This window comes from Paenibacillus wynnii (genome assembly GCF_030812855.1).
Classification (GTDB): Bacteria; Bacillota; Bacilli; order Paenibacillales; family Paenibacillaceae; genus Paenibacillus_AQ; species Paenibacillus_AQ wynnii_A.
The window spans coordinates 1-57,671 of the sequence record NZ_JAUSTK010000014.1 but is presented as its reverse complement, the minus strand read 5'-3'; the positions used below and the strand labels follow the sequence as shown (position 1 = coordinate 57,671).

Annotated in this window: 47 protein-coding genes and 1 pseudogene (1 of these 48 running past the window's edge); 32 read left to right on the top strand and 16 right to left on the bottom strand. The window is 45.8% G+C overall.

Going from position 1 to position 57,671, the window contains the following annotated elements; translation table 11 throughout:
- From J2T20_RS14850 to J2T20_RS14800, 11 genes are all read left to right on the top strand, one after another.
- Positions 1-384: the 3' portion of a GntR family transcriptional regulator gene (locus J2T20_RS14850; RefSeq protein WP_307589590.1), read on the top strand. The gene continues 297 nt to the left of window position 1, outside the view; the window shows 384 of its 681 coding nt (coding positions 298-681); its start codon lies off the left edge, out of view; its stop codon occupies positions 382-384.
- A 7-nt stretch (positions 385-391) separates the two neighbouring features.
- Positions 392-1,606, top strand: a complete 1,215-nt coding sequence (locus J2T20_RS14845) for a trans-sulfuration enzyme family protein (protein ID WP_307589589.1) — start codon at positions 392-394, stop codon at positions 1,604-1,606.
- A gap of 48 nt (positions 1,607-1,654) precedes the next feature.
- Positions 1,655-2,842, top strand: a complete 1,188-nt coding sequence (locus J2T20_RS14840) for an amidohydrolase (RefSeq protein ID WP_307589587.1) — start codon at positions 1,655-1,657, stop codon at positions 2,840-2,842.
- Between the two features lie 10 nt (positions 2,843-2,852).
- Positions 2,853-3,896: a methionine ABC transporter ATP-binding protein gene (locus J2T20_RS14835; protein WP_307589585.1), complete on the top strand. Its 1,044-nt coding sequence runs from the start codon at positions 2,853-2,855 to the stop codon at positions 3,894-3,896.
- Positions 3,871-4,530, top strand: a complete 660-nt coding sequence (locus J2T20_RS14830) for a methionine ABC transporter permease (RefSeq protein ID WP_307589583.1) — start codon at positions 3,871-3,873, stop codon at positions 4,528-4,530. The genes J2T20_RS14835 and J2T20_RS14830 overlap by 26 nt, the downstream gene beginning before the upstream one ends.
- 29 nt (positions 4,531-4,559) lie before the next feature.
- The gene (locus tag J2T20_RS14825; RefSeq protein ID WP_307589582.1) at positions 4,560-5,594 is read left to right on the top strand and encodes a uroporphyrinogen decarboxylase family protein; all 1,035 of its coding nucleotides are present in this window, start codon (positions 4,560-4,562) and stop codon (positions 5,592-5,594) included.
- The gene (locus J2T20_RS14820; RefSeq protein ID WP_307589581.1) at positions 5,591-6,439 is read left to right on the top strand and encodes a MetQ/NlpA family ABC transporter substrate-binding protein; all 849 of its coding nucleotides are present in this window, start codon (positions 5,591-5,593) and stop codon (positions 6,437-6,439) included. The genes J2T20_RS14825 and J2T20_RS14820 overlap by 4 nt, the downstream gene beginning before the upstream one ends.
- 14 nt (positions 6,440-6,453) lie before the next feature.
- Entirely contained in the window at positions 6,454-7,263 is an 810-nt protein-coding gene (gene proC / locus J2T20_RS14815) for a pyrroline-5-carboxylate reductase (protein WP_307589579.1), read from the top strand.
- Between the two features lie 3 nt (positions 7,264-7,266).
- A complete protein-coding gene (locus J2T20_RS14810) occupies positions 7,267-8,031 on the top strand; it encodes a VOC family protein (RefSeq protein WP_307589577.1) in 765 nt (254 codons plus the stop codon).
- A gap of 220 nt (positions 8,032-8,251) precedes the next feature.
- Positions 8,252-8,440, top strand: coding sequence for a hypothetical protein (locus J2T20_RS14805; protein WP_307589575.1), 189 nt, complete (start codon positions 8,252-8,254; stop codon positions 8,438-8,440).
- A gap of 182 nt (positions 8,441-8,622) precedes the next feature.
- Positions 8,623-11,409 carry a glycoside hydrolase family 3 C-terminal domain-containing protein gene (locus tag J2T20_RS14800; protein WP_307589573.1) on the top strand — a complete coding sequence of 929 codons (2,787 nt, stop codon included), beginning with the start codon at positions 8,623-8,625 and terminating at the stop codon, positions 11,407-11,409.
- A 109-nt stretch (positions 11,410-11,518) separates the two neighbouring features.
- Here the strand turns inward: J2T20_RS14800 and J2T20_RS14795 are convergent, their stop codons facing one another.
- Complete coding sequence (locus J2T20_RS14795) at positions 11,519-12,346, bottom strand: MBL fold metallo-hydrolase (protein WP_307589571.1); 828 nt, start codon at positions 12,344-12,346, stop codon at positions 11,519-11,521.
- Between the two features lie 203 nt (positions 12,347-12,549).
- Between J2T20_RS14795 and J2T20_RS14790 the strand changes: the two genes are divergently transcribed.
- On the top strand, positions 12,550-13,470 hold the full coding sequence (locus J2T20_RS14790; protein WP_307589569.1) for a helix-turn-helix domain-containing protein: 921 nt from the start codon (positions 12,550-12,552) through the stop codon (positions 13,468-13,470).
- A 372-nt stretch (positions 13,471-13,842) separates the two neighbouring features.
- On the top strand, positions 13,843-18,114 hold the full coding sequence (locus tag J2T20_RS14785) for a bifunctional 2',3'-cyclic-nucleotide 2'-phosphodiesterase/3'-nucleotidase (protein WP_307589567.1): 4,272 nt from the start codon (positions 13,843-13,845) through the stop codon (positions 18,112-18,114).
- A gap of 310 nt (positions 18,115-18,424) precedes the next feature.
- Here J2T20_RS14785 and tnpB (J2T20_RS14780) read toward each other — a convergent pair whose 3' ends face one another.
- Positions 18,425-19,555, bottom strand: coding sequence for an IS200/IS605 family element RNA-guided endonuclease TnpB (gene tnpB, locus J2T20_RS14780; RefSeq protein WP_307589565.1), 1,131 nt, complete (start codon positions 19,553-19,555; stop codon positions 18,425-18,427).
- Between the two features lie 734 nt (positions 19,556-20,289).
- On the opposite strand from tnpB (J2T20_RS14780), the gene J2T20_RS14775 reads away from it, so the two are divergent.
- From J2T20_RS14775 to J2T20_RS14745, 7 genes are all read left to right on the top strand, one after another.
- Positions 20,290-21,681, top strand: coding sequence for an MATE family efflux transporter (locus tag J2T20_RS14775; RefSeq protein ID WP_307589563.1), 1,392 nt, complete (start codon positions 20,290-20,292; stop codon positions 21,679-21,681).
- Positions 21,682-21,858: 177 nt separating this feature from the next.
- On the top strand, positions 21,859-23,475 hold the full coding sequence (gene nikA, locus J2T20_RS14770; protein ID WP_307589561.1) for a nickel ABC transporter substrate-binding protein: 1,617 nt from the start codon (positions 21,859-21,861) through the stop codon (positions 23,473-23,475).
- 17 nt (positions 23,476-23,492) lie between these two features.
- Entirely contained in the window at positions 23,493-24,437 is a 945-nt protein-coding gene (gene nikB / locus J2T20_RS14765) for a nickel ABC transporter permease subunit NikB (RefSeq protein ID WP_307589559.1), read from the top strand.
- Positions 24,434-25,276: a nickel ABC transporter permease subunit NikC gene (gene nikC, locus J2T20_RS14760; RefSeq protein ID WP_307589557.1), complete on the top strand. Its 843-nt coding sequence runs from the start codon at positions 24,434-24,436 to the stop codon at positions 25,274-25,276. The genes nikB and nikC overlap by 4 nt, the downstream gene beginning before the upstream one ends.
- On the top strand, positions 25,273-26,118 hold the full coding sequence (gene nikD / locus J2T20_RS14755) for a nickel import ATP-binding protein NikD (protein ID WP_373457806.1): 846 nt from the start codon (positions 25,273-25,275) through the stop codon (positions 26,116-26,118). The genes nikC and nikD overlap by 4 nt, the downstream gene beginning before the upstream one ends.
- A gap of 15 nt (positions 26,119-26,133) precedes the next feature.
- On the top strand, positions 26,134-26,940 hold the full coding sequence (gene nikE / locus J2T20_RS14750; protein WP_307589555.1) for a nickel import ATP-binding protein NikE: 807 nt from the start codon (positions 26,134-26,136) through the stop codon (positions 26,938-26,940).
- 91 nt (positions 26,941-27,031) lie between these two features.
- Entirely contained in the window at positions 27,032-28,318 is a 1,287-nt protein-coding gene (locus tag J2T20_RS14745) for a glycoside hydrolase family 18 protein (protein ID WP_307589553.1), read from the top strand.
- Between the two features lie 165 nt (positions 28,319-28,483).
- Here J2T20_RS14745 and putP read toward each other — a convergent pair whose 3' ends face one another.
- The 11 genes from putP to udk form a co-directional block, all read right to left on the bottom strand.
- A complete protein-coding gene (putP, locus tag J2T20_RS14740) occupies positions 28,484-29,935 on the bottom strand; it encodes a sodium/proline symporter PutP (protein ID WP_307589552.1) in 1,452 nt (483 codons plus the stop codon).
- Between the two features lie 533 nt (positions 29,936-30,468).
- A complete protein-coding gene (locus J2T20_RS14735; RefSeq protein ID WP_307589550.1) occupies positions 30,469-32,328 on the bottom strand; it encodes an ABC transporter ATP-binding protein in 1,860 nt (619 codons plus the stop codon).
- Between the two features lie 21 nt (positions 32,329-32,349).
- Positions 32,350-32,826 (bottom strand): signal peptidase I, encoded by a 477-nt coding sequence (locus J2T20_RS14730; RefSeq protein WP_307589548.1) that lies wholly within the window; start codon positions 32,824-32,826, stop codon positions 32,350-32,352.
- Complete coding sequence (locus tag J2T20_RS14725; protein ID WP_307589547.1) at positions 32,816-33,097, bottom strand: PqqD family protein; 282 nt, start codon at positions 33,095-33,097, stop codon at positions 32,816-32,818. The genes J2T20_RS14730 and J2T20_RS14725 overlap by 11 nt, the downstream gene beginning before the upstream one ends.
- Entirely contained in the window at positions 33,094-33,900 is an 807-nt protein-coding gene (locus J2T20_RS14720) for a hypothetical protein (RefSeq protein WP_307589545.1), read from the bottom strand. The genes J2T20_RS14725 and J2T20_RS14720 overlap by 4 nt, the downstream gene beginning before the upstream one ends.
- On the bottom strand, positions 33,887-35,026 hold the full coding sequence (locus tag J2T20_RS14715; protein WP_307589544.1) for a nucleotidyltransferase domain-containing protein: 1,140 nt from the start codon (positions 35,024-35,026) through the stop codon (positions 33,887-33,889). Before J2T20_RS14715 ends, J2T20_RS14720 begins: the two co-directional genes overlap by 14 nt.
- A gap of 50 nt (positions 35,027-35,076) precedes the next feature.
- Positions 35,077-35,244 carry a hypothetical protein gene (locus tag J2T20_RS14710; RefSeq protein ID WP_307589542.1) on the bottom strand — a complete coding sequence of 56 codons (168 nt, stop codon included), beginning with the start codon at positions 35,242-35,244 and terminating at the stop codon, positions 35,077-35,079.
- 223 nt (positions 35,245-35,467) lie between these two features.
- A complete protein-coding gene (locus J2T20_RS14705) occupies positions 35,468-35,824 on the bottom strand; it encodes a spore coat protein (RefSeq protein ID WP_307589541.1) in 357 nt (118 codons plus the stop codon).
- Positions 35,825-35,843: 19 nt separating this feature from the next.
- Complete coding sequence (locus J2T20_RS14700) at positions 35,844-36,128, bottom strand: hypothetical protein (protein WP_307589539.1); 285 nt, start codon at positions 36,126-36,128, stop codon at positions 35,844-35,846.
- A gap of 168 nt (positions 36,129-36,296) precedes the next feature.
- A complete protein-coding gene (gene tlp / locus J2T20_RS14695; RefSeq protein WP_307589537.1) occupies positions 36,297-36,527 on the bottom strand; it encodes a small acid-soluble spore protein Tlp in 231 nt (76 codons plus the stop codon).
- Between the two features lie 164 nt (positions 36,528-36,691).
- Positions 36,692-37,327, bottom strand: a complete 636-nt coding sequence (udk, locus tag J2T20_RS14690; RefSeq protein WP_036651124.1) for a uridine kinase — start codon at positions 37,325-37,327, stop codon at positions 36,692-36,694.
- A gap of 225 nt (positions 37,328-37,552) precedes the next feature.
- Between udk and J2T20_RS14685 the strand changes: the two genes are divergently transcribed.
- Positions 37,553-38,650, top strand: coding sequence for a threonine aldolase family protein (locus J2T20_RS14685; RefSeq protein ID WP_307589535.1), 1,098 nt, complete (start codon positions 37,553-37,555; stop codon positions 38,648-38,650).
- 162 nt (positions 38,651-38,812) lie between these two features.
- Here the strand turns inward: J2T20_RS14685 and tnpB (J2T20_RS14680) are convergent.
- A pseudogene (gene tnpB / locus J2T20_RS14680) lies at positions 38,813-39,894 on the bottom strand (IS200/IS605 family element RNA-guided endonuclease TnpB).
- Between the two features lie 346 nt (positions 39,895-40,240).
- Between tnpB (J2T20_RS14680) and J2T20_RS14675 the strand changes: the two are divergent.
- The 8 genes from J2T20_RS14675 (at position 40,241) to J2T20_RS14640 (ending at position 51,577) form a co-directional block, all read left to right on the top strand.
- Complete coding sequence (locus tag J2T20_RS14675; protein ID WP_307589533.1) at positions 40,241-41,566, top strand: sugar ABC transporter substrate-binding protein; 1,326 nt, start codon at positions 40,241-40,243, stop codon at positions 41,564-41,566.
- Positions 41,567-41,744: 178 nt separating this feature from the next.
- Positions 41,745-43,532 (top strand): cache domain-containing sensor histidine kinase, encoded by a 1,788-nt coding sequence (locus J2T20_RS14670; RefSeq protein ID WP_307589531.1) that lies wholly within the window; start codon positions 41,745-41,747, stop codon positions 43,530-43,532.
- A 4-nt stretch (positions 43,533-43,536) separates the two neighbouring features.
- A complete protein-coding gene (locus J2T20_RS14665; RefSeq protein ID WP_307589529.1) occupies positions 43,537-45,156 on the top strand; it encodes a response regulator transcription factor in 1,620 nt (539 codons plus the stop codon).
- A gap of 213 nt (positions 45,157-45,369) precedes the next feature.
- The gene (locus J2T20_RS14660; RefSeq protein ID WP_307589527.1) at positions 45,370-46,851 is read left to right on the top strand and encodes a glycoside hydrolase family 32 protein; all 1,482 of its coding nucleotides are present in this window, start codon (positions 45,370-45,372) and stop codon (positions 46,849-46,851) included.
- 9 nt (positions 46,852-46,860) lie between these two features.
- Entirely contained in the window at positions 46,861-48,687 is a 1,827-nt protein-coding gene (locus tag J2T20_RS14655) for a GH32 C-terminal domain-containing protein (RefSeq protein WP_307589525.1), read from the top strand.
- Positions 48,688-48,780: 93 nt separating this feature from the next.
- A complete protein-coding gene (locus J2T20_RS14650) occupies positions 48,781-49,713 on the top strand; it encodes a carbohydrate ABC transporter permease (protein ID WP_307589523.1) in 933 nt (310 codons plus the stop codon).
- Positions 49,714-49,724: 11 nt separating this feature from the next.
- Positions 49,725-50,564 carry a carbohydrate ABC transporter permease gene (locus J2T20_RS14645; RefSeq protein WP_307589521.1) on the top strand — a complete coding sequence of 280 codons (840 nt, stop codon included), beginning with the start codon at positions 49,725-49,727 and terminating at the stop codon, positions 50,562-50,564.
- Positions 50,565-50,617: 53 nt separating this feature from the next.
- Positions 50,618-51,577 carry a carbohydrate kinase family protein gene (locus J2T20_RS14640; protein ID WP_307589520.1) on the top strand — a complete coding sequence of 320 codons (960 nt, stop codon included), beginning with the start codon at positions 50,618-50,620 and terminating at the stop codon, positions 51,575-51,577.
- Between the two features lie 78 nt (positions 51,578-51,655).
- On the opposite strand, the gene J2T20_RS14635 is transcribed toward J2T20_RS14640, so the two are convergent.
- Both J2T20_RS14635 and J2T20_RS14630 read right to left on the bottom strand, forming a co-directional pair.
- Complete coding sequence (locus tag J2T20_RS14635) at positions 51,656-52,492, bottom strand: aldose 1-epimerase family protein (protein WP_307589684.1); 837 nt, start codon at positions 52,490-52,492, stop codon at positions 51,656-51,658.
- 104 nt (positions 52,493-52,596) lie between these two features.
- Entirely contained in the window at positions 52,597-53,622 is a 1,026-nt protein-coding gene (locus tag J2T20_RS14630) for an ABC transporter substrate-binding protein (protein ID WP_373457805.1), read from the bottom strand.
- A 207-nt stretch (positions 53,623-53,829) separates the two neighbouring features.
- Between J2T20_RS14630 and J2T20_RS14625 the strand changes: the two genes are divergently transcribed.
- From J2T20_RS14625 to J2T20_RS14615, 3 genes are read left to right on the top strand one after another with little or no spacing between them, the layout of a single operon-like run.
- A complete protein-coding gene (locus J2T20_RS14625) occupies positions 53,830-54,810 on the top strand; it encodes a FecCD family ABC transporter permease (RefSeq protein ID WP_307589518.1) in 981 nt (326 codons plus the stop codon).
- A complete protein-coding gene (locus tag J2T20_RS14620) occupies positions 54,810-55,856 on the top strand; it encodes a FecCD family ABC transporter permease (RefSeq protein WP_307589516.1) in 1,047 nt (348 codons plus the stop codon). The genes J2T20_RS14625 and J2T20_RS14620 overlap by 1 nt, the downstream gene beginning before the upstream one ends.
- Positions 55,857-55,873: 17 nt before the next feature.
- Positions 55,874-56,707: an ABC transporter ATP-binding protein gene (locus tag J2T20_RS14615; protein ID WP_307589514.1), complete on the top strand. Its 834-nt coding sequence runs from the start codon at positions 55,874-55,876 to the stop codon at positions 56,705-56,707.
- The last annotated feature ends 964 nt before the right edge of the window (positions 56,708-57,671 follow it).

Sequence of the window (57,671 nt, the reverse complement as noted above, 5' to 3'; positions counted from 1 at the left end):
GCTGCTATAAATGCCACTGATAAAGATATTCACAACTTAACAAAAATGATAGAAAAAATGAAACAATCCTTTCAGCTGGGCGATAATCAGGACTTTGTTTCGTATGGCTTTGAATTTCATGATTATTTATCTGAAATGAGTGAACTGAAAACATTTGTGAGTATCTTGAATCACTTAAGGGATCATTCGCTTCGATATTGCCGATTTGTTTCCATGCATGGGGATTGGAACACACAGGCAGATGAAGAGCATAACCTCATTTTACAAATGATAGTCGACAGAAATGGGGACGGTGCGGAAAAAGCGATGCAAGATCATATCTTAAGCAGTCTATCTTCTGCATTGGAGAGATTAAAAGGAATTCAAGTGAACGGGGAGGATTGAGTTTTATATGAAAACAAAATGGAGTATGGATACGATGATTATTCATGAAAACCAGTTTCCTGACCCTCAAACAGGTGCCATCTCACAAAGTATCGTACCTGCAGTTGCCTATGCCTTCCCTGATGCAGAAACAGCAGCAGCAGTTGTGTGTGGTGAGGCAGAGGGTGTCTATTACGGAAGATATGGAAATCCTACTTCCCGAACATTGGAAAAAAAGATCGCTGCTTTAGAAGGTGGAGAAGATGCTTTAGGAGTTTCTAGTGGAATGGCTGCAATCTCTATTGCGTTGCTCGGCTTCTTGAAGCAAGGGGACCATGTCGTTGTGACAAAGGATGTTTATGGAGGTACCTATAACTTTCTGACATCCTTGGCACCTCGATTTGGTATACAGTTCGATTTCGTAGATTGCACGGATATACATTCAATGCTTAAGGCTATTAAACCAAATACAAAAGCTGTCTATATTGAAACCCCTTCTAATCCCAAATTAACAATCCTTGATATTAAAAAAATTACAGAAGCCTGCAAATCCTATCAGCTGCCCGTTATTGTCGATAACACATTTATGAGCCCTTGTTTACAGAAGCCTTTGGAGCTTGGAGCCGATGTTGTGGTCCATAGTGCAACAAAATATATTAATGGTCATGGAGATGTATTGGCTGGTTTTATAGTAGGAAAAAAAGAGACTATCCAGTTTATGAGAAAAAAACTGATGGGAGATTTGGGCCAACATTTAAATGCTTGGGACTCCTTCTTAATATTAAGAGGAATGAAAACAATGGCCTTGCGTGTAGAAAGACATTGCAGCAACGCCCAGAAAATTGCTGAATATCTCGAATCGCATCCCTCTATCGATAAAGTGTTTTATCCGGGATTAGAATCTCATCCTCAACATAAGCTGGCCAAAGAGCAAATGAAGGGGATGGGGGGTATTGTTTCTTTCGAAGTTAAGGGAGGCCTAGTTGAGGGGAAAAAATTAATAAACTCACTTCAATTAGCTATGATTTCATTCAGTTTAGGAGATCCGGAAACCTTAGTGCAGCATCCTGCATCGATGACACATGCTTCTATCCCAAAGGAAGAGAGAATTAAGTTCGGGATTACGGATGGATTAATTCGCATTTCGGTCGGGTTAGAGGATGCGGATGATATTATCGGCGATTTTGATCATGCTTTATCCGGTCTATTTGCCAGCTCTGAAATGAAAATAATAACGAAATAAACATTACATTACATTCATTTCATTCACAAAACTTTTAGGAGGAAGTACATGTCTACTAAACAGCCGGATGAGAATGAACAAGCATTACGTCGTCAATTAATTGACGTTCGAAGAAACCTTCATCGAGAGCCTGAATTATCTTACGAAGAGTTTAAGACAACAGAGAAACTGCGGAAATGGCTAACAGATGCCAATATTCAACTATTGGACCTCCCTTTGAAGACGGGACTTATCGCAGAAATTGGACGTAAGGAAGGCCCGATCGTAGCCATACGCTGTGACATCGATGCTCTCCCGATTGAAGAACAGACCGGATTGCCTTTTGCGTCAGAGATATCAGGAAAAATGCATGCATGCGGTCATGATTTTCACACGGCTACCATTTTAGGTGCTGCGTACTTGCTAAAAGCTCGTGAAGAAGAGCTGCAAGGGAGGGTTAGAGTATTGTTTCAGCCTGCTGAAGAAACCGGACACGGGGCTGAAAGCGTCATAGCATCGGGAGGTCTTGATGAGGTGGCTGCTATATTTGGTCTTCATAACTCACCAGACTTACCTGTAGGAACGTTTGGAACGAGGACCGGAGCTTTAACCGCAGGGGTTGACCGTTTTGAGATTACAGTAAAAGGGGTTGGAGCTCATGCGGCATACCCGGAAAACGGTGTTGATGCTATTGTAACAGCGGCTCAAATCATTACATCGCTTCAAACGATAGTAAGCCGCCAGAGCGGCGCAAGGGAACCGGTTGTGCTAAGTGTAACCAGGATAAATGGGGGATTCACTTGGAATGTACTGCCGGAGATTGTTGAATTAGAAGGCACAGTTCGAACCTATAATGAAGAGCTACGCCGTATGATTCCAGACCAAATGACTCGTATCATAGAGGGAATCGCAGCAGCAGCCGGGGCTGAAGCTAGGTTGCATTGGTTTCCAGGTCCGCCGGCCACTATAAATGATGGGTACTGGGCTGATTTCACAAAAGAGATTGCCAATCAGGTAGGTTACGAGGTGTTTGATATTGCACCGCAAATGGGAGGTGAAGATTTCTCACTGTATTTACAGAATATACCCGGTGCTTTTGTGAATATCGGAGCAGGTCCCGCTTATGCACTGCATCATCCCCGTTTCGATGTAGATGAGGCTGCAATATTACCAGCCGCCAAATATTTTGCTTTACTGGCTGATCAAGCACTGGTGCGACTGAAGGGGAAGTGTGGCCCCAAATCCGAAACGAAATGAGAGGATGAATATGATTGAATTAAAGGATGTTTATAAAACGTACACTCGAAAAGGCATCTCCAATGAGGCTTTGAAGGGGATCCAATTAAAGGTCGAAAAAGGCGATATATTTGGGGTTATCGGTTATAGCGGTGCCGGAAAGAGTACATTGATTCGTTTAGTTAATTATTTGGAAAGACCTACAAAAGGGCAGGTTTTTGTCGAGGGTCATGATTTAGGAGCATACAGTGTGAAAGAGCTTCGCGCCGCCAAAAAAAATATCGGAATGATCTTTCAGCATTTCAACCTGTTGGAATCGAAAAAAGTATTTGATAATGTGGCGATCCCCCTAGTTTTGCTGAAAAAGAATAAAAACGAAATTCGTGAGCGTGTTCTGGAACTGCTTAAGTTTGTTGGACTGGGGGATAAAGCGGGCAGCTATCCGAGTGAATTGTCAGGCGGACAGAAACAGCGCGTCGGGATCGCAAGAGCACTTGCCTCGAACCCCTCCATTCTCCTGTGTGATGAAGCGACATCAGCGTTAGACCCACAGACGACCCGATCTATTTTACAGTTATTAAAACAAATCAATGCAGAATACAACATTACGGTTATGATCATCACCCATGAGATGTCTGTCATTCAGGAGATTTGCAACAAGGTGGCAGTGATGGAAGAGGGACGTATTATCGAGCAAGGAAGTGTTCTAGAGGTATTCGGACATCCGAAGCATCCGACCACGCAAAACTTTGTAAAAACCGTTATTCAAAATAGCATTACTAACAGCGTGTTAAAATCCTTAAAAACTGAACCTGGAAGTCAGCTTTATAAGCTTGAATTAGTAGGGCAATGCGCTTCTGAGCCTATAATCTATCAAATGATTCGTTCATATGATGTGAAGGTCAATATTTTATTTGCAAATATGACTGAAATTCAAGAAACGACATTAGGAAAAATGATTATTCAGTTAAATGGAGAGGCAACTGAGGTTAACAATGCTCTGTCTTTCTTAAAAAATAACGGAGTCGGTGTTGAGGGGGTGGAAAAGCATGTTTTCAACTACAGTTACAGCTGACCAATTTATGCAGGCGATCACTGATACCCTTTATATGGTAGGGATGTCCTTGTTTGTGGGAGCCTTAATTGGGATACCGTTTGGGATATTACTAGTGGTCACCCGTCCAGGCGGTGTTTTGGAAAGTAAATGGCTGTATTCCATTTTGAACCCCGTTATCAACATTATCCGCTCCTTGCCATTTATTATATTACTCGTCGCCATTGTTCCGTTTACCCGATTGATTGTTCATACTTCGATTGGGACAAGCGCAGCGATCGTGCCGCTTATTATCTATATCGCACCTTATATCGGACGCTTGGTAGAGAACTCCTTGCTTGAAGTAAATCCGGGAATTCTTGAAGCGGCAGAGGCGATGGGGGCTACGCCGTTTCAAGTCATTTGGTACTTTTTATTACCGGAGGCTATCGGATCGTTAATCCTATCCTTAACGACTGCGACCATTGGGTTAATTGGTGCAACGGCGATGGCTGGAACGGTTGGCGGTGGTGGAGTCGGAGACTTGGCTATTGTATATGGACACCAACGATTTGATACGGTTGTAGTTGTTGCTACTGTGATTATCTTGGTTATTTTCGTACAAGGTATTCAGTCATTAGGAAACACTTTAGCGAGAAAGATTCGCCGCTATTAGTAATTTACGAAATGGGAGGAGAACGCCAAATGAGTGAATGGACCCAAAAGGATCGATTTAACGCTATATTATCCGGTGAACAGGCGGATCGTCCGATTGTCAGCGGCTGGCGTCATTTCATCGACAAAGAACAAAATGCGAAGGATTTGGCAGAAACGACGATCAAGTTTACAAAAAAGTATGATTGGGATTGGGTCAAAATTAATCCTAGAGCAACCTATTTAGCTGAAGCTTGGGGAAATGTATATGACTTTCGGGACTATCAAACCGTTTTTCCTAGGCAGCAAACGACCGTTATTCCAACCGCCGCTAATCTTTGGGATCTTGAAGTGAAAAAAGCTGTATTTTCAGCTCCTCTATTAGAGCAATTAGAAAGTGTGAGGAAAATTCGTCAAGGGCTGCCGGATACACCTTTGATCCAAACGGTCTTTTCACCTTTAACGGTATTGCTGTTTATTGTAGGCCGATCTGCATATGTAACCAACACTGTATTTGGTATTGAGAATCCAGTCACATTGGAATCTTTGTTCAAAGAGCATAGAGCAGCAGCGCATCACGCGTTACATGTCATTTCATTAACCTTAGCCGATTATGTACAGGAGCTTAAGCAGGCGGGGTCAAATGGTCTATTCTATGCTGTGACAGGTACAGCCCACCCAGGCTTGTTTAATGAAGCGATGTTTAATGAATTTTCCAGACCCTATGATTCTATTGTATTGGAGGCTGCGAGCTATGGAAAGAATGTCCTTCATACTTGCGGGGCACATGCCCAGCCTGAGAGATTTAACGACTACCCTATAGACGGGATTAGCTGGGATACAAAGGCTGATGGGAATCCGGGACTGGATGCGGCTGTGAAAGCAACAAAGGTAGGCGGTGTGGATCATGGCTTATTTGCTGTAAATGACATTTCACAAATTCAAACGCAAGCCAAGGAAGCTCTAAACTTAATGAAAGATCAACCTTTTATTCTTTCTCCAAACTGTGCAATTCCGCTTACAGTAACCGATGAGGCTCTGAGACAACTACAAAAATCTGTTTTTGAAAAGGAGACAAAGGTATGAAAAAGTTATTGCTTGTTATTTTAATGGGATGCGTAGTGTTGTTGACGGCTTGTGGTAAGGATGAAGCGCAGGGCTCCGATACAGGTGCAATACTGGAGGAGAAGAAAGAGCTTGTCGTTGGTTTTGGTGTTGGGACGTATGAAGAGCAATTCCGCCAATCCATTCTGCCGATTCTAGAGAAGCAAGGCTACACCGTTGATATTAAAACCTTCTCTCAAAACATGCAGGTAAACCCGGCCATGAAGGAAGGCTCCATTGACGCAAGTATATTCCAAAGTACAGCGTATATGGAGGCGATTAATAAAGAAATCAATGCGGATATGATTAGAATTGCTTATGTGCCAGGTGCACCACAAGGTCTTTACTCCATAAACCACACCACACTCGATGACGTAAAAGATGGTACAACCGTTGCAGTCCCGAGTGATCCAGTTAACCAGGAGCGTGCTCTTCGTATTCTAGAAGAACTGGGATGGATAAAGATTAAAGAAGGGGCGGGTGTGGCTGACTTTAACATCAACAGCATGGAGCCTGACAAGTACAATATTGATATTAAAATTCTGGACCCTGCACAAATTCTAGTATCTCTGCAGGATGTTGATTATGGAGTTGTAAACGGAAATTATATAGCGAATTCCGGCGACAAGAAGATTACAGATGCATTGAAAATAGAAAATACGCCAATGGAGCACAGAATCATTGTATCGACAAACAAGGTTGATGAAAACACACAGTGGGCCAAAGACTTGAAAGCTGCCTATGAGTCAGTAGAATTTGAAGAGTATATCACTGGGCTTGAGAAATATGATGGTTTCATTCTGCCGGAAGCTTGGAATAACAATTAAGTAAGGAAGTGGACATGTTGACCAATAAGCAGATTCACTTTATAGGTGGCGGACAAATGGCTGAGGCTATCATACGTGCTTGTATATCCAATCAAACTGTACGTGCAGATCAGATCAGTGTGACGGATATCAATGAGGCGCGCCTTCATTTTTTGAATAAGACTTACGGTGTGAACACGGATAGCTCTCAAGAGAATTGTCTCGCTGCAGCAGATATGATTGTGGTTGCAGTTCGACCACAGGACAATTTGACTGCACTGGGACAAGCTGTACATCAATTCGCTGCACCAACTGCCGCAATCGTTTCGATTGTGGCGGGTATTACGACCCAGAAGCTGGCCGGCTATTTTGGAGCGGAACGTCCTATTATTCGAGTCATTCCCAATACGTTAACCGATACGGGTTACGGTTATAGCGGGGTTGCCTTAAATGCCTACGCAACCCAAGATCAAGTAGATCATTTCTTACTCGGCTTTGGAAAAGTACAATATTTGGACGAGGCATTCATTGATATTTTCACTGGCTATGGTGTGGCTGGTCCGAATTATATTTATTATTTCATTGAATCTCTTGCGGATGCCGGAGTACTTGCCGGATTGCCTCGGGAACTAGCGTGGAAGGTTGCGCTAGAGAATATCACTGGAGCTGTCGTCATGCTGGAGCAGACGGGTTTACATCCAAGACAACTGCTAGATATTAATAACTCGCCTGGCGGTGTAGGTATTCATGGACTATACGAACTGAATAGCAGTGATTTCGCGGCTGGTCTGCAAAGAAGTGTCATTGCAGCCGTTAAGCGAACAACTGAGCTAGGAGTGAGGTAGACAATGGCAATGAAAAATTGGGATCATCTGGTTCATTATGTCAATGAATTGGACAAACCGGTTGAGATCTTTAGAAAAAACGGGTTAGTTGCCTTCAGGGGAGGTTCACATAAGGAATGGGGAACCTTTAATACATTAAGTTATTTTGGGTTAACCTATATCGAGTTTCTAGGCATTGAGAATCTAGAATTAGCGAAGGCAACGGAACATAACCGTGTGGTAAAGGATGCGGTTGACGCATTACCGGAGCATGAAGTTTTGAGTAGAGTGGTTATCCGAACGGATGATATTGAAGAAATGGCTGCTTCTTTAGAAGCGGCAGGCTTAACATTGTCGCCTATTATGAATGGTAAACGTCTGGATAACAAGGGTAGATTAATAGAGTGGCGAATGATGACCATTGATGGTGATTTTCAAGGATTAGTCTATCCGTTTATTATTCAATGGAAAGGGACTGATGCGGAAAGATTGGAAGGGTTAACGACATCCGGCATCATTCAGCCTCATCCTGCTGGTAATGCTGAGATCATAAGAGCGGTATTCCGTGTCTCAGATCCAGCAGCAACAGCTGAGCATTGGGCAGATATATTCCAATTGTCTGCCGCAGAGTCGAAAGTGCCAACCGTCTCCCTTAAGATTGGTGATAAGTTTTTTGATTTCGTAAAAGGGGACGAAAACCAATTCAAACAGGTGATTGTTGAAACGGATTCTATAAAGCTAAAAGGGAAAACGATCCGGGTTGGTGCAGGAGAATATATTTTCACTTAATGCGATGTCCTCATGGGCTGATCCTATATAGTAACGGAGACCCGGTATGATTACCGGGCTTTTTTTCGTGGAAATTGCATCAAACATACAATAATAGAATCGGAAGATCGAATGTGTAGCGTTCGTGTCATTACGGGTGAAATGTTCATTACATAGTACCTTGGTGGCCTTGATGATATAATGGACACTAGATGAAAAATGGAGTCTGGAGTGTGGCAGGATGAGAGGATACAATGTTTGGCGTCCATTGATGCTGATTTTGGTTGCGTTTCTTACTAACAGTTTGGTTACCAACGTTTGCAGCCTCCTAGGGATGGCGCCTGAAACAGCAAGTAATATGGGTATACTCGCAATGGTAATTGTCGCCTTGGTGATGTATACAAGAATGACGAAGCGCCGCCGCAAATAAATTAACGCCATTATCTTTGGATAGGGGCACTAAAGACACTTCAACCGGTGTCTTTTTTCGTATTGTAAAGATACAAGAGTGGTATATTTTGCTTTTCTAAGAGCAGTGCTTGTATATTAATAGTATCGCTTTGATACTTCAGAGAAGATTCTTATAGGACATGACAATCGGGGGGAAACAAATTGAGCACACAGAATGTGGGAGTTCCATTAGAAGGTTTTGCTGAATTTAGTCGAACGGTAGCTGCAGAAGGCGCGGTGCTGTTAAAGAATGAAGGACAGGTGCTTCCGCTGGGAAACGGTGAAAGCGTATCAATTTTTGGTAGAACCCAGGTGAATTATTATCGCAGCGGTACAGGTTCGGGCGGGAGCGTCCATGTTTCTTATACGACCAACCTATTGGACGGCCTTCGCAGTAAAAAGAACCTTACCGTCAACGAAGAACTGGCGGCTGTCTATGAAAAGTGGATCGAGCAAAATCCATTTGATAATGGTGGCGGCGGCTGGGCCGCAGAGCCGTGGCACCAGAAGGAAATGCCTATAACCGATGAGCTGGTGTCGGAGGCAAGAAGCAAATCGAACAAGGCGATCATTGTGATCGGACGTACGGCGGGAGAAGATCAGGATAATGCGGACGCGCCGGGAAGCTACCAATTAACAGCAGAAGAAAAAGGGATGCTGAAGCAGGTAACGGCCCATTTTGAACAAACCATCGTTGTGCTAAATGTATCGAATATTATTGATATGAGCTGGATGAACGATGAAAGTTATGTGCACCCGATTCCTTGTGCCATTTATTCTTGGCAGGGTGGAATGGAAGGGGGCAATGCGATTGCCGACGTGCTGGCCGGAGAGGTTACACCGAGTGGCAAATTAACGGATACGATCGCTTATTCTATCGAGGATTATCCTTCTACACGCAATTACGGCAATGAATTTAAAAACGTTTATCAGGAAGATATCTATGTGGGATATCGTTATTTTGAGACGTTTTGCCCGGATAAGGTTCAGTATGAATTTGGTTATGGTCAATCCTATACCTCCTTTACCATCGAGCCTGAGGAAGCCAAGCTGACCACCGAAAAAGGAGAACAATACGTTGAAATTGACGTAACCGTAACCAATACGGGAACCACTTTTGCGGGAAAAGAGGTCGTGCAGGTCTATTACGAAGCGCCTCAAGGAAAGTTGGGACAGCCGGCTAAAGCACTGGCAGCATTCGGAAAGACAAAAGTCCTTCAACCGGGTGAATCCCAGTGTCTTACCGTGAGTTTCTCTGTTCTTTCTATGGCCTCTTACGATGACTCCGGTGTGACAGGGTATACATCTGCATATGTGCTAGAAGCCGGGATGTATCGCTTTTATGTGGGATCCAGTATCAAAAGTCTGGTGGAAATAGGTACTGAAGGACAAAACGGTTACAACGTGGAAACTCTCCTGGTTGTGGAGCAGCTGCAAGAGGCGATGGCGCCGACCGAAAGCTATACAAGAATGAAACCAGGCGTTCGAAAGGAAGACGGTTCGTATGAACTTATCTCTGTTGAGGCACCGAAGCGAAAGATTTCTTTAGCGGATCGGATCGAGAAGAGTCTTCCTGAAACGTTGGAGCAAACCGGCAATCAAGGATATAAATTAAGAGATGTATATGAACAGAAAGTCAGCATGGAGGCCTTTATCGCCCAGCTCAGTGATCAGGATCTGGCTACGATTGTCAGAGGAGAAGGCATGAGCAGTCCGCTCGTGACTCCGGGTACGGCATCGGCTTTCGGAGGCGTAAGTGATCAGTTGTTCAATTACGGAATCCCTGTTGCTTGTACGTCAGACGGACCGTCCGGTATTCGGATGGATAGCGGGCAGAAAGCGACTCAGGTTGCCATCGGAACCCTGCTTGCTGCAACGTGGAATGCGGAACTGGTCGAAGAATTGTATGTCATGGAAGGCCAGGAATTATTAAGAAACAACATAGACGCCTTACTTGGACCCGGCTTGAATATCCGTCGCAGTCCGCTCAATGGACGCAACTTTGAGTACTTTTCAGAAGATCCGCTGATTTCCGGGGTATTTGCAGCAGCATGCACTCGGGGAATTATGAAAGGCGGCTCCAATGCCACACTGAAGCATTTCGCCTGTAACAACCAGGAGAAGTATCGCAGTAAGGTGGATGCGGTCGTCTCCGAACGTGCCCTTCGGGAGATTTATCTGAAAGGTTTTGAGATTGCGGTGAAGCAGGGCGGTGCGAATTCGATAATGACCTCCTATAACCCCGTTAATGGACATTGGGCGGCTTCCAATTATGACTTGAATACCACGATTCTTCGCGGGGAGTGGGGCTTTAAAGGCATTGTGATGACGGATTGGTGGGCTGTTATGAATGATGTTGCCCATGGAGGTCCCGCGGATCGAAAATATACGAACTGGATGGTTCGCGCCCAAAATGATCTTTATATGGTGGTTAGTAACTATGGGGCGGAAATCAATGCTTATGAAGACAATACCTTGGAGTCCTTGGAAAATGGCTCCTTAACCCGAGGAGAACTTCAGCGCTCCGCTATGAATATTTGTGAATTCATTATGCATGCACCGGTATTCTCCAGAAAGCAGGAGATTGTGGAGACGGTCGAAACGTTTAAAGCGAACCCATCTCTTCCGGTGGAGCAAGCACAAGCACTCTCCCAAAATGCACAGGTAAAACCTTCCGTAACCGGTTCGACCTTTATGAATGTGGATCAGGCCGGACAATACCGGGTCATTGTCAACATCATGTCTCCAGAACCTGAGCTGGCTCAAAGCGCTTGTAATGTGACACTGAATGATCAATTGATGACGACCATTCAAACGAATGGAACCGAAGGCAAATGGATCCGACAGAAGCTTGTGAAAATCGAACTGGAAGCAGGCCTGTATGAATTGAAACTGGATTTCATCAAACCAGGCTTGCAGATCGACTGGATTGAATTTAAACAAGTGTAAGGCACTCTTCTCAGGTTAGACTCCATATAAAGTGCAAAAAAGACACGCCTTGATGGGTGTCTCTTTTGTTTACATCCTAATTAGTCTGCTTCTTTCTCTTTCACATCAATTAATTAGCATTCATTTGGGACAGCTCAACAAACTCTTTCTTCATGTCCTTCGTCACAACCAGTTCATCTAACTTGACTGTTTCAACACCTTGCGGCACTTCTTTTAGAATCTGATCCATTGTCGGCTCTCCATACCATATCGCTTCTGGATTGTTACTGAAATGTTGTGGAATGATGACCTTTACATCCATATTGTATAACGACTGAAATATAGCGGAGTTTTTCAATGTTTCCGGGCCGTATTCTCCCGCATATGTCAGTACGACGTCCGCACCTTTCACGGCTTCCAACGCCTCTGGTGATTCTATCTTATCTGTCTCTCCCATGTGTACGATTTTCAAATCACCGAAACGAAATACGAATACTTCATTGTCTCCTAAATTTGATACATGCTTGGATGAGAACCCGGTTACTTCTACACCGCCGACTTTAATGGGCTCTGTCATCAACTTGGAAACAAGCCTTTTGGGATCGCCTTTAAGCTGCTTCAAATCCGGAACATGATCATCATGATAATGGGAGATTGTGTAGGCGTCCACTTCCATATCAGGAGCTGGACCAAAGAATGATTTATATTTCGCGGGGTAGGGATCGGTCAAGACTGTTGTTCCATCAGGAAATGTCAAATAGAAGCATGAATTACCCACGTATTTAATAGTCAAGGGACCATCCTGGATCGGTTCAGAAGACGCTACATTTGCGATGGCTGCTTCCGCGTTAGTCTTACCACTTTCGGTATCATTTTTAGAACACGCCCCCAATAAAGCACAACACATAATAATCAAAAGTAATACAACCACTCTTTTACTTCTTACTTCAAATTTCATAGTATGACTCCCCTCAAACGATTTATGATATAGGGGCATCATACCTGATCAGGTTTGCAGCGAGAATGGTGTATCTGCAATAGTTGTTTGCTTTTAAACAAGTTCACTTTGGACTCGAATTCCTGCAGGTCTATCACACAAACCAAAAATGTTATAAAATGGATTTGAAAAATATTTCACAATGGCCAACCGAGGTGAACGCTTTGGAGTTTGTAACAATCGGTAGAGAAGTGCATTCTGGATATTCACTTCCTCTATATTTCACGGAACATGAATCTTGTATAGAAGATACTCGGGGCTACGGCAGATGGAGCCTTGTACTGATTGAGAAGGGATCGGGTATCATATCATGCGGAAACTTGCAAATGCCCTTTACTTCGCCTGTGATCCTGTGTGTCCATGAAAATGAATATGCGGAGCTGAATGTTTCCTCGGATATATCCGTGAAATCAGTTTATTTTGATCCAATAGTTGTGAATAGCAAATTCAATTTTGAGAATGTCCACCATCCGCATGCTGATTTCTCCGTCACGGAAGAGCAGGACCTTTACCTACTGCGGCCATTCCTTAAGAGGAATCTCGAATTCCCCCACATATTCACAATAGATACTGCAAATGCACAACATATCACTAAGCTCTTGCGGCAAATGAACGAGACGCTTGTGGCCCAAAGTGACATTAATTGGCCCTGTCGGTCCCGATCGCTGTTACTGGAAGTGCTGATTCTCCTCTCAAAGCTGATTGATCAAGAGGGAACTCTAGCAGCAGAAGAGGATACTGGTATATGTGATATGGTAAACAATGTTTTGATTTATTTACATACGAACTATCCGAACAAAATAACCCTGAACGAATTAAGTCGAATGTTTCATATTAACCGCACTACCTTGAACCATCAGTTCTCCCAGCGCACAAACTTGTCTGTCATTGATTATCTGATCAAGTACCGCGTGCAAATAGCCGCCACTTTACTGAGAGATACCTTGCTTCCGATCTCGGAGATCATGGAGAGGGCTGGCTTTCACAATACCACTCATTTTTGGAGAATATTTAAAAAGCATACTGCACTCTCCCCCTCCAGCTATCGCAAACAAAATTGCTGGATGTATGCTTCAGGTGAATAGTTGACTAATTTTTTAAATAAGTGAATCGTTAATCGTTTGTAATAAAAAAAGCAGTCATCCCCCATGTGTTTTTTACTGGAGGAGGGCTGCTTTTTTGTGTAGCGGATAAACTCCCTACCATTTCAGTGTTTCAGGTTCAGATAAATGGAGTGATTAAATATGGGATCTATCTTTAATGGAGAACTTAACATGCAGTTAACATATTCTAATATATTCATAAATATATTAACTAAACATCAAATAAAATGATTATTTATGTAAAGTTACCTTACATAAATATGTTTTATTTTAACAAAATTATTGATATTCTACCATTTGTGTATGATATGATATCACGGAACTAACAAAATGATAGGGAGGAATAATCACTTTATGGGATGGAAATCACGATGGAATAAGCCTTTTGCTTCCTTGTTGACAACGGCTGTACTATCTGTACAGGTCTTGGGCGGAACTTTCTTGGGCACTATAGGGGTTGCTGAAAAAGCGGCTGCCGCTGCTGCGTCAACTATTGATCTAAGGCTTATGAGTACAACGGATGTACACACCAATGTCACCGGCTGGGATTATTTCAAAAATGCGGCCTCGGCAACTGTCGGTCTCGATCGGACAGCAACGTTGGTTAAGCAAGCCAGAACAGAACAAGTAAATAACCTCCTCCTAGACAATGGGGATTTAATTCAGGGAACTCCGCTGGGAACTTACATGGCGAAGAAATCAGGACTGCTAGATTCTCCAACCATGATTCACCCGATGATGGCCGCTATGAACGCCATGGATTATGATGCAGCGATATTTGGTAATCATGAGTTTAACTATGGCCTGGAATTTTTGGATCGAACAATTAAAGGCAGTGGACAGTCAAATACCGGAGCAAATTTTGAGTATTTGAACGCCAATATCTATAAAACCGATGGAGTCACAAACTATTTCAAACCCTACACTATTATTGATAAGACGGTAAAGGATAGCAATGGTGTGGATCAAACGATTAAAGTCGGTCTACTCGGTCTTGTCACTCCACAAATTATGGAGTGGGATAAGGTTAACCTGGAAGGTAAGGTAATAACTAAGGATATTGCTGAGACGGCGGCGAAGTTCGTGCCAGAGATGCGAGATGCTGGAGCGCAAGTCATTATTGCTATGGCACACACCGGGTTTGATGCAGGTGCTGTTCAAGGGGATGGCTCCGAGAATGATATCAATGCGCTGAGCAAGGTGCCGGGCATTGATGCAATCACGTTCTCGCACACGCATAAGGTATTTCCTACTGGCGACAACACCAAATTGGACGTCTCATTCAAAGATCCTGCAACGGGATTACCCTACAACAACAGCAGTGTATCTGTTGTGGATAATGTGTATGGGCACATTAACGGTACCCCAGCTGTTCAAGCCGGATATGGGGGCGGCAACCTGGGTCTGATCGACATTAAGATTGTTCAGGATGGCAGCGGATGGAAGGTTGATAAGGAAAATACCAAGGCTTCAACCCGATCCATTTCTGGTGTTACGGGAGATTCAGGCGTGTTTGCTGCGGTTGAAACTGCACATAATGCCACCATCGCCTACACCGGGCAGAAGTTGGGCGTGACAACGGCTCCGATGAACAGCTATTTTGCAATGGTTCAGGATGACCCAACGGTCCAGATCGTAACGCAAGCACAGAAATGGTATGCAGAGAAGTATATCAACACCAATCTTCCAGAGTACAAGGATCTCCCGATTCTAAGTGTGGGTGCACCTTTTAAAGCGGGACGCAACGGTCCTACTGAGTATACAAACATTGCCGCGGGTGACCTAACAATCCGAAGTGCAAGCGACCTGTATCTGTATGACAATACGCTGAAAGCGATCAAGGTTAAAGGTTCTACCGTAAAAGAATGGCTCGAAATGAGTGCGGGTGCATTCAACAAGATTGATCCAGCTCTTACAACACCGCAATCATTGCTTGATCCTTCTTTTGCCGTATATAACTTTGATGTGATTGACGGTATTAAGTATAAATTTGATGTGACGAAAGAGGCGAAATACGACTCGAAAGGAGTCATTAAGAACCCGGCCTCGAGCCGTGTGACGAATATAACCTATAATAATAAACCGCTCGATCTAAATATGGATTTCATCGTAGTTACGAATAACTACCGCGCGAGCGGCGGCGGTAACTTCCCCGGTGTCAAAGATTCACAAATGATCATTGATTCTCAGGAAGAGAACCGGCAGGTACTGATGGATTATATTTCCGAAGTAGGAACAATTAGTCCTACGGCGGATAATAACTGGTCGCTCTTGTCTATTAATAAGGACGTAAATACCACCTTCATCTCGGCACCGGAGGCAGAGGGTGTACTTCCAAACAATATGACTTATACCAATGAGAAGGACATTAAAGGCTTCGGCATCTTCAAAGTGAATATTCCCGTTGAAGTTCACCTAATTGGTATCAACGATTTCCATGGCCAGCTCGATACGGTATCTACCGTTAGTAATAAGCCAGTCGGAACAGCGGCTATTTTGGCAACCTATTTGAAACAATCTCGGGCCATCTATGAAAATTCATTGCTCTTCCATAACGGTGACTCTGTTGGTGCATCTGCTCCGGTATCCTCGCTGGAACGGGATGAGCCAACATTGAAATGGATGAATATGATGGGCTTCGATGTGGGCTCCTTGGGTAACCATGAGTTTGACCAAGGGGTTGCGGCCCTGATGTCTCAGATAAATGGTGGAGTAGACCCCAAAGATCCGAAAGTAACCCATGAGGGCGTGAATTTCCCATACATCAATGCCAATGCTGTTAACAGCACCACTGGAAAACCGATTATCGACCCTTACGTAATCAAGGAAGTGGGCGGCGTGAAAATCGGATTTATCGGTCTGGTCACCAAGTCTACTCCGAGTAAGGTATCTCCTTCAGGTACAGCAGGCGTGAAGTTCCTGACACCTCAGGAAGAAGTTACTGCCGTTGAAGCTTATGCCAAGGAACTTCAGGATATGGGAGTTCAAACCATTATCGTTCTTGCGCATGATCCCGCTTCAACCAAGAGCGGTGTGACCACTGGAGAAGCTGCGGATCTGGCAAATGCACTTCCAGCGAATTCTCCGGTTGATGTGATCGTTGCGGGTGACAATCACGCACTGGCTAATGGAGTAGTAAATGGCAAGCTTATTGTTCAAGCGTACTCCTATGGAACGGCGTTTGAGGACATTAAGCTTCTCATTGACCCTAAGACTGGTGATGTGTTGAGCAAATCTGCTGTTGTTACCTCTACATTCCATGAAGGGGTAACGCCTGACGCAGATACGGTTGCTCTAGTTAACGGTTACTTAGCTCTTCATCCGGAGTTGACCAAACCCGTTGGGACAACGGACGGAAAGATTACACGAACAGATGCTTACACGAAGGAATCTTCACTTGGTAATCTAATCGCCGATGCGATGCGCAGCTCCGACTTTGGCGATGGTAAAGGTCCTGCGGATTTTGCCTTCATGAATCCGGGCGGAATTCGTGCCGATCTTCCTAGCGGAAATGTGACCTTTGGTGATCTGGCTAAAATTCAGCCGTTCGGTAACACCTTAGTGAAGCTGACGCTGACTGGCGCACAGATCAAAACCCTGCTCCAACAGCAATGGTTCGTAAAACCTGATGGAACATACGATATCAAAACGCTGCAAATATCAGGCTTGAAGTATACGGCGAATATGGATGCTCCGGTAGCTACCCGTATTTCAAGTTTAACGCTTGCGAATGGAACGCCAATTAACCCGACCCAAAATTATACGGCTGTTGTCAATAACTTCATGGCTGCCGGCGGAGATAACTACACCGTACTGACACAAGCCGGTACTTCTGTACCTGGACCGACAGATCTAGACGTTTTCTACGATTATATCGTGAAGATGTTTAAGGGTGGAGTAATTAACGCGCGCATTGAGGGCCGGATTACTAACAATCTAACTACACCGGCAGAAACGCCACCGCCTTATAATCCGGGACCTGTTGCCCCAACTCCTACACCAAGTCCAACCGCAACGCCTTCGGCAACACCGGCACCAAGCGCTACGCCGGCTCCGACTGCTGCACCGGTAGTGGAATTCAAGGATCTAGGTAAGGTGGTATGGGCTCAGTCAGCCATTGAGGCCCTGGCAGCCCAAGGTATTCTCAAAGGTGTGGGAGGAGACAATTTCGCACCGACCCAAAATGTATCACGTGCCGAATTTGTAACTATACTGGTTCGCGCGTTGAATTTGACGGGTAACGGTACACCTGTTACGTTCGGTGATGTCAAGTCGAGTGTCTGGTACACGGACGCTATCACCATCGCTGTGAATACAGGTCTCGTCAAGGGTTCTGGCAACGGCAAGTTTGAACCGAACCGCGAGATCACCCGTGAAGAAATGGCGATTATGGTCGCAAATGCCCTGAAAGCAAAGGGTCTGCTGCAGACGATCGACAACAACACGGCACTGCAGCAGTTTGCCGATAAGGGTGAAATCGCCTCCTACGCACAGGACTCTGTAGCCCAATTGACCAACTTGGGAATTATTAACGGAATTGATGCAGATCAATTCGGGCCGAAGGGTATTACTAATCGTGCGCAAGCTGCGGTTATAATCTTCCGTATGTTGGGTATCGCATCCTAAACGTTAAGGCAGCTTAAACCTACCACAACACAAACATAAAAAAGTGTTCCGTTTGTCATCTTCGGATGCGGCGGCGCACTTTTTTTGTTGATGGAACTCAAGTGTTTCTTTTGGTTTATCCTTAGGTGCATAATTACACGCTTATAGAATTGGATGTCGTAATCTTATTTGAACACTCCCGCCACCTGTAGAGGTGGAGGATTCTTGGGTAGTTGCTTCCAATGAAGCAGAGTTGTTATAATTTAATTTCCCAAAATGGAAAATCGAATCCCAAGCGACCCCTGTGGTTCCCACAGTTGAATGTATCCTGCTATATAGCCATTTGTTTGATGTTGTGTGCAGCATTCTCATCCCGATCATGAAGTGCATCACAACATGGACAGGTCCACTGCCGCACCGAAAGGTTTTTCACTTCTTGGTTGATGAAGCCGCACACATGGCACGTTTGGCTGGTGGGGGCGAAGGTGTCAGCCATCTTAACCGTCCGTCCGTACCCACTCGCCTTGTATGTAATTTGGCGTTCGAACTCGCCCCAAGACGCATCGGCAATCGATTTCGCCAGCTTATGATTTTTGAGCATATTCGCTACATGAAGATTTTCAATGCTGATCGTTTGGTTTTCACGGATCAGCCTGGTGGTGAGTTGGTGCAAAAAATCATGGCGACCGTTCGCAATCTTCTCGTGGATTTGGGCAACCTTCTGCTGGGCTTTAAACCAATTGGAGCCGCCTTTCGTGCGACGAGCCATGCGGCGTTGCCAGAAGGCTAACTTCTTCTCGTAGTGGCGAAACCACTTTGGATTGGCCTCACGTAATCCATCGGAGTAGACCGCAAACTCCTTGAGTCCAAGGTCTATGCCAATCGCCTTGTTGTTTTGCGGCAGGGGATGTATGTCAACTTCACAGACAATGGATGCAAAATACTTACCAGCCGCATTTCGTCGTACGGTGGCAGAAAGGATACGTCCCTCTAAGGCTCTGGAGTTGGCAAACCGAACCCAACCGAGCTTCGGGAGCTTAAGTTTGTTTTCTTTCATTGCAATGTTGCCGTTGGTCTGTTTGGTGGTATAGCTTTGCACGGGATGCTTACGGCTTTTAAACCGTGGAGCCTGATTCTGTTTTTTAAAGAACCGATCCAAGCTATCTGCCACGTGTCGAACGGCGGATTGCAAGGCGATACTATCCACCGTTTTGAGCCAATCAAACTGCCCTTTGAGAGTAGGAAGTTGTGTGGCACAGGTGTTGTAGGATAAGCCCTTTCCTGTTGTCGCATAGGTATTGTTCCATAGTCCCAAAAAATGATTGAACACAAAACGGCAACAGCCAAACATCTGATGGATGAGTTGCTGTTGTTCCTTTGTCGGATAGATTCGGTACTTATAGGCTTTATGGACACGTTTTTTTGTGTACCAAAATCTGGATCCGATGCCAGCATGCCACACACCTCCTTTCAAAAGGGTTATATGGATATATTAGCACATATGTTCGGTTTCTTAAACCGCCGATTCATCCCCAACCTATAGAGGTAGGGGTGTTCTTGGCTTTTATTGATAAAAACCTCGCAGGATATAACAATTTGGCAAATAACGAGCAGCAGGGTGACTTCCCATCGGCTCAAATCCAAACTAGATAATCCTAAGTTCAACTTATCTACGTGACAACTATTATACGGTCCTATCCAGTATTGTTCTTTCAACAGCAACGTGATATATTTTATTTTATCATCTGCATTATTTGGGGCTAATTCCCAGTGAGGGATAGGCTCTCGATCATAGTCATTTGTAGCGTGTAAACAGGAGCTGGAGGCCATATGCGGACAACAGAGCCCTTATTAACAAGCAAATGGGTTTTTAGGAACGCATGCGGACAGAGGATGCACTAATTGGTGGATACGGCGACTTATTAACCCTATTTCTACGCAATAGCAGCATCTCAGTCCGCATACAATGAGATCGGGGCTATTTCCGCAGTATAACGTCTACTGTGTCCGCATAAACTACCCGTTCGAGTTCGATCGAATGACGACAATAAGTTATAAGCAATAAGATATAAGCAATAAGATATAAGCAATAAGATATAAGCAATAATTTCTGTAGCTCTTCAGCCTGAAGAGCCTTTTTTCTTTTTCATACCCATATTACAAGGTGTCCAAATCTAATGTAAAAGAAGTGATAGAATGATGGAACCCGCCGTACGTGTGAAGCGGAACAGCCGTTTTCTGGATAAATATTTTTCTGGCGAATCTATGGATTACCGGGAGATTATCGCGTTGTTTATCCCCATTTTGGTCGATCAGGCATTTATCGTGGGGCTGAATCTCGTAAATACGGCAATGATTAGCTCTTCAGGAGTGGCGGCGATCAGTGCGGTGAACATGATTGATTCCCTTAATATTTTTTTGATCAGTATATTTGTGGCTGTTGCAACCGGAGGAACGGTCGTTGTCGCTCAGTATAAAGGCAGCGGGAACCAACTTATGGTTTCCAGTGCAACTGCCGGGGCGGTGTCCTCCGTCTCATTGATAGCCCTGGCTATCGGCTCATTAGGTATTTTATTTCATAATCCGCTATTGAATCTGTTGTTCGGAGCGGCTTCGCCGGAGGTCATGGACAATGCCCGGACGTATTTGATCGGGAGCTGTGTATCCTACTTGGGGATTGCCGTGGTACAGGCGGTATGCGGCGCCCTGCGCGGGATTGGAAGAACAAGAGCATCGCTTATGCTTTCATTGATTATGAATCTGGCTTATGTCATTCTGAATGTCGTATTTATTAATTTGCTGAACATGGGTGTTCTAGGCATGACCATTTCGATTAATGCGGCCCGGTATATTGGTGCGCTCTGCGCTCTGTTTTATCTATTCCGAATGGACAGCAGTCTGCATATCCGCCTTCGCGACTTATTGATTGTTAAAGTTTCTATGCTCAAAAAAATAATGTTTATTGGCGTACCGTTTGCGGCAGAGCAGGTTTTCTTCAACGGCGGCAAAATTCTGACCCAAATTTTTATCGTCGGTCTTGGTACATATGCGATAGCCGCCAATGCGATAGCTTCAACTTATGCCGGATTAATGCAGGTTCCTGCGGGTGCCCTTTCGCTTACACTCATTACGGTCGTAGGCCAATGTATGGGGCGCCGGAATGTTGCAGATGCCCGGAAATTCGTAAAATCATTTGTGTGGTTGACCTCACTTTCGTTCGTGTTGATGGCACTGCTGATCATGCCACTGTTCCATCCGATTCTCTCGTTGTTCCATCCGCCTAAGGAGATTGTTGGGGAAATTTTCACTATAGTACTTATTAACGCGATTGCTCAAATCCCGTTATGGGCCATCAGCTTCATCATGCCTTCCGGACTTAGAGCGGCCGGGGATTCCAAATATACTTCGATGGTCTCCATGCTGTCGATGTGGCTGTTCCGCGTAGTGCTCGGGTACATTCTGGGGATTGTTCTTCATATGGGGCTCCTTGGATTCTGGTTGGCAATGAACTGTGAATGGGGCATCCGGGGATTGATTTTCCTACGGCGATTCCTTGGGGAGAAGTGGTATCAGCATCGGCTGATTTAAAGAGGTAATGCAGCTAATTGCTAAATCTATTTATAACAGCTTAACCACAACTGGTTAGGCTGTTTTTTCTATCCGATGTGCCTTGGCGGTGATTGACAGAAAAAAATGTATCGTATATTATATCAATTGATAGTGAGAATCATTATCAACAATAGAGACGTGAAGGGGAATATACTAATGTTTGTATCAAGAGGTAAAACGCTAGTCATTTTTCTACTTGTCCTATCAACTGCTCTTATGGGTTGCAGCGCACAAAATAATGCGCAGAAGTCGGGTGCCGAATCCGCAGAGAAGGAAAAAACGATTACGGTCTCATGGCCAAGAGATGTGGGCCCTATGAATCCGCATGTTTACAATCCTTCGCAATTGATTGCCCAATCTATGGTGTATGAGCCTTTGGTTAGCTATAAAGAGGGAGGTAAACTCGTTCCTCATCTGGCTGAATCATGGACTATTTCACAGGATGGGAAAGAGTATACTTTCAAGCTTCGCCAGGATGTTAAATTTTCTGATGGAACGGCGTTTAACGCTGCTGTCGTCAAAAAGAATTTTGATGCGATCTTGAAGAATCGTAAAAATCATAGCTGGCTTGGATTTATAAACTTTGTTGATAAAACTGAAGAAGTGGACGAATATACATTTAAAATGACGCTTACGCAGGTCTATTATCCAACCTTACAGGAATTGTCGGTCGTACGTCCGGTTCGTTTTCTCGGCGAGGCTGGTTTCCCGGATGATGGTGATACGTCAAAGGGTGTAAAGGTATCCGTTGGCACCGGGCCCTGGATGTTATCTGATTACAAGAAAGACGAGTCTGCGGAATTTACCCGTAATCCAAATTATTGGGGGGACAAACCGAAGGTTAATAAAATCATCATTAAAATTATTCCGGACGGAGAAACACGCGTTCTCGCGTTTGAGAAAAAAGAGCTTGATCTGATTTATGGGGAAGGTGTGATCAGTATGGATGCCTTCAAACAGTTGAAAGCATCCGGTAAATATGAAACTAGTCTTTCTGAGCCTATAGCCACAAGAGAGCTGGTTATGAATACGACTAATGATATTCTTGCGGATATAAAAGTGCGGCTTGCGCTCCATCACGGCTTTAATAAGCAAGCAATGGTTGATGGGGTTACAGGTGGTTTAGAGGAGAAGGCCGACAACATTTTGTCGAAGAACCTCCCATACACCAATTTTGAAGTGAAGCCGCTGGAGTACGATGTGGAGAAAGCCAAAGCCTATCTAGAGGAAGCTGGATGGACGCTGCCTGCCGGCAAATCCATTCGTGAGAAAAATGGCAAGGCGTTTGAGTTGGAGCTGCTGTATGAGAAAACAGACCAAGTTCAAAAACCGATGGCGGAAACCCTCCAATCTGAATGGGGGGCCATCGGCGTTAAACTGAACATTACAGGGCTTGATATCTCCACAAATATCAAACGCCTCCGTGCAGCCGAGTTTGATTTGTATTTCTGGAGCAACTACGGATCGCCTTACGACCCGCACTCTTTTATCAATGTTACTTCCGAAAAAGGCTTCGGCATCTCGGAATCGCTCTCAAGCTTACCCATGAAACAAGAGTTGGATCAGCAAGTGAGGGAAGCCCTTCTGTCGACGGATGAAAGTAAGCGCCAGCAACTATATAGTTCAATCTTGAACACGTTGCAAGAGCAGGCATCCTTCTTGCCGATTTCTTACATTAAGAAGACAGCTGTTTACCAGAAGGATGTGGAAGGCTTCATATTCCCGGCCAATCGGGACGAGAATCCATTTCTAGGACTTGACCGTTTGGAGTAGAGGGTAGGGAGGATTTTATGATCAGCTACATTGGGAAACGGCTCCTTGCCATCATTCCCATCTTTATTTTTGCTACACTACTTTCTTTCATTATGATAAATCTCTCACCCGTAGATCCAGCTGAAGCTTACTTAACTGCAGCCAATATTCGCCTGACAGAAGAGGTGTTGGCTGAGGTAAGGCATGAATTCGGCCTGGATCAGCCGTTATATGTTCAATATGTTCAATCCCTTATAAAGATGTGCCGGTTTGATTTCGGCACATCTTATGTTACAAAGGAGCCCGTTTGGCAGGAGGTCGCGCATCGGCTGCCCGCAACGCTCCAACTCTCCTTTAGCAGCTTATTTCTAGTCATACTTATCAGCGTACCTATTGGATTTTTGTCAGCGGTTTATAAAAATAGTGTGTTTGATCATTTCAGTCGGTTACTTGCCTTTTTGGGTGCTTCCATCCCGCAGTTTTGGCTTGGGTACTTGTTGATCTTTTTCTTATCAGTCAAGCTGGATTTGTTTCCTGTGCAAGGAAGAGGTACGTGGCTGCATCTGGTTCTTCCTTCATTTACGCTGGCTCTGGGACTGATTGCTGTCTATACCCGCTTATTGCGTACCAGTATTCTTGAACAAATGCAGGAGCCCTATGTGTTATACGCCAGAACCAGGGGCATTAAAGAGAAGATTATTATGGGCAAGCATATATTAAAAATCGCAATTTCACCGATGATTACCGGTTTGGGCATGAATATGGGTAAATTGTTCGCAGGAACGATCATTGTAGAAGAGGTGTTCTCTTGGCCGGGGTTCGGACGTTATTTTATAGAAGCGATCTTTAACAGGGATATACCCGTTATTCAATGTTATGTGTTCCTTGTAGCTTGTATATTTATTGTATGTAACCTGATCGTGGATCTTCTGCAAATGGTTATAGACCCGCGGATTTCCCGGAAAGGAAGTATAAGTCCATGATCGCAACTATACGGACCACCTTAAGGAGCCGCAAGATCGTCATGAGTTGCCTGGGTCTTTTGCTGGTCTTTTTCTTTCTGGCAATATTGGCCCCATGGATAGCTCCACATGACCCTATTCTGGTGAACCTGGCACTTAAGCTGCAACCTCCTTCGCTAAGCTATCCTTTAGGTACCGACCACTTGGGACGCTGTACTCTATCCCGACTTTTATACGGCTCCCGCGTTTCCTTGGGCTTTGCCTCCCTTATCCTCATCTCCTCTTTAGGGATCGGCTTAATTGTCGGATCGATTGCTGGCTATAAAGGCGGCATCGTTGATCTCCTTCTGATGCGGTTCTGCGATGGGGTAATGTCATTTCCGAACCTTGTGCTTATTCTTGGATTGATTGGGATATTTGGTCCTGGACTGATGCAGGCTGTCTTAGCTATCATGCTGGTGCAGTGGGTGTATTATGCCCGGATGTTCCGAGGTATGGTAGTAAGCCTGAAGGAACGAAATTTCATTATCGCGGCTCATATAAGTGGATCCTCACCTTGGAAGATCATCAGGAAACATATTATTCCTAATGTACTTCCCCCGATTGTGGTCATGGGAACCCTAGAAATGGGCTGGGCGATTATGGATATATCCGCGCTCTCGTTCCTAGGTCTTGGTATTCAACCGCCGGCACCGGAGTGGGGAGCCATGATTCATGAGGGGAAATCGTATATTCGAAGCAATCCGGAATTAATGTTATATCCGGGTATCATGATTTTGCTAGTTGTAGTTTCGTTCAATATATTAGGAGAAGCCTTGTCGGATCGTTATGGGGTTAAGCGACGGGTTACAAAGGAATGAGTCCATTGAGTCCAGGAGCAGAGCGTGTATTAGAGGTAAGCGGCTTGAACGTTACGGTGAAGACAGCGGAAGGAAGGCTTCCGATCATCAGCAATATCGGGTTCGAGCTGAAGCGTGGCCGTGTACTTGGTCTTGTCGGGGAAAGCGGTAGCGGAAAATCAGTTACTTGCCTGTCCATTTTACAGCTACTAGACCCGACAACAACTTGTATGGAAGGCAGCATCTGCTTGCAGGGGCGTGAACTGAATGGGCTTAAGAAGGAGGAGGTTCGGCGTATTCGCGGCAAGGAGATTGCCCTCATTATGCAAAACCCGATGAATGCGTTCTCTCCTTTGTTCACGATCGGCGATCAATTCATCGAAACGATCCGCACGCATACTTTGCTTACTAAAAAACAAGCGATAGAGCTGGCGCTCAACTCTTTGCAAGAAGTGAATTTGCCCGATGCCTTCGAGCTTATGCGGAAGTATCCATTTCAACTGAGCGGCGGAATGTTACAGCGGGTTATGATCGCCTTTGCGATGTGCCTGCGACCCGCGGTACTAATAGCAGACGAGCCTACTACATCGCTGGACATGAATAATCAAATGCAGGTGCTGTGCCTGCTTAGGCGCATTTGTACAGAATACGGTACATCCATTCTATTAATCTCTCATGATTTAGGGGTCATTGCGGAAATGGCTGACGATGTTGCCGTTATGCAGCATGGACGGATTGTAGAGAAAGCGGAGGTCTGTGAGCTATTTGATCATCCGCAGCATGTGTATACCAAAGAATTGCTTGATGCCAGAATTCAGATAGGGAACAACCAACCATCCAAAAGTTTGATGCGAGCTCAATAAATAGGGGGTGATAAAGTGGGGTTGCTGCTGGTGGAGAACATCACTCATAGTTATAACCCATCCCATTTGTTCTTTAAAAATAAGCAGTCGGCAGCTGTACTTTCCGACATTACTCTTTCTATTGAAGAGGGCCAATGTTTAGGCCTTCTCGGAACAAGCGGTGCAGGGAAAAGCACATTAGGTAAGGTGATTTTGGGATTGGAAAAGCCGCAGAAGGGGCAGGTCATATTCCAGGGCATCGATCTGTACGATGCGGATAAGTCTACTCGCAGAAGTATTCGCCGAGATCTTCAAGTCGTATTTCAAGACTGCTATTCTTCCGTAAATCCGCGAATGAATGCGGAGCAAATTATCGGAGAGCCATTGCAAAACTATGAAACCCTTTCCCTGAAAGAGCATTACCGGACCATCGGAGAGCTGTTGGAGACCGTGGGGTTGAAAGCGGACGATAGACATAAGTATCCTCATCAATTTAGCGGTGGGCAGCTGCAAAGAATCAATATTGCCAGAGCAATTGCCTTAAAACCGAAGCTGATCGTATTGGATGAGGCAGTAAGCAGTTTGGATATGGTAAATCAAACGAAGATTTTGTGCCTGCTGAACGAACTGAAGTCGTCATTTGGCCTCTCCTACCTTTTTATAACGCATGACATCAAAGCTGCCTACTCTGTTTCTGATACACTGGCCGTTATGGAGAAAGGGGAGGTGGCCGTACTATGCGAAGATAAATCGCAGTTTTTTCAATTGGAGCATCCCAGTGTGAGGAAAATGGTTGAGTCGGTTCTATCGGAGCATCCGCGCTATCGGTCTATACCCAAATAAACTAACATATCCCAGCGTAGCATACCCTCCAATTCACCCGAATAAAATAAGGCATATTCGTTTGTTCATGGACGGATGAGGAGGAGGGGTTATGCAAATTCACGTTGTGCAACCGGGGCAATCTCTATATGGGATTGCCAATGCCTATGGTGTACCCATGGATGATATTACCGAGGCCAATCAACTGTCCGCCCCAAGCCAGTTAGTGGTTGGACAAACGATGGTTATACCGATTACCGGTATGTATTATTGGGTTGTATCGGGGGACAGCTTGTATAGTATCGCACAAAGGTTCGGGATGACCGTCAACACACTTGCAGAAATCAATCAGCTTCCCGTGGATCAGCCTTTACGGATTGGACTTCGATTGTATATCCCGCCAAAGCCGAAGCGAAATGCAGAGATAAATGCCTACATAGAGCCAAGAGGGGAGGAAGTATCCCAAGGCTTAAGGAATGCTGCAGCGGAAGCAGCACCTAACCTCACTTATCTTGCTCCATTTAGCTTTCAAGTTCAGCGGGATGGCTCTCTAAAAGCACCGCCGTTAGATGATCTTGCTTCCATTGCAGCACAAAATCAGGTGATCCTGATGATGGTCTTGACCAATTTGGAAAACGCTCAATTCAGCTCAGAATTGGGGCGGATTATTTTAAATGATCAGGTAGTTCAAAATAGATTGTTGGAGAATATCATAGCCCAAGCAAAGAGATTGAATTTTAGAGACATTCATTTTGATTTTGAGTTTCTCCGGCCAGAAGATCGTGAAGCGTATAATGCATTCCTGCGAAAAGCTGCGGCTCGAATTCACCAGGAAGGCTTTCTATTGTCCACCGCCCTGGCACCCAAAACAAGTGCAACCCAAACCGGGCCGTGGTATACAGCCCATGATTATAAAGTGCATGGTCAAGTTGCCGATTTTGTGGTCATTATGACGTATGAATGGGGATATAGCGGGGGGCCTCCGATGCCAGTCTCTCCAATAGGCCCTGTCCGCAAAGTGTTGGAGTATGCCATAAGCGAAATGCCTGCAGCAAAAATCATGATGGGACAAAATTTATATGGCTATGATTGGACCTTGCCTTATGTAGCAGGTGGGGCTTATGCCCGAGCCCTTAGTCCGCAAGCGGCCATTGATTTAGCAAGAAATAGAAATGCAGCGATCCAGTATGATTATAACGCTCAAGCTCCAAATTTCAGTTATATAGATGATTCAGGTAAATCTCATAAGGTATGGTTTGAAGATGCCAGGTCCATCCAAGCCAAATTTAATCTGATTAAAGAGTTGGGGCTTCGAGGCATCAGCTACTGGAAGCTGGGACTCCCTTTTCCACAAAATTGGCTGCTTATTCAGGAAAACTTTAATGTGGTAAAAAGATAATTAAGGCACTCATTGATATAAAAAATGGATCCCTCATTAAATGTAGGGATCCATTTTTAAATATAAGAAAGTATAAGTTTTCAGTATACTTTCTTATATTTCTACGAGAAACGGATACCGATCACATTGGGGATGGCGAAGCCGTTTCTTCTTGTATGGATAAAATTATAGAGATTGACGATACTCCTGAAAGGTATCCAGCATCCCGGCTGTAGGTTTCTGGGTCATGAGACTCGTGACGATAATGGCCAGAGTTCCGACAATAAACCCAGGGATCATCTCATACAACACATCACTGAGACCGAAGGTATTCCATCCGATAACGGTGACTGATCCGGCGATCAAACCGGCCAGTGCTCCCCACTTATTCATTCGTTTCCATAATAAGCTGAGCAGGACTACCGGACCAAAGGCAGAGCCGAAACCCGCCCAGGCATAACCCACTAAGGATAGAATCGTCTCATTCCGGGAGTAAGCTAAGGCTGTTGCAACTACGGCCACGGTTAGAACGGACAGACGTCCCGCAATAATCAATTCCCGTTCAGAGGCGGAGCGGCGGAAGAATGCTTTGTACAAATCACCTGTAAGCGAACTGGAGGTTACCAGCAACTGAGAGGAAATGGTGCTCATTACTGCTGATAAAATAGCAGCCATCAGCAGACCGCCGATAAGCGGGTGGAATAACAGCTTGCTAAGCTCCAGAAGAACCGTTTCAGGATCTTTTAATGAAATATTGTTTTTATCCATGTAGGCAATGGCAATAAGACCTGAGAACATGGCACCGCAGATTGAGAAAATCATCCAGCCCATGCCAATGCGGCGGGCTTTCTTCATCTCCTTCACAGAAGAAATCGCCATAAAGCGTATAATAATGTGAGGCTGGCCAAAATAGCCTAGACCCCATGCAAACAGCGAGACAATTCCAAGGAATGTTGTACCCTTGAATAAATCTAAAAGGCTAGGATCCACCTGCTGAATCCGGTCAATCGTTACCGGAAGACTTCCCGTGTTGGCCAGTATGACTACGGGGATAATGATCAAAGCTAGAAACATAATGGTACCTTGCACGGAGTCTGTCCAGCTTACGGCCAGAAATCCGCCGAATAAGGTATATGCGACAACGACTCCTGTAATGATCCACAAGCCTGTGTTATATTCAAACCCAAGCACATTATTGAACAAGACAGCACCCGATACTATTCCTGACGAAACATAAAAGGTGAAAAACACAAGAATGACTATTCCTGATACCAACCGCAGAATATTAGAGCGGTCCTCAAAACGATTCTGGAAAAATTCAGGAATGGTCATAGCATTACCGGCAACCTCGGTAAATACCCTCAAACGCGGTGCTACATAAAGCCAGTTGGCATAAGCCCCGATGGTAAGTCCAATTACAATCCAGGAAGCGCTAAGTCCCTGAGCAAACATGGCTCCCGGAAGACCGAGCAGCAGCCATCCACTCATGTCCGAAGCTCCTGCACTTAGTGCGGTAACAACGGGCCCAAGACTTCTGCCGCCAAGCATGAAGTCGGATAAGCTGGAGGTGCGTTTGTAACCAAAGTATCCAATGACCAGCATACCGAGCATGTAGATAACGATGCTTATTACAATCAACGATAATGCCCCTTTCAATCAGCCAAAGCTGTATAATTATTTATTTTTACCGTTATTTATTATATAAGGACGTCCTTGTTTTGCCTATGATTTATTGTAGGTTACCAGGAAAAGGAGACAAGCCTTAAGCAGTTCAAAGAGTTCTTAGCGGCTAAAAAATAAGAGTGTAATAAAAAGGGCTCAAAACAAGAATGGCCCTCGGATAGTGGAATTGGCTAAATGAGATGTAAAAGTGCAATTAAATCGTCCTCGGATGGGGATTTCCACCGAATGAAATGTAAAAGTACAATTGAATGGCCCTTAAGTGGTGGATTCGGCTAAATGAGATGTAAAAGTGCAATTGAATCGCCCTCGGGTGGGGAATTCCGGCAAATAAGATGTAAAAGTGCAATTAGATGCCCTCTACTGTTAGAATTGGCTACATAGTCAAGCGCTGATTTTGAGGTTGATCCATAGAAAGAGCAGTAACACAGAATTCAGTGTTACTGCTCTTTGTCAGTTCACATATTGGGATGATTCTATTCCCTAGTTCGTTAAAAGGGTATCAGAGATCCTTCAGCCAACTGAAGGTCATCGGACTGCAGCCGATACATTCGTGCATAGAGGCCATTACGGCGAAGCAGCTCGTCATGCCGCCCTTGTTCCACAATCTGTCCCTGATTGAGGACCAGAATCGTATCCGCGTGGCGGATCGTTGAGAGGCGGTGGGCGATGACCAGAGTCGTCCGTCCCTCCATGAGTCGGCGAAGGGCACCTCGGATGAGGAACTCGGCTTCGCTGTCCAATGAAGATGTAGCCTCGTCTAACAGCAGGATGGGTGAATCCTTCAGTATGGCTCTGGCAATGGCGATCCGCTGGCGTTGTCCACCTGAGAGGCTGGACCCATTCTCTCCAACGTCCGTATCGTAGCCCTTCGGCAGACTGGTGATGAACGGATCGGCGTTGGCAGATTCAGCCGCTGCGACGATGTCAGCGTAGGATGCATTCAGGCTGCCCAAAGCGATATTGTCGCGAATCGTTCCCTCGAACAGATGCGTCTCCTGAGGAACATAAGCGAACAGTGTTTGGGCCTCGGGGCGTTCCATAAGAGTGAGATCGCGCCCCTGGATGAATATACGTCCCGATTTCGGCTGTTGGAACCCGTGAGTTAAATGGAACAGCGTTGTTTTGCCGGCACCGCTTGGACCGACCAGCGCAACAGTATGACCGGAGGGTACTGAAAAGCTGATGTCGCGGAGCACATTATCGTCTCCATCATGATAGGAGAAGGAGACGTTATCGAACTCAATCATTCCAGTATGCCGCCGGATACTTACTGTCTCCGATGCGTTCGATAGGGATGCCGGGGCTGACTTGTCATTTCCGGCAAGCAGAGGCTCATCCATCGGCTGGTCCATAAGGGTCCAGAGGCGGTCAGCAGCAATCAACGAACGTTGCAGTCCGCCAAGCTGGCTGGCCAGACCGGAGAAGGGGGAGACCAGAACCTGCATTAGGCTGACAAACGCAAGCAGAGAGCCGACCGTAAGGGAACCATTGGCTACAAGGAACGATCCGGCACCGATACATACGAGGAAGGAGGACGTACCGATGAGGGCCGAGCCTGCGTACAATCCGCCTTGGAGGCGCGCTTCCCGGTCTTCATATCCGATAATTTGTTCGCCATAGTTATGCAGCTTCCCCTTCATATGACGTTCCAGTCCTATGCTTCGAATGACGGTATACCCGGATAAAGCATCCTGCAGAAAAGCATGCATTCTTCCATACAGTTCTCCTAGCGGCTTGTTGTTCTGCCGTACCTTTAAACTGAACACTCCGCCAGCCAGCCCGGCGGCGGGAGCAAGGAGCAGACAGACCAGAGAAAGCCTCCAATCGATATAGAGCAAATATACAAATGTCGCGGCAATGCTGATCGGCATAATCAATAAATGGAGCAGGTAGCTGCCGGCAGCCCCGCAGGTCTGCTGGACATCGCGGGTCACTCTGGAGACAAGTTCACCTGTGTGCATCGTGCCGAAGAAGTTAAACTTTACTTCCATCAGCTTTGCGAAGACATCGTTCCTTAAGTCCAAGGCTATTCGGTTCACCGTACGGTTCTGCAGCAGAACCTGTACATACTGCAGTACTATATGTAACAGAGACACGGCAATTCCCAGCAGAAGTATCCGCTTAATTAGATCCGTGTCGCGATTCAAAGCGGCATCGGTTAAATGTTTGAGCATCCATGCCGAGAACAGTGTCATCCCCACATTGAACAGCAACGTCATAAAGAGCGCGGAATAAGCACGGCGATAATGCCAAAGGTAGGGGAACAAGCGTCCAAACGAACGGCGGCTTTCTTGTATTCCTGGAAGGGACTTCCCAAAGCCGGCTGTAATTCGAGAGAGGATGCGCATATAGGCTCCTTGCTCCGGCCCTTAAGGCCGGGTGGATAAATGATTCGACCGCCATCTATACCATCTGGCGACCCGATGAAGTATATAAGCGAAAGGGGGCATACCGATGATCAGTTTGCCCCACAGTCGACCGAACCCGTTATCCGGGGATAAAGTCAGCCACCTTTTGCGTATATGCGTTAGTTTGCCGATCACTTGCCCGGAAGGTACAGGTGGATCCGGAAGAAGGTTCGTATCTCCTTTGCAAATGATAAAGGCAGGGGCTTCATTGTGTTCTTTATCTACCTTGATAACCCGGTGACATACAAGGGCGCCTTCATCATTGATGAATAACAGGACATCCCCTGGTTTTACATGCGCCGGTTCGCATGAGCGAAAGAAGCAGGTATCTCTCTCCTGTATAAATGGAAACATACTTGTACCCGTTGATCGGAGCTCAATAAAACCCAGACGATCCATGGCCCGGGAGATTGCAGCACTATAATAATTAGCCTTCATAACGTTTATCGAGCAGGCCTGCTTCGTCCAGGGTACTAAGGTATCTCTTCAGATCCGCCTGCGCCTGCTCAAGGGTGATCTCATATTCCGAGGCAAGCCGTTCAGCCAATTCCCCAGGAGTCAGCTCCCGGTCCAGAAGCTCAATAATTCTCCCGCCTGTTTCATTCAGCCTTGTAACGATACAAAGGTCTGCGTCCAGCAGTATCCACTCACCATCCATTTGCGTTAAGTCCAGACCAGGCTTACGTTTTACTTTGTCGGATATGATCATGATATTTTCTCCCAGAATAAGTTATTTTTTTGAAAATACAGCTCGTGGAAAGCTACCTGCTCAGCTAGTATCTTCGTAAGCTTCATAATTTTCATTGTTTCTGCGGAATCGTAGGACCAATAGAAGACCTTGTCGAGAATACGGATAAAGGCTTCCCTGTCTGCAATCGCTTGGGTGTAGATCTGCTCGGATTGGTTCAGCAAATATATTCCCGCCAATGAACAGCTTCCGGGAGTTCTTTCGGATAACAGTTCACTTCGAAACGGGGAGTCGAATACTGAAACTCCGTCTGCTGTAATTCGAACAATGCTCGCTTCATCGGAGAGCAGCTGCCTTGGACTGGACAGGCGGGCGGCTGTTGATTTTCCAGCGCCGGAATGTCCTGAGAACAGGAAAGCTCTGCCCTGGTCGATCACACAGGAAGAGTGAATGAGCAGTCCCCAGCCGAGATGGACGATGTATAAGCTGTATAGGTGCATCATGGCATGCTTCAAGGCAAAGGAATTATACACAGTCAATTCGGCTTCTTTAAAAGAAGGATCAACCGTTATTACATAATCCGGACGGGTAAAGATTAGCAAGCCGTCTTCAGATTTATTCTTTTCAACATGAAAGCTCCCCTCAAACGGTGAGCCACCCTCATGGATATGAACATTCATTGCAGGCATTAGCGGATCGGCCCCGATTTCAACGGGATCAGTTCCGTCTATAGGGAAAAAGGCTTGTAGCCATTCCGCAATCCAAGGGACAGAAGTGTGTGTGAGCAAACGTTGCTCAGCGATAACCAGCTTAAGCTCCACCATTTGTTTTGACTCCTATCCTTTTAGTAAGAAACCTGAAAAGTCTGCCTATCCGCTGGCGGTATAACTTCATATAGATCAAGGCTTTAACGGAGGTTATATTCTGCTCTTGTCTAAGAGAATACACAGCAAGTGAAGGATAGGGCAGAATTAAATTCAGAACGAGCTTAACTCTGTACTTTCCGCGGTCTACCGTCCGCCAAGCGAATATGAAACAATGAACTGCATTTTCCACATGAATGGAATTGCGGATTGAACGGTTGTTCCAAGAGGCAAACTTCCCCATCTTAGGTGTGTAAGGCAGCGGTTTGACCGTATGAAGAGACGGAAAGAACTCATAGACGATAGCAAGAGCTTCTTGAACTCTTCTTAGAGTGAAGTCCTCCCGGGCTTGCTTAAATAATTCGGAATAATCCAATTCATCTCCGCGTGTAAACAACAGGTGCGCAATATCCAGTAAATGCTTGGCGGAGTCCATGCTGTGATTGGCGCCGTGTAGGCAAATTGTATAAAAAGTATGCCTGACCGACAGCTGTTTGATATATGTATAGGGGTGAAGAGAATGAGCTTCTGACCACAAGTTTTCGGTATTTAGGCTTGCGCTGCTGCTCTTGATTAGATTCCAATGAATTTCAATCATAGAGGGCAGGCTTGCTGATGTTCGCTGTTTATAGAAGACGCGGTGAAAATGGTCCGGATTAATGGGGTCTTCCAGATCATAGCCCATTTCGTGCACTAGAGCGATGGTTGCCTCTACATCTTCAGGTCGTACCAGAATATCGATATCGGAAGTGAAACGGGCACCCAAATGACCGAGATAGGTTTCGGCGAAAAGAGTTCCCTTTAAAGGTATAGCTCCAATCTTGGCAGCTTCCAGACGTTCAAATAGCAGCGAGCTTTCTTTTTTTAGCAGCAGATTGCGATACAAAGCTTCTTTACGCCCGGCCTGCAGCCGTTCCTGAAAAAACTGCGGCGTGCGTTCAAGTTGTCCGCTATCGTTAAGTAATTGATAAATTAGAGGGGAGAGACCCTGTAATTCGATGTAGGCGAGATCGTCCCGGTACATCGTCTCATCTGCTCTTGGTAATTCATTCATTATGTAGAGCTGTTGAAGAAAAGAATAAACCATGGGACACCCCGCCTTCATCTGAGTACTTTACCTATTATTTTCATGACGCTTTATTTATTACCCTTGCCTGGGTTGGTTCCCAAGTCAGGTCCGCCGCCATGATTGCCTTGACCGTTGTCGTTACCGTTATGCAAACCGTTGTTTCCAGAAATCTTCGTTTCAAAGACGATTTCTTGCTGCTCTAGAACTGCAGGAGCGATGTAGGTCTTTTTAGCCATATTTTCCACCTCCCTTCGTTATAAAGAACAGTATATAAACTACTATACAAATTTTTGACAAAGAAAAACAGAGCAAAATAAAATTAATGAAAGAATAGTTCTCTTTACCCGGATTAAACACATTCAAAACAAAATGATATTTTTTAAGGTCAAAATTTATGTATTTAAATGAGAAAGGCACCCACCTTTAGCGGTGGATGCCTTTCTCATTATAGTGAATGCATTAATGGATATTTGTACTGCTGTAAGGGAATTGCGTAGAGTAGTTGTCGAATTGCTTATAGGCTTGATCCAGCTTATTTTGTTCCTCGGCCTCGAGCTTATAATGGCCTTTCTGGAACATTAGCTCATACATCCCATATTGGCATTGGTGGGTCTCATTTAATACGGTCATGATGTCATCATGAAGGTCAGGATGGCTCGCTTCTCTGGCAGAGATGTTAAAGCTGTCGGTTAAGTATTTTTCCATAGCAAGAATGTCATTTACACGATCTCGGTCGTTCAACTCCGGACCCTTTACTTTAGGCTCAAAAGGAGGCTTTGGGTTTTTGATGACATTTTTATTTTCATTTGAACTCATAAAGTCAGGTCACTCCTTTCTATTGTTGCAGCTTTTTCTGCACGGTCTTCATTTCGCTTGTGTTGTCGTTTTGCAGGTGTTTTAACAACATCTCGTAATGACGCTGGTGCATTTGACCGGCCCGATCAATGGCGTGGCTGATATCAGAGTCTGAGCATTCGCGGGCAAAATGGTAGCATTTCTTCATAGCGATCAGTTGCCAAGATAACTGGTCCTTTAAATATAGCGTGTCTTTGGTGGTGATAACCTTAGGGGGTTGAGAGAAAATAGGCTGCTGCTGTTGTTCATCCTGCTGGTTTTGCATCAAATACCCTCCTTATCCGTGATGTGGTCAGGTTCATATCTTGCTTCCGATTCTGAGGATATATTCCGAAGAATATGTCAATCAACAAAATGAACCTATGAAGCGGCCCATTCCCGCTCTCCGGGACTAGACCGCTTTATAGGTTCAAATATAAGCTATACGATTTACCTATTCTTCAGAGCGTTGATGCGCTGCTTCGTCTTTAACTTCTTCGCGGAAAGCTTGGATGCTGACTCTGCGGCGGTCATTCTTTTCTTCGATTTGATTGCGTTCCCCGCTGCTGATTTCTGAGGAGAATTCGTTCAAATATTCTTCCCCTTCGCGAAGGTTCTCGATTGTATCCTGAATATGCTGCTGCAAATGTTCTACATTATCTGCCCGATTGTCCGGTTTAGCCATTAGTTGTCGCCCCCTGGGTCATGTAATGCGCTCACTGGAACGCTAAAAGGTAGTTTGATCGTTACTTAGGAATATTATGCATGTATACTGCTGTATTTCCACACAAAAACACCGTACTCTGCAGAATTGCTTCTGCGTAGTACGGTGCTTTATAATGCCAACGTTTAAACCTCGGCCCACTTTTGGTCGCCTGTCAGGTACTTTTCGGTCAATACAGTAAGCAGTTCAATCCCCACTGCATTTTGACCGCCTTCAGGAAGGATCAGATCGGCGTATTTCTTGGAAGGCTCGATGAATGCTTCGTGCATCGGTTTAACTGTGGTTAAATATTGATGGTGGATCGATTGAATCGTGCGGCCGCGTTCTTCGATATCCCGGAGTACCCGGCGAAGGATACGCACATCGGGATCCGTATCCACGAATACCTTGATGTCGAGCAGCGCCCGAAGGTTTTCGTCAGAAAGAACATGAAGTCCTTCGAGAATGACGATATTATTCGCTTCTAAATTCACCGAATCAACAGTAGAACGGGCATGAATTGTGAAGTCATATACCGGAGCCTGAGCGGGTTTGCCTTCTTTTAGACATTTGAGGTGCTCAATTAATAGCTCGTTATCAAAGGCAAAGGGGTGATCATAATTGATGGATCCCCGTTCAGCCATACTAAGATGAGAATGATCCTTATAATAGTTATCCTGAGATATAAAAGTCACCTTACTCGATCCAAGACGATCAATGACGGAACGGGCAACTGTAGTTTTTCCGGAACCGGTGCCACCGGCGATACCAATAATGAGCATGGTGTTTCAATAACCCTCCCTAATGACTGCTTTTGCAATTCCAATATTGTAGCATAGCCTGTACACTTTTACACCGTCAGCTAGGCAACGAAGCATAATATTTTTTGAAATTCGTCAATATTCGGAATAATAACGTTAAGGTGAACCTCTAATCTCCATATTGTGGATTATGATATACTTTTTATAGGTATAAACATGGGTATTAGGAGAGGGGCAATAGGCTGAATGAACGAATATCAATTGCTGGTTGAGGCATTTAATCGAACTACCTATCCATTATCGGGTCATGGAAAAAGAAACATTCAAGTATTAAAGGAAGCTTTTGAGGATGCGGATGAAAATATGGATAGTGATATATATGGTGCGGGGGAGCTGATTGAGGGATTCCAAGGGGAAATGGCTGAGTTTTTGGGTAAAGAAAGTGCTGTATTTTTTCCTAGCGGAACAATGGCACAGCAGATTGCTTTAAGAATATGGTGTGATCGAAAAGGCCTCAAAAAGGTCGCTTACCACCCCTTATGCCATTTGGAAATCCATGAACAGGATGGCTTGAAAGAACTGCATCATCTCGAACCTGTTTTACTTGCCGATAAGAATCGCCTGATTTATTTAGAGGACGTCATGAACATGGATAAAGATATTGCTTGTTTATTGCTCGAATTACCTCAGCGTGAGATTGGTGGACAACTGCCTGAATACACAGAACTTGAAGCGATCTCGGCTTATTGCCGTGAACAAGGGATCATGCTGCATTTGGACGGTGCGCGGCTCTTTGAAGTTCTGCCCTATTATGAGAAGACCGCTGCGGAAATCTGTGCGCTGTTTGATAGCGTGTATGTATCCTTTTATAAAGGGATCGGCGGGATTGCAGGGGCTATTCTTGCGGGCAGCGAAGATTTCACACAGGAATCAAAGATTTGGAAAAGGCGGCATGGCGGAGATTTAATCAGCTTGTATCCTTATATAACTGCTGCTGATTACTATTTCAAACAGAGAGTACATAAAATGGGGCAGTACTATAAAGAGGCCAAGGAGCTTGCTGGTTTCTTTAATCAGTGTGAGGCGGTATCCACCTTGCCTGTAGAACCGGTATCGAATATGTTCCATGTTCATTTTGAAATGCCGAAAGAGAAGCTTGCCCCTATTTTGATAGCCATATACGAGTCCACGGGGATTGGTTTGGCACAGGTGTTGAGAGAAATCGAGGGGACATCGTCCTGTTATTATGAGGTGAGTATCGGGGACCGGTATGCAGGAGTGCCTAAAGAGAAGATACGCGAAGCCTTTGATATGCTGGATAAAAAGATGAGAGAAGTCCGCTAAGCTTGATTATCGTAAATATCTTGAACACTCCCGCCACCTGTAGAGGTGGAGGATTCTTGGGTAGTTGCTTCCAATGAAGCAGAGTTATGATAATTCTATTTCCCAACATGGAAAATCGAATCCCAAGCGATCCCTGTGGTTCCCACAGTTGAGTGAATCCTGTTATTTAGACATTTGTTTGATGTTGTGTGCAGCATTCTCATCCCGATCATGAAGTGCATCACAACATGGACAGGTCCACTGCCGCACCGAAAGGTTTTTCACTTCTTGGTTGATGTAGCCGCACTCATGACACGTTTGGCTGGTGGGTGCGAAGGTGTCCGCAATCTTAACCGTCCGCCCGTACCAACTCGCCTTGTATGTAATTTGGCGTTCGAACTCGCTCCAGGACGCATCGGCAATAGATTTCGCCAGCTTATGATTTTTGAGCATATTGGCTACTCGAAGATTTTCAATGCTGATCGTTTGGTTTTCACGGATCAGCCTGGTCGTGAGTTGGTGCAAAAAATCCTGGCGACCGTTCGCAATCTTCTCGTGGATTTGGGCAACCTTCTGCTTGGCTTTTAACCAATTGGAGCCACCTTTCCTGCGACGAGCCATGCGGCGTTGCCAGAAGGCTAACTTCTTCTCGTAGTGGCGATACCACTTTGGGTTGGCCACTCGTAATCCATCGGAGCAGACCGCAAACTCCTTGAGTCCAAGGTCTATGCCAATCGCCTTGTTGTTACGCGGCAGGGGATGTATGTCAACTTCACAGACAATGGATGCAAAATACTTACCCGCCGCATTTCGTCGCACGGTGGCAGAAAGGATGCGTCCCTCTATGGCTCTGGAGTTGGCAAACCGAACCCAACCTAGCTTCGGGAGCTTAAGTTTGTTTTCTTTAATTGCAATGTTGCCGTTGGTCTGTTTCGTGGAGCCTGATTCTGTTTTTTAAAGAACCGATCAAAGCTATCTGCCACGTGTCGAACGGCGGATTGCAAGGCGATACTATCCACCGTTTTGAGCCAATCAAACTGCCCTTTGAGAGCAGGAAGTTGTGTGGCACAGGTGTTGTAGGATAAGCCTTTGCCTGTTGTCGCATAGGTATTGTTCCATAGTCCCAAGAAATGATTGAACACAAAACGGCAACAGCCAAACATCTGATGGATGAGTTGCTGTTGTTCCTTTGTCGGATATATTCGGTACTTATAGGCTTTATGGACACGTTTTTGTGTACCAAAATCTGGATCCGATGCCAGCATGCCACACACCTCCTTTCAAAAGGGTTATATGGATATATTAGCACATATGTTCGGTTTCTTAAACCGCCGATTCATCCCCAACCTATAGAGGTAGGAGTGTTCTTGGCTTTTATTGATAAAAAAGAAAGGCACCAACCAAGGTGTCTAGCTTGTCGAGAAACCCTGTCATTTAAATGACCCTGGGTTTCTCTTTTTGTTTTAGTAGATGTAAAATTAGACCCAGGGAACCTAGTAGATTGCCGAATATTTTAAAAGTACAAAGCAGAGGATAATGAATTTAATAAGAAAAATCGTTTGATATTATACAGATGTAAGGGCATCCAAAACAAGAAAGGGGAGGGCAATATTGAAAAGTAAAAGAAAAGTTGCCTTAAGCGTAATGTTAATTGCCGGCATGCTTGCCGGATGTGGAAATAAGGGAGGGGATACAGAGTCCGAAGCTAACCCGCCCGCACCAAAAGACGAGAAGGTCTCACTGACGTTCTGGAGAAATTCCGGTAACGATGCCGAGAACTCGGCCTACGATAAATTAGTGGCTTCCTTTAACGAGAGTCATCCTAACATTAAGGTAGAAATGAGCCCGATTCCATATGCCGATTATGATACGAAACTTAGAACATCTATTGCTTCGGGCAATCCGCCGGATATTATGGCAATCGACGGTCCTAACATGGCCTCATATGCTCAGGCTGGTGCACTGCAGCCGTTAACCGCCTTCTTTAAGAAGGACGGAAACCTGGAGGACATTCCTGAATCAACTATTGCAACGTATACTTACCAAAATGAGATTTACATGGCCCCGTTGACGGAATCTTCAATCGCGATGTTCTACAACAAAAAGTTGTTTGAAGCTAAAGGTATCGCCCTTCCTTCCAAAAATCCGGAGGAGCCTTGGACATGGGATCAGGTGCTTGACGCCGCCAAAAAAGTGAATGATCCGGATAACGGAGTCTACGGTATCGACCCTGCTCAGGGATTTGGCAATGCAGGGGGAACAGCATACTTCAAATATCCGATAATCTGGCAGTTCGGCGGCGAGATCATGAGCCCGGACGGAACGACATCCAAGGGCTATCTGGATAAGCCGGAAACCAAAAAGGCGCTCCAATTCTTTTCCGATCTTTATAACAAAGATAAGGTGTCCTCTTTGGAATATCCACCTGATCCGTTCCCTAACAGCCAACTGGCTATTACTATTGACGGCTCGTGGTCACTTGGTCACTATGCCGAGAAGTTTCCGAATTTCAAGCTGGGCGTAGATTATGATATTGCTCCGCTGCCTAAGGGTGTACAGCAGGCTGTGGCAAACGGAAGCTGGTCACTGGCTATATCGTCCAAGAGCAAGAATGCGGAAGCGGCCTGGCAGTTCGTTAATTGGGTAACAGGGGCCGAAGGGTCAAAGACTTATAGCTCCATCACCAAGGATATTCCTGCCCGCTACTCCGTAGCTAAGGAATTCCCGGAATTGAACGAATATCCTAAAAATATCTTTGTTGTTCAAAATCAAAAATTCGGCAGACCGCGTCCAATTACGCCGATCTTCCCGCAAATGTCCGAAGCAGTCAACAAAATGATTGAAGAAGTAACGATCAGTAAACGGAACATCGATGCTGCCGTATCCGACGCAATCAATAAAATTGATAAGGCTTACGAAAGTCTGCCACAGAAATAATATCTATGTTTTATAGAAGGAGACGTCCGGGTAACCGGCCGTCTCCTTCTGGATTTTTTTTGATTCTTATGCAGAATCTGATTTTTATTAGTCATTCCCTTCCGAGAAATTAACTACTATACTGGATTATAACTTTCCAATAGGAACTGGATTAAGGTTTAGGAGGGGCTAAGGTTCTATGTTCTACTCACTGCGCAGCCGGTTAATGCTGGTATTCTCGATACTGCTGATTGTTCCTTTTACCGCGGTGGTGTTTATTCTGAGTAAGGAATCAGAGATGCTGATTCAATCATCCATAGAGACATCTACATTACAAACGATTGATCAATTCGCATCGCATGCCGGGACGCTGCTGACGCAAATAGAGGATACCGGAAAGCAGGTGCTCAGCAGCCGGATTACACAGGACTGGATTACGACCGGCTTGAACGACGAGAGTTCGCCCGGGGAGCTTTATTATGCTAAGACGCAACTGCGCGGATTTTTCTCATCCTATGCAGTTAATAATTCCAATATCCTCTCAATTTCTACCTTCAGGTCTGAGAGCGGGGGGATCTGGACACAGGACCGAGGCTATCTAGATAGTAGCTGGTACAAGCAATACAGGGATTCTAATGTTCGGTGGACACAGGCGCATAGGGATTCGGATCAAAGCGACGACAGCATGCGGGTGGTTGATGTAAACAGTCTTGTTATTCCGCTTGTCCAGCTTCAGTCCTTAAGCAATGTCGGACTCATCAAGATTAATTATCCAACCAATTTACTGCGCGATGACATAGATAAGATCAGGTTCGGGGAAAGTGGGAAAGCCTTCTTACTGACTGAGGGCGGGCTTAGCGTGTTGAATCAGAACCTTGAGGGAAATGAAAAGGTGCTGAGTGAGGGAATTGCTTATGTAAAGGCGAATCTTGGCGGTCAAACCAGCGGGATATTTCCGCTTCGGCAAAAGGATAAGGAATACCTGCTGTTCTACCGCAAGCTTCCGGTTCAAAACTGGATAATCCTCGGAGAAGTTCCCAAAGCCGAATTGTACGCTACCATTACCCAAACCAAGGAAACCCTGTTGTATGCCAGCTTTGTGCTCCTGATAATTGTCATTAGCGTCGCACTGTGGCTGTCTACCGGGATCACAAAACCGCTCAGCGCTATGGCAAGGGCGATGAGACAAGTCAAATACGGACGGTTCGATCTAGCCTTGAAGGACATGCCGAAAACCAAAGTCAAAGCCAGTCATAGTGAGGTAGATTACGTAGCGAGTGTCTTCGAACAGATGACCCACCGATTGAAATATTTGATCGAAACTGAATTTGAAACGAATCTGCGACGGAAAAATGCCGAATACAAGGCGCTTCTGCTACAGATCAACCCTCACTTTTATAATAATACGCTTGAAATAATAAGTGGTCTGGCGGCGATGAAGAGGGAAGATCTGGTGATGGATGCAACGGAAGCGTTGGCCAAAATGATGAGATATTCGCTCAAACTGGACACCGATCTCGTTAGGGTCAGCGAGGAATTGGGATATATCCGTGATTATTTATTCATTCTCAAGCTGCGCCACGAGGACAATCTTATAGTCGATATTTCTCAAGACCCCGCAGCCGATTCTCTTCAGATCACCAAATTCATATTACAGCCGCTTGTAGAAAATGCAGTGAAGTATAGTTTGGAAAAAGGAGGCGCCGCCAAGATTTTTCTTTCTTCCAGCCTGCGGGGGGAGTGTCTTTTCTTAACGGTTCAGGATAACGGAATTGGCATGCCGCAAGAGCTGATCCAGAGCGTTCTTGCCGATACCGAGCTGAAAAGTGGTGTCGGAATTTTAAGTGACAAGGGAAATAGTATCGGTCTACGGAATGTTCTTTCCCGCTGCCGTTTGTACTATGGCGACCTGTTTGAAGTGGTGCTGGAATCGGAAGAAGGCGCAGGCACGGCTATTACGCTGAAGTTGCCGCTGATAAGGAGTTGAGGTTATGTACCAGATTATGCTTGTAGATGATGAAAAGGGTGTCCGTAACAGCATTAAGGCTAAAATTAATTGGGGAGAATTGGGGTTCGAGATTGTCTCGGAGGCTTCCAGTGGAATCGAAGCACTTAAGCTGCTGGAGGAGGGTCCGCTGCCGCATGTAGTCATCTCCGATATTCGCATGCCGCAAATGAACGGCATTGAATTCATCAACATTTGCAAGAAGCATTATCCCGACTTACGGGTGGTAGTGCTTTCGGGGTACTCGGATTTTGAGTATTTAAAGTCGGCCATTCAACTTGGTGTGAAGGACTATCTCCTGAAGCCTGTAGCCCGCGGCGATTTGACCGAGATGCTCGGCAGACTTGCGGACGACATCCGTGCGGAGCAAGAGAATATTCAAGTCCTGCAACTGGAGCTTATTCAAAAGAATGAGCAGCTGCGCTTGCTGCAGGAGCACTACTTGCTGCAGTTGGTCAAAGAGGAATGGTACAGCCTGCCCGCCGTCAAGGAACGGCTGCAGCAGCTGAAGTTGACCTCGCTTGCCGTTGACAGTTTACACGCTCAATTTGCGGCGGTTGAAATGAGAATTCCGCCAGGCAGAATGAGCGATCCCCAGGAGCGCCGGGATTTGCTGAATCTGGCTTTCCAGATGCTGTGCCGGGAGACGGCTTCTAAGTGGGAAGGGATATATCCCTTCCTGGATATCGCTCATTCTTCCATTATGTATTTCCTTATTGTAAATAAGGAGGGCGTACAGAAACATAACCATACCGAGATATTTATTGCGGAGCTTAAGCGAAATATCGGCGATTATTTAAAACTTGAAAGCGTAGTGGGAGTCGGGGAGGAAGTAGAGGGACTCCATCGACTGAAGAACGGTTACGCCTCTTGTATATTATCCTGGAGCCAAAGTACAGTTCATAAGCAGGGCGGAAACGGACTAAACGGTGTTTTGGAGCTTACGCATGCTTTTACTCCGGAGGCTGAACGAAGGCTGGTTCAGGCTATTGAGAACCTGGATATGAACGCTTTCCGACAGCAGATTCAGACCATCTTTTCCACGGAAAGCGAAACACCGGTGTTCGCCTTTACCTTTCTCGCCCTGCGGCTGCTGCTTCTGTTCAGCTCGGTAGCCAAAAAGTTCGAAATCGGCGGCTCCTCGCTGCAAAAGTATTTATGGAACTGCCAAATGACCATTTCGGATTACAAATCTCGGGATGAAGTTATGGGTCAAGTATACGAGCTCTCCAGGCTGGTTATGGACGAGGTCAAGAAGACGCGCTTTTCAAACGGACAACATATGATGGAGGCGGTTCGTAAATATGTTGAGGATAACTTCTGCTATGAGCTAACCCTCTCCTCTCTGGCGGACATGTTCCATTTAAATGAAACGTATTTGTCGGGTCTGTTTAAGCAGTATGTAGGGACTACCTTCAGCGAGTATGTTACCAACCTTAGAATTACGAAGGCAGAGCAGCTGCTTAAAGAAAATGAACTGAAACTGACCGATATTGCGATGCTTGTCGGATACTCCACCTCCAGCTATTTCAGCACATGCTTCAAAAAAAACAACGGTAAAAGTCCGAAGGAATACCGAGAGGATTATTTGTTAAAGAATCGATAATGGCGATTGAATTTCGCTGACTCCTTTGAAAATTAGTAGAGGCCATTCCTAGGCAGAGCGTTCATTGCTTTGGGAATGGCTTCTTTGCTTTTATGCGGGTTTTCCGGAGGTCCTATCAAGAAATTGCAAGTCAAAACCCAATGATATTGAAATTTTTTTGATTATCGTTCAGCTACAATTAACTCAAGAAACCAATGGATAGGAGCATACAACATGAACATTTCAGAACAGGCACAGGAGCATATGAAGCAAATTCTGCTTGCTGACGAGGCGGTTTCAGCCGCGTCCGATAAGGCGGAACGTGACGAATATAGACTTCAATATCATGTTATGCCGCCGGCCGGATGGATGAACGACCCGAACGGACTCGTGCATTTCAAAGGGGAATATCATCTGTTTTATCAGCATCATCCTTACAGTGACAAATGGGGACCCATGCATTGGGGGCATGCCGTTAGCAAAGACCTTGTGCACTGGCGCCACCTTCCGATTGCTCTGGCTCCGACGGAGCCGTACGAGCTGGGCGAAACGGGCGGTTACGGTTGCTGGTCAGGCAGCGCCGTAGAACATGAAGGTGAGCTGACCCTGTTTTATACAGGACATGTTGACGGAAGACAGCCTATGGAGGTGCAGTGTGCGGCCAGCAGTACAGACGGCATTGTTTTCCGCAAACATCCTAACCCGGTAATTCACAGTTCGCCGGATGAAGAGAATATCGGCTTCCGTGATCCGAAAGTGTGGTGTCACGATGAAACCTTCTATATGATTATCGGCTCCGGGAAAGCGGGCAAGGGTAAAGCACTGCTGTACCGATCAGAAGATCTGGAAAAGTGGGAATACATGGGGGTCGCTGCCGAAAGTGACGGAACCCAAGGTGATATGTGGGAATGTCCAGATCTGTTCCCGCTGGGTGATGGACATGCCTTGATCTTGTCACCCATGAATATGGAGGGTGTAAAAAACCTGTATATGACCGGAGAAATGGATTATGCCGCCGGCCAATTCACCCCGCAGGTTGCGGCTAAGCTGGATTACGGACCGGATTTCTATGCTGCACAGACACTCATGGATGACCAGGGCAGAAGAATCCTGATTGCCTGGATGGACCGCTGGGGTTCGTCGATGGTCAATGAATCGCGCGGTTGGTATGGTGCGATGACTCTGCCCCGGGAGCTGCTGCTGAAGCCGGACGGAACATTGGCACAGGTGCCGGTTCCCGAGCTTGAGAAGCTGCGGGGGAATGGAGAATCCGTGTCCCACATGCTGTTAGAGGGCGGACAGACCACTTCCTGGAAGACGAAAGACGGTCAAGGGTTTGAATGGATTGCCGAGTTTAATTGTGCGGATAGCACAGCACACCAGCTGGATATTACCCTGCTGGCGTCGGAAGACGGGAGCGAGGCAACGGTTATCACTTATATTCCTAAGGAGAGTAGGCTGATTCTGGATTGCAATCGGTCCGGCCGTGGAGAAGTCCAGAGCAGCGAAGCCCTTCTGCCTGCATCCTCCGGTGAACTCCTGAAGCTGCACGTCTTCGTTGACCGGTGTTCCATAGAAGTGTTTGTCAATGACGGGGATGTTGTATTTACCAGCCGTATATATCCAGCCGTAATGTCAGGGGGTCTGCAAATAAAGCCGGAGGGTGGAGCGGTAATATTGCAGTCACTGAAGATTTGGAGTCTAAACCGGATATAGGAGGACGTCATGGTCACTTATCAAAGAAAGCTTGTTAGCCTGGTATTATTGCTTCTTCTCCTGCCCGGTTGCGGAAAAGGGGAGCAGCCCAAATCTGCGACTGAGCCCTTTCAATTCAATGCCGACCCTCAATATTATACGGAGCTTTACCGGCCGCAGTATCACCTGTCACCTGAAACGGGAAATATGAGCGATCCGAACGGCATGGTGTATTTTGAAGGCGAGTATCACCAGTTTTATCAGAACAGCGGCCAATGGGGACATGCGGTCAGCACGGACCTGATACATTGGCAGCATTTGCCCGTAGCGCTTATGCGCGATTCGCTAGGAGAGATCTGGTCGGGCAGCGCCGTGGTGGATTGGAATGATACGAGCGGATTTTTTGACGGAAAACCCGGGTTGGTTGCGATATTCACCCATTTCAAAGGGGGGACGCAGTCGCAGAGTATCGCTTACAGTTCCGATAAAGGACGGACATGGACTAAGTATGAGGGTAACCCTGTGATTCCGAATCCTGCTCTCAAGGATTTCAGAGATCCGAAGGTGTTGTGGCATGAGCCCTCCAAATCATGGGTAATGGTCGTCTCGGTAGACCAACAAGTCAGATTCTATACTTCACCTGATCTGAAGACATGGGAGATGACCGGCGAATTCGGCCAAGGTCAAGGCTCGCATGCCGCAGTATGGGAGTGCCCGGACCTATTCGAACTACCGGTTGAAGGGACATCGGACAAAAAGTGGGTGCTCGCCGTAAGTATCGGCAACAACACAGCGACGAAAGGCTCCACGGCGCAATATTTCATCGGATCCTTTGATGGAAGGACCTTCAAGAATGAGAATGACCCATCCAAGGTACTCTGGAGCGATTATGGCAGAGATTTCTACGCTGCCGTTTCTTACTCGGATATTCCAGAGAAAGACGGACGCCGGATCTATGTAGGTTGGATGTCCAACTGGCGTTATCCCTTTAATATGCCGACCGATCCATGGAAAGGCAATATGTCGGTACCGCGCGTACTGACACTCAAAGATGTCCCCGGTGAAGGGCTGCGGTTGGCGCAGGAACCGGTCAAGGAACTGGACATTCTTCGAGGCAAGGCGATAGAGCTGGAAACACAGAAGCTGATTGAAGGCGTCAATCCCCTTTCGTCGCTAAATGGTACTTCTTATGAACTGAATACGGAATTTACCGTGGGAGAAGATGCTGCATTCGGTTTTAAGGTGAGAAAAGGGGGGGATCAAGAAACGGTAGTCTCTTACGATACCGCCTCTTCAACCTTAACAGTTGACCGTACTAAATCGGGCATCAGTTCGTTTGAACCGGGTTTTGCGGAGCGGATTGACGCGGCCCTAAAGGCTGTAGACGGTAAAATCAAACTGCGCTTCTATGTGGATGAATCCACGCTGGAAGTGTTCTCCGGGGACGGAACGATGGTGCTCTCCAGTATTATATTCCCGGATGCCACCAGCAGTGAAATAGAGTTGTATCTATCTAAAGGCAGCGTAATACTGGACGGTGCAGCTTTTCATCCCATGAGAACGGTTTGGCGGGATGAGGCTCCGGATGGAACGGTACCGCTGCGGGTGCTTCTGAACAAAGACAGTGTCGACGTTCCGGTCGGCGGAAGCGCAAAGGCTTTGGCAGCGGTGCTGCCGCTCACGGCTTCGCAGAAGCTGGTCTGGGAATCGAGTGATGAGACCATCGCGAAGGTAGAGAGTGACGGAGGAACAACCGGCATCATCAAGGGCTTCAAAGAAGGAGAGGCCGAGGTTAAGGCCCTTACTCCGGATGGCAAAGTGTTTACCATTATGAATGTATTCGTGTATAAGCCGTAACCACAGGCAACTAAGTCCGCTTGGGCAGCGGAGTGCTCCTGAGAATAAGGAATACCCCGCTGGCGCAGCAGATGAATTGGAGATGAGATAAATATGGCAAGTACAGTAACGGCAACGAAACCGACGACGAAGACTGCCCGTGAAAGAAAACCGTTTCGTTTTCAAAAAAGTGAGGAAATGACTGCCTGGTGGTTTGTACTTCCTTCTCTCGCTTTACTACTTATTTTTGTGTTCTACCCGATGCTGCAGGCGTTTATAATCAGCTTTCAGAATTATAACCTGGTGGGCTCCACGAAAAGCTTTGTTGGCCTGGACAATTACAAGTCGTTGTTGACCGATATGGATTTCCTGAACAGCCTTAAGCATTCCTTCTATTTTGCAATTATTGTCATTCCGATTCAGACCTGTATTTCCCTCGGCATGGCGCTGTTGATTCAAAAAAAGGTTGTCATGACCGGTCTATTCCGCACGCTGTATTTCATCCCTGTTGTCATTTCGACAGCGGTGGCGGCGACGGTATTCAAGCTGATCTACAATAAAGAATATGGGCTTTTGAATAACTTCCTTGAATTGATTCATCTGCCGACAACCAATTTTCTGTCGAATCCGGATACAGCGATGAACGGGGTCATTATGCTCGGGATGTGGAAAGCCGTCGGTTTTTTTATGATTATTTTTCTGGCGGGGTTGAACAACATTCCGCAGGATTTATATGAAGCGTCCAGAGTAGACGGAGCCAGCAAAATACAGCAATTCTTCCTCATTACACTACCGCTGCTTAAACGGACTATGGCATTTGTAGTTATCATTACTACGATTGATGCCATCAAAATCTCCGGGCTTATATTTGTACTTACCGGAGGCGGGCCTAACGGATCTACTGAAACTGCAGTGTACTATATCTACAAAATGGCTTTCCAGCAAATGCAAATGGGATACGGAACGGCTGCGGCATTTATTCTTTTCGCCATTGTGCTGGCCATCTCTCTTGTACAGATGAGGCTGTTTAGAAATGAGGATTACTAGGAGGGTCTGACATGAATCGATTTGCAAGCTTTCTAAAATATACGGCGATGATCATATTAGCTGTCATTTCCATTATACCGATCATATGGATGATTTCTGGCGCCATGCGTCCTTACGAGGAATTATTCAAATACGCGAACAGTTTCAATATTCATTTGTTCGTTCCTGTACATCCAACGCTGCAAAATTTCAAGGATGTTATCTTTAACGAGCGTAACCCGTTTCTCCGCTATATCGTCAATACGCTGATGGTAGCTTCGCTCGTTACGGTGCTGGTACTACTGATTAACTCTATGTCGGCTTTTGCTTTCGCTAAGCTCCGTTTTCGGGGGAAGGCGGTCATCTTTGCCCTATTCATGTCAGCCATGATTATTCCGGGTGAGGTGACACTTGTTCCTAACTATTTGCTAATGCATTATTTCGACTGGCTCAATTCTTACAAGGCGTTGATTATTCCTTCAATGCTGTCTGTCTTCGGCATTTTCCTGCTCCGACAGTTTTTCGCGGAAATCCCAGATGAGATTCTGGAAGCGGCCAAAATTGATGGAGCGTCTATGCCACGCACTTTTGCCAACATTGTACTGCCCGCTGCCGTACCTCCGATGATTACGCTCGGTCTGATGACTTTTCTAGGCAACTGGGACTCCTATTTATGGCCGCTCATAGTCATTAATGATGACAAGAAGCAGATGATTCAGGTAGCCATTGCCGCCTTCTCATCGGTGGAAGGAACGGACTGGTCGAAGATTCTGGCGGCAAGCACCATATCAACCGTTCCGATTCTGATCCTGTTCTTATTTCTACAGCGTTATTACATCCAGGGAATCACTATGTCAGGGGTAAAAGGTTAACCATCTGATTGGTGACAGGCTAACTTATTTCAACAAGATTGGAGTCATAGAATATGGTATATGATGTGGTTGCGCTCGGTGAGTTTCTGATTGATTTCATGCCGGGAGACATGTCTCCTGCTGGAAATCCCATGTTTGAGCGCAATGCTGGGGGAGCGCCAGTCAATGTGTTGGCTGCCCTGTCGCGTCTCGGTAAAAAAACAGCTTTTATCGGTAAAGTGGGGGATGATCCCTTCGGACTTTACTTGCGTGATACGCTTATAGTTGAAGGAATAGACGATAAAGGTCTGGTCTTTACGGACCAGGCGCATACTACCATGGCATTCGTACATCTAGATGCTCAGGGCGAAAGATCGTTTCACTTTTGCCGCCAGCCTGGAGCGGATGAAACTCTCTCCTTCGAAGAAGTCGATCACGAACTTCTAAGTGGAACACGGATCTTTCACTTCGGTTCGATCTCCATGACGTCTGAACCAGCCTATACGGCTACGATCCAGGCGGTTTTGATGGCTAAAAATCAGGGAGCGATTATCACCTACGACCCCAACTGGAGGCCAGCACTGTGGATGGATGACTGTCACGCCAGAAAAGCAATGGAAGATGGATTGATGTTAGCTGATGTTATCAAGGTTTCACAGGAGGAACTGTTTTTCCTGACGGACTGCAACACATTGGAAGCGGGGGCAGCCGTGCTGCTGGAACGGTTCCCCATTAAGCTCTTGCTTGTTACACTGGATGCTGAAGGAACCTATTTCCACTCACAGACCTTGTCGGGTATTGTAAGCTCATATCGAGTAACTGCAGTGGATACAACGGGAGCGGGCGACGGATTTATGGGTGCGTTTATCTATAAAATACTGGAAGCAGGACGGCCGATTACGGAATGGACTGAAGAGGACATGAAGTCAGCGATATCTTTTGCCAATGCCGCAGGTGCTCTTGCAGTAACCCGTAAGGGAGCGATAGCTTCCCTAGGAACCATTGAAGAAATTGAATTATTGCAAACCAAATAAAACGGCGATAAAAAAGCCTACCGCTGCCGGTAGGCCTTTTTACTGTAAATATGCTGCTTCCCGTCAGGGGCCATAATGTTAGTTAACCTCGATGGTTAACGAACTTTTGAACCTCTCTCCCGGATTCAGGGAGATGATCATTTCCTTATCCTTGAGTTCGCCTGTGAAATTATCTGCGTCCGCGATACCGTGCCAAGGCTCTACACATACGAAGGGAGCATTTTTTGGCTGCCACACACCCATATAGGGAAAGTTTTCATAGGACAGAACTACACTTTTGGTGGATTCTTTGCTTTTTAAGGCAACCCTGTGAGAGTTTACGTTACGGAATACCAATGCGCCCTCTTCGAACATTTCATGGGATAAAGGCAGGATGTGCTCATTTTCTAAAACAACCTCTGACTTTCCACTAATCAGCTGATTGGATTTATTCATGAACAGCCGCTCAAGCGTTTCCTTCTGTTCGAACTCCAGATAGTAATCCTGAATATGGCCGCCCTCATCCAGTGGACAGTTAAAGGCAGGGTGTGTACCCAGTTGGAAGAAGATTTCCTGTTCATCGATATTATCCACCCGATAGTCAATCTCCAGTTTATTGCCTTCGAGCGTGTATGTAATATATAGATCAAACTTGAAAGGGTATATTTCTAATGTAGTTTCATTATAAGTATGACGGTATACCGCCCGTGATTCACTCGCTTCAACTAACTCGAATTCATTATGTCTTACAAAACCGTGATTTTTTAATGGATAGGATTTGCCGTCTACCTTGATCTCTCCGTTATTAACTGCACATACAATAGGGAACAGCACCGGAGAATGGCCTGTCCAATACTGGGTATCTCCATTCCAAATATACTCAACGCCATTTTCTTCCTTTTTGAAGCTGATGAGTTCTGCGCCGATGGATTTGATCTGGGCGGCTTATCCCATTCTACCAAAGGACCCTATATTAAGGAAATCTGAGGGTTGAAAATAAGAAGAGCCTTACCATGGAGACGGCAGGCTCTAATTGTTGATTATTTAATTTCGTAAAGCTTATACAATTCATCAAGCATCAGGTTCGCAGCCTTGATACCGCCGGCAGTATTCCAAATGGCATCACTGACTTTATAGGCCTGACCATTTTTTACAGCGCTCAGGTTTTTCCATAGCGGATCGTTGGTCCACTCTTGCTCTGTTTGGTTCGCTTTTCCGTCACCGGTCTCATACGTGAAGTAGAATATACGGTCAGCGTCCGCTTCCGGCAGGCGCTCTTTTGTAATTTCGTCAACGAAGGTGTCTTTTGCATTCTTAGTCATATCCGTACGGGCAAAGCCAATTTGCTCAAAAATAATTCCTGAAAATGTGTTTGTATGGTAGACGCGTGTTTTGCCATCCATAAAACGAATGACGGATACCGTCTCTTTCAGCTTGTCACCGGCTTTTGATTTGAAATCTTCAATCCGAGTGTCATATGCAGCCATCAGTGCTTCGCCCTCAGTGGTTTTGCCCAGTGCTTCCGCATAAAGCTTGAAGTTGTTTTGCCATTGTCCGCGCAGATCCTCTGCCATAACGGTTGGGGCAATGGCTTTCAATTGCTCGTAGACTTTTTCCTGGCGCATTTTATTACCGATAATGAGATCCGGCTGCAGACCGGCAATCAGCTCAAGGTTAGGTTGACTCTCTTCACCAACCTCAGTAACGCCTTCCATTTCAGCCTTGATGTGATCATACCAGGGGCTGCCCGTCCAAGATCTAACGGCACCAACAGGTTTTATGCCAAGGGATAACACTGCTTCCGTACCTTCGTTTGTCAGTACAACAACCTTTAGCGGTGTTCCTGTAATTTCTGTCTCGCCCATAGCGTGCTTAACCGTACGCATCTGATCGACACTGTCTGCAGCTGCGGCCGAATTATCGGTTGTTGCGGAGTTAGCCTGACTGGTATTGTTCGATGCTGCATTATTCCCGCATCCGGATAGCACCACGACTAGAATTAGTGCCAGTATACTCACCCAGGTAGTACGTGTACGTTTTGTTTGTTTCCATCTTGCTGTCATCATTTTTTCCCCCTAAGATTGGTGTGGCGATCTGTACTTGAGAATCATTATCACTCGTAATTTCAAATTTTAAAGGTATAAAGTTATTATGTCAATAAAAATATGAGAATGATTATCAGAATCATTGACAATAACACGTGTCTACTCTAAAATTCTACGAGAGCATATCTTGACTCAAAATTTAAGTTTATTTTAAAGAAAGTGGATACTATGAGAACTATTTTTCTAATGATTTCGATAGCTGCGCTTGCAGCCGTTATTGTATGCAGTATCATTTTCGGGGTTACGGATGTTCCCTTTAGAACCGTATGGGAATCATTCACCCACTATAATAGCAGTACCGAACATTTGATCATTCGCACTACACGTGTTCCAAGAGCACTTATCGCTGCTTCTGTCGGGGCCTGCTTAGCTGTTGCCGGGGCAGTCATGCAGATTATGACACGTAACCCGATTGCCTCCCCAAGTACGCTCGGAGTGAACTCGGGAGCTACTTTTTTCATCATTATGTCGTCAGCGTGGCTGGGGATATCAGGGTTGCAGGCCTTTACTTGGGTAGCGCTGATTGGTGCGGCTGTTAGCGGTGGTATTGTCTTTTTTATGGGAAGCATAGGTAGAGGCGGCATGACTCCAATTAAGATCACATTGACGGGAGCGTCGATGACTGCTTTTTTTGCCTCGCTTACTCAGGGGCTAATGTTAACCGACGGCAAAATGTTTGATCAGGTGCTTGTGTGGCTGGTCGGTTCTGTTGCTGGAAGGGGCATGGATCAACTGGTAACCGTCTGGCCTTATATGGGTGCGGGCATGCTCATCGCTTTGCTGCTCTCACGGCATCTAAATGTGCTTGCCATGGGTGACGATGTTGCACAGGGACTCGGTCAAAGCACTGCACATATTAAATTGCTCGCTGCGGTCGCAGTTATTCTGCTTGCAGGCGCCTCGGTAGCGGTAGCAGGTCCAATCGCTTTTGTCGGCATCATCATTCCACATATCGTTCGTTATCTGGTGGGTACTGATTACCGTTGGATACTGCCATATAGCGCTGTGTTTGGTGCATTGTTGCTGGTGGGGGCCGATTTGGGGTCCCGATACATTGCCATGCCGAAGGAAGTTCCTGTTGGGGTTATGACCGCGATTATTGGCGTACCATTCTTTGTATATATTGCTAGGAAAGGCAGACGAACGTAATGGGCAAATACAAATCACTTCGATCAGCCAATTCCAAGATTACTATTTTAATAGAGAAAAAAGCGGTTTGGATTACTCTTCTGTTAGGTGTGCTTTGTATCGCTGTTATGATCATCAGCACAGGCGTCGGCAGCCAATTTATCTCGCCCTTTGATGTAATAAAGGTACTGTTTGGTCGTGGAGAGCCCATGGATCAGGTTATTGTAGAGAAACTTCGTTTGCCGCGAATTATGATTGCGACGTTAATTGGTGCTTCATTGGCAGTAGCTGGGGCCATTTTACAGGGAGTTATTCGCAACCCTTTGGCTTCACCGGATGTAACAGGAGTTACAGAGGGGGCTTCACTGGGTGCCGTTCTTTTTATTTTCCTGGCGGGTGGTACGGTGTCGATTCATTGGATGCCGCTGGCTTCTATTGGTGGAGCGCTCACCGTTACTGCGTTGTTGTACGTCTTGTCCTGGAAGCAAGGGGTTGAACCGCTGCGGCTAGTTCTAATTGGGATAGGTTTATCGGCTGCTATTAAGTCCGTTTCCTATATGTTAATTATCTCGGGTCCTATGCAGCTGGCGGATCGTTCCTTAATTTTTATGAGTGGAAGCATCTACGGTATTTCGTGGGACAAGGATGTGCTCACATTGCTGCCTTGGGTGCTGATTTTACTGCCGCTCACTTGGATTCAGGCCCGCAATGTCAATATTCAGATGCTTGGTGATGATGTGGCAAACAGTGCTGGTGCCCATGTACAGAAGCATCGTTTGATATTAATCGTTCTAAGTGTGGCCCTAGCCGGGTCTGCCGTTGCGATAGGCGGGGCCATTGCCTTTATAGGATTAATGGCACCGCATATGGCTCGTAAGCTTGTGGGATCATCCTTTGGCAGTGTGCTTCCGGTCAGCGCGTTGCTTGGAGCGTTAATTTTGCTGGTGGCAGATCTGGTAGCCCGTACGGCCTTCTTACCGCGTGACGTACCCGCTGGTGTATTAACGGCGGCGATTGGCGCACCGTTCTTCATGTATCTGCTGTACCGTAACCGAAATCGCTATTAGACAGGAGGAATACTGCTATGAGTACGTTGGAAGCCAAAGGGCTCGGATTATCCTACGGAGACCATTACATCTTCGAGAATTTAAATCTGTCCATTCCGAAAGGAAAAATCACCGTATTCATTGGCAGCAACGGATGCGGTAAATCGACACTGCTTCGCTCTATGGCGAGGCTCTTAAAGCCTCAGCACGGTTCAGTATTATTAGATGGAGATCATATAGCCGCCATGTCCACAAAGGAAGTTGCGCGCAAGCTCGCTATTCTTCCACAGGGCCCAACTGCCCCTGAAGGATTAACGGTACTTCAGTTGGTCAAACAAGGCCGCTACCCCTATCAAACCTGGCTTAAGCAGTGGTCTCGTGAAGATGAGGCTATCGTGAAAAATGCATTAGAATCGACCGGTATGAGTGAACTCTCGGAGCGGACTGTCGATTCGCTATCTGGTGGCCAGCGGCAGCGGGCATGGATCGCCATGACCTTGGCGCAGGAGACACCGATTATCCTGCTGGATGAGCCGACCACGTACTTGGATTTGACGCATCAAATCGAAGTGCTAGACTTGCTCTATGAAATGAACGACCGCGATCAACGGACCATCGTCATGGTGCTTCATGATATCAATCTTGCCTGCCGTTATGCCGATCATATCGTTGCGATCCGGGACGGTAAGATTGAAGCGCAGGGGTTTCCTGGTGAAGTGGTGAACGTGCAGTTAATTGAAAAGGTTTTTCGCCTCAAATGTGAAATTATCCCCGACCCGCTGTACGGAACCCCTCTATGCATCCCGCATGATAACAGCAGACTTCGAGCCGCCCGGGCTGCTCAGCAGGCTCGGGGCGTTGGTATTGTATAAATGGAAAAACGGAGGTGTCCCAAAAGCCATACAAATGGCTAGTGAGACAGCTCTTTTTTTGGCTCAGCACCAAAATCCGTGCTTGACAGGTGACGGGAAGGACAGAAAGCCGTTATATCCTAATAGAGGGATTTTCCCCCTCTATTTCTGTGCCCGGCACCCCGTTTGGGTAATTAGAAGGGATTTCGCCCGCTAATTTTGAGGATTTACCTCGTAGGGGCGGCATGGCTAAGATTAGAGGGGTATTTTCCCTTTCATCTCAAATAAAGGCGTTTCGGTCGGTATTAGCGGGCATTTTCCCCTCTAATTCGCCGAAGGACTGGTCCGCAACCCCGAATCGGCTACTGTAAGGCGTAATTCCCCAAACCCGGTGAGCATCAGGCGAAGTTAGATCGAAATCGTCCCCGGTACAGTGAAGCAAACGGAAAGTCTAGCACTGATTTTGAGAAAGAGCCCTTTTTTCGAGCAAATTTCAGTAGGTATTGTGAGTGACGCTCCATCGAAAGGAACGTTGCTGATTTATTGAATTACCCTTAGCGGTGTAATCGGGCGACCGCTGCCAACCTAAAATGCTCACTAAAGTTATCCTGTGTGCCTACACCCAGCGGAAGAAGTCTTCCGTGAAATTAAAGAAGATCACACGAAAAATGGTCAGCATAATCCCGGCTATAATAGAGAATTCACATATGTGACTATCCCTAGTTTTTACTTTAACAAGTTGCCCGAAATTCCTCTTCCTTTAACCAAAGGTAGGTGGGGGATGGATAGGGCGGTCTTAATTTTTTCTTGCTTCAGAGCAACAAAGTCGTGCCTATTGAAATTTTTGCAGGAAATTTTGTACAATGGTTATACAAACATTTGTTCTAAAGTAGTTGGAAAGCGAGGTCCTGACTGATGGCAAACGACAAAAATGGAAATTACATTAAAGGAACTAAAAAAGAATTGCCAGAAGATTGGGCAACCT

Bases quoted from the DNA above. Each gene is read 5' to 3' on its own strand.
- J2T20_RS14735 (WP_307589550.1), bottom strand. From the start codon at position 32,328: ATGCGCATCCTCTCTCGAATTACAGCCGGCTTTGGGAAGTCCCTTCCA.
- J2T20_RS14700 (WP_307589539.1), bottom strand. From the start codon at position 36,128: ATGCAAAACCAGCAGGATGAACAACAGCAGCAGCCTATTTTCTCTCAA.
- J2T20_RS14725 (WP_307589547.1), bottom strand. From the start codon at position 33,097: ATGATCATATCCGACAAAGTAAAACGTAAGCCTGGTCTGGACTTAACG.
- J2T20_RS14670 (WP_307589531.1), top strand. From the start codon at position 41,745: ATGTTCTACTCACTGCGCAGCCGGTTAATGCTGGTATTCTCGATACTG.
- proC (WP_307589579.1), top strand. From the start codon at position 6,454: ATGTTGACCAATAAGCAGATTCACTTTATAGGTGGCGGACAAATGGCT.
- J2T20_RS14625 (WP_307589518.1), top strand. From the start codon at position 53,830: ATGAGAACTATTTTTCTAATGATTTCGATAGCTGCGCTTGCAGCCGTT.
- J2T20_RS14810 (WP_307589577.1), top strand. From the start codon at position 7,267: ATGGCAATGAAAAATTGGGATCATCTGGTTCATTATGTCAATGAATTG.
- J2T20_RS14655 (WP_307589525.1), top strand. From the start codon at position 46,861: ATGGTCACTTATCAAAGAAAGCTTGTTAGCCTGGTATTATTGCTTCTT.
- J2T20_RS14650 (WP_307589523.1), top strand. From the start codon at position 48,781: ATGGCAAGTACAGTAACGGCAACGAAACCGACGACGAAGACTGCCCGT.
- J2T20_RS14715 (WP_307589544.1), bottom strand. From the start codon at position 35,026: ATGGTTTATTCTTTTCTTCAACAGCTCTACATAATGAATGAATTACCA.
- J2T20_RS14785 (WP_307589567.1), top strand. From the start codon at position 13,843: ATGGGATGGAAATCACGATGGAATAAGCCTTTTGCTTCCTTGTTGACA.
- nikD (WP_373457806.1), top strand. From the start codon at position 25,273: ATGAGTCCATTGAGTCCAGGAGCAGAGCGTGTATTAGAGGTAAGCGGC.
- J2T20_RS14665 (WP_307589529.1), top strand. From the start codon at position 43,537: ATGTACCAGATTATGCTTGTAGATGATGAAAAGGGTGTCCGTAACAGC.
- J2T20_RS14615 (WP_307589514.1), top strand. From the start codon at position 55,874: ATGAGTACGTTGGAAGCCAAAGGGCTCGGATTATCCTACGGAGACCAT.
- J2T20_RS14830 (WP_307589583.1), top strand. From the start codon at position 3,871: ATGTTTTCAACTACAGTTACAGCTGACCAATTTATGCAGGCGATCACT.
- nikC (WP_307589557.1), top strand. From the start codon at position 24,434: ATGATCGCAACTATACGGACCACCTTAAGGAGCCGCAAGATCGTCATG.
- J2T20_RS14775 (WP_307589563.1), top strand. From the start codon at position 20,290: ATGATGGAACCCGCCGTACGTGTGAAGCGGAACAGCCGTTTTCTGGAT.
- J2T20_RS14620 (WP_307589516.1), top strand. From the start codon at position 54,810: ATGGGCAAATACAAATCACTTCGATCAGCCAATTCCAAGATTACTATT.
- J2T20_RS14685 (WP_307589535.1), top strand. From the start codon at position 37,553: ATGAACGAATATCAATTGCTGGTTGAGGCATTTAATCGAACTACCTAT.
- J2T20_RS14630 (WP_373457805.1), bottom strand. From the start codon at position 53,622: ATGATGACAGCAAGATGGAAACAAACAAAACGTACACGTACTACCTGG.
- J2T20_RS14705 (WP_307589541.1), bottom strand. From the start codon at position 35,824: ATGAGTTCAAATGAAAATAAAAATGTCATCAAAAACCCAAAGCCTCCT.
- J2T20_RS14720 (WP_307589545.1), bottom strand. From the start codon at position 33,900: ATGGTGGAGCTTAAGCTGGTTATCGCTGAGCAACGTTTGCTCACACAC.
- J2T20_RS14710 (WP_307589542.1), bottom strand. From the start codon at position 35,244: ATGGCTAAAAAGACCTACATCGCTCCTGCAGTTCTAGAGCAGCAAGAA.
- J2T20_RS14660 (WP_307589527.1), top strand. From the start codon at position 45,370: ATGAACATTTCAGAACAGGCACAGGAGCATATGAAGCAAATTCTGCTT.
- tlp (WP_307589537.1), bottom strand. From the start codon at position 36,527: ATGGCTAAACCGGACAATCGGGCAGATAATGTAGAACATTTGCAGCAG.
- J2T20_RS14805 (WP_307589575.1), top strand. From the start codon at position 8,252: ATGAGAGGATACAATGTTTGGCGTCCATTGATGCTGATTTTGGTTGCG.
- udk (WP_036651124.1), bottom strand. From the start codon at position 37,327: ATGCTCATTATTGGTATCGCCGGTGGCACCGGTTCCGGAAAAACTACA.
- nikB (WP_307589559.1), top strand. From the start codon at position 23,493: ATGATCAGCTACATTGGGAAACGGCTCCTTGCCATCATTCCCATCTTT.
- J2T20_RS14645 (WP_307589521.1), top strand. From the start codon at position 49,725: ATGAATCGATTTGCAAGCTTTCTAAAATATACGGCGATGATCATATTA.
- J2T20_RS14835 (WP_307589585.1), top strand. From the start codon at position 2,853: ATGATTGAATTAAAGGATGTTTATAAAACGTACACTCGAAAAGGCATC.
- J2T20_RS14825 (WP_307589582.1), top strand. From the start codon at position 4,560: ATGAGTGAATGGACCCAAAAGGATCGATTTAACGCTATATTATCCGGT.
- J2T20_RS14820 (WP_307589581.1), top strand. From the start codon at position 5,591: ATGAAAAAGTTATTGCTTGTTATTTTAATGGGATGCGTAGTGTTGTTG.
- nikA (WP_307589561.1), top strand. From the start codon at position 21,859: ATGTTTGTATCAAGAGGTAAAACGCTAGTCATTTTTCTACTTGTCCTA.
- J2T20_RS14745 (WP_307589553.1), top strand. From the start codon at position 27,032: ATGCAAATTCACGTTGTGCAACCGGGGCAATCTCTATATGGGATTGCC.
- J2T20_RS14840 (WP_307589587.1), top strand. From the start codon at position 1,655: ATGTCTACTAAACAGCCGGATGAGAATGAACAAGCATTACGTCGTCAA.
- J2T20_RS14730 (WP_307589548.1), bottom strand. From the start codon at position 32,826: ATGAAGGCTAATTATTATAGTGCTGCAATCTCCCGGGCCATGGATCGT.
- J2T20_RS14795 (WP_307589571.1), bottom strand. From the start codon at position 12,346: ATGAAATTTGAAGTAAGAAGTAAAAGAGTGGTTGTATTACTTTTGATT.
- J2T20_RS14640 (WP_307589520.1), top strand. From the start codon at position 50,618: ATGGTATATGATGTGGTTGCGCTCGGTGAGTTTCTGATTGATTTCATG.
- J2T20_RS14845 (WP_307589589.1), top strand. From the start codon at position 392: ATGAAAACAAAATGGAGTATGGATACGATGATTATTCATGAAAACCAG.